The organism is Egbenema bharatensis FJBBOT/2019 (assembly GCF_048077055.1).
GTDB classification, from domain to species: domain Bacteria; phylum Cyanobacteriota; class Cyanobacteriia; order Elainellales; family Elainellaceae; genus Egbenema; species Egbenema bharatensis.
Window position 1 is genome coordinate 5,384,705 of record NZ_CP182236.1, and the last position, 54,912, is coordinate 5,439,616.

General features: G+C 49.5%; 64 protein-coding genes and 2 pseudogenes (2 of these 66 only partly in view). 24 read left to right on the plus strand and 42 right to left on the minus strand.

What is annotated here, in order from left to right:
• Window positions 1-237 carry the 3' portion of an alpha-ketoglutarate-dependent dioxygenase AlkB family protein gene (locus tag ACM1PF_RS24990; RefSeq protein WP_416668277.1) on the plus strand. Its footprint begins 348 nt before the window's first position, so 237 of the gene's 585 nt are visible here — the last part of the coding sequence; its start codon lies beyond the left edge, outside the window; the stop codon is at window positions 235-237.
• Window positions 238-634: 397 nt separating this feature from the next.
• Here the strand turns inward: ACM1PF_RS24990 and ACM1PF_RS24995 are convergent, their stop codons facing one another.
• Window positions 635-1,177 carry a hypothetical protein gene (locus ACM1PF_RS24995; RefSeq protein WP_416668278.1) on the minus strand — a complete coding sequence of 181 codons (543 nt, stop codon included), beginning with the start codon at window positions 1,175-1,177 and terminating at the stop codon, window positions 635-637.
• Window positions 1,178-1,261: 84 nt separating this feature from the next.
• On the opposite strand from ACM1PF_RS24995, the gene ACM1PF_RS25000 reads away from it, so the two are divergent.
• On the plus strand, window positions 1,262-1,663 hold the full coding sequence (locus tag ACM1PF_RS25000) for a hypothetical protein (protein WP_416668280.1): 402 nt from the start codon (window positions 1,262-1,264) through the stop codon (window positions 1,661-1,663).
• 198 nt (window positions 1,664-1,861) lie between these two features.
• Here ACM1PF_RS25000 and ACM1PF_RS25005 read toward each other — a convergent pair whose 3' ends face one another.
• The 15 genes and pseudogenes from ACM1PF_RS25005 to ACM1PF_RS25075 form a co-directional block, all read right to left on the minus strand.
• The gene (locus ACM1PF_RS25005) at window positions 1,862-2,182 is read right to left on the minus strand and encodes a YlcI/YnfO family protein (protein ID WP_416668282.1); all 321 of its coding nucleotides are present in this window, start codon (window positions 2,180-2,182) and stop codon (window positions 1,862-1,864) included.
• Between the two features lie 3 nt (window positions 2,183-2,185).
• Window positions 2,186-2,389 (minus strand): annotated as a pseudogene (locus ACM1PF_RS25010) (toxin-antitoxin system toxin component, PIN family protein); the annotation flags it as partial.
• Window positions 2,390-2,530: 141 nt separating this feature from the next.
• Window positions 2,531-2,713 carry a HepT-like ribonuclease domain-containing protein gene (locus ACM1PF_RS25015; protein WP_416668284.1) on the minus strand — a complete coding sequence of 61 codons (183 nt, stop codon included), beginning with the start codon at window positions 2,711-2,713 and terminating at the stop codon, window positions 2,531-2,533.
• Entirely contained in the window at window positions 2,703-3,014 is a 312-nt protein-coding gene (locus ACM1PF_RS25020; protein ID WP_416668287.1) for a nucleotidyltransferase family protein, read from the minus strand. The genes ACM1PF_RS25015 and ACM1PF_RS25020 overlap by 11 nt, the downstream gene beginning before the upstream one ends.
• A gap of 24 nt (window positions 3,015-3,038) precedes the next feature.
• A protein-coding gene (locus ACM1PF_RS25025; RefSeq protein WP_416667667.1) for an IS1 family transposase occupies window positions 3,039-3,742 on the minus strand; the annotation gives its coding sequence in 2 pieces (ribosomal slippage) (window positions 3,039-3,404 and window positions 3,407-3,742; 702 coding nt in all).
• A gap of 224 nt (window positions 3,743-3,966) precedes the next feature.
• A complete protein-coding gene (locus ACM1PF_RS25030) occupies window positions 3,967-4,143 on the minus strand; it encodes a helix-turn-helix domain-containing protein (RefSeq protein WP_416668290.1) in 177 nt (58 codons plus the stop codon).
• Complete coding sequence (locus ACM1PF_RS25035; RefSeq protein ID WP_416668292.1) at window positions 4,133-4,393, minus strand: DUF2281 domain-containing protein; 261 nt, start codon at window positions 4,391-4,393, stop codon at window positions 4,133-4,135. Before ACM1PF_RS25035 ends, ACM1PF_RS25030 begins: the two co-directional genes overlap by 11 nt.
• Window positions 4,394-4,677: 284 nt before the next feature.
• A complete protein-coding gene (locus ACM1PF_RS25040) occupies window positions 4,678-4,890 on the minus strand; it encodes a type II toxin-antitoxin system HicA family toxin (protein ID WP_416668295.1) in 213 nt (70 codons plus the stop codon).
• On the minus strand, window positions 4,880-5,101 hold the full coding sequence (locus ACM1PF_RS25045) for a type II toxin-antitoxin system HicB family antitoxin (RefSeq protein ID WP_416676788.1): 222 nt from the start codon (window positions 5,099-5,101) through the stop codon (window positions 4,880-4,882). Before ACM1PF_RS25045 ends, ACM1PF_RS25040 begins: the two co-directional genes overlap by 11 nt.
• Window positions 5,102-5,263: 162 nt before the next feature.
• Window positions 5,264-5,905, minus strand: coding sequence for a hypothetical protein (locus ACM1PF_RS25050; protein ID WP_416668298.1), 642 nt, complete (start codon window positions 5,903-5,905; stop codon window positions 5,264-5,266).
• Window positions 5,906-5,913: 8 nt separating this feature from the next.
• Entirely contained in the window at window positions 5,914-7,443 is a 1,530-nt protein-coding gene (locus ACM1PF_RS25055; RefSeq protein WP_416668301.1) for an AAA family ATPase, read from the minus strand.
• A gap of 110 nt (window positions 7,444-7,553) precedes the next feature.
• Complete coding sequence (locus ACM1PF_RS25060) at window positions 7,554-7,772, minus strand: DUF4926 domain-containing protein (protein WP_416668302.1); 219 nt, start codon at window positions 7,770-7,772, stop codon at window positions 7,554-7,556.
• Between the two features lie 50 nt (window positions 7,773-7,822).
• Entirely contained in the window at window positions 7,823-8,086 is a 264-nt protein-coding gene (locus ACM1PF_RS25065; protein ID WP_416668305.1) for a Txe/YoeB family addiction module toxin, read from the minus strand.
• Entirely contained in the window at window positions 8,083-8,319 is a 237-nt protein-coding gene (locus tag ACM1PF_RS25070; protein WP_416668307.1) for a type II toxin-antitoxin system Phd/YefM family antitoxin, read from the minus strand. The genes ACM1PF_RS25065 and ACM1PF_RS25070 overlap by 4 nt, the downstream gene beginning before the upstream one ends.
• Before the next feature lie 152 nt (window positions 8,320-8,471).
• Window positions 8,472-8,606: a hypothetical protein gene (locus ACM1PF_RS25075; RefSeq protein WP_416668309.1), complete on the minus strand. Its 135-nt coding sequence runs from the start codon at window positions 8,604-8,606 to the stop codon at window positions 8,472-8,474.
• 96 nt (window positions 8,607-8,702) lie between these two features.
• On the opposite strand from ACM1PF_RS25075, the gene ACM1PF_RS25080 reads away from it, so the two are divergent.
• Together ACM1PF_RS25080 and ACM1PF_RS25085 are read left to right on the plus strand one after the other, a co-directional pair.
• Window positions 8,703-10,010, plus strand: coding sequence for an NF041680 family putative transposase (locus ACM1PF_RS25080; protein ID WP_416666339.1), 1,308 nt, complete (start codon window positions 8,703-8,705; stop codon window positions 10,008-10,010).
• A 148-nt stretch (window positions 10,011-10,158) separates the two neighbouring features.
• A complete protein-coding gene (locus tag ACM1PF_RS25085; protein ID WP_416668311.1) occupies window positions 10,159-10,398 on the plus strand; it encodes a hypothetical protein in 240 nt (79 codons plus the stop codon).
• A gap of 50 nt (window positions 10,399-10,448) precedes the next feature.
• On the opposite strand, the gene ACM1PF_RS25090 is transcribed toward ACM1PF_RS25085, so the two are convergent.
• Together ACM1PF_RS25090 and ACM1PF_RS25095 are read right to left on the minus strand one after the other, a co-directional pair.
• Window positions 10,449-10,703, minus strand: coding sequence for a ParE family toxin-like protein (locus ACM1PF_RS25090; RefSeq protein ID WP_416668314.1), 255 nt, complete (start codon window positions 10,701-10,703; stop codon window positions 10,449-10,451).
• On the minus strand, window positions 10,703-10,903 hold the full coding sequence (locus tag ACM1PF_RS25095) for a hypothetical protein (RefSeq protein WP_416676789.1): 201 nt from the start codon (window positions 10,901-10,903) through the stop codon (window positions 10,703-10,705). The genes ACM1PF_RS25090 and ACM1PF_RS25095 overlap by 1 nt, the downstream gene beginning before the upstream one ends.
• 213 nt (window positions 10,904-11,116) lie before the next feature.
• Between ACM1PF_RS25095 and ACM1PF_RS25100 the strand changes: the two genes are divergently transcribed.
• Together ACM1PF_RS25100 and ACM1PF_RS25105 are read left to right on the plus strand one after the other, a co-directional pair.
• The gene (locus ACM1PF_RS25100; protein ID WP_416668316.1) at window positions 11,117-11,302 is read left to right on the plus strand and encodes a hypothetical protein; all 186 of its coding nucleotides are present in this window, start codon (window positions 11,117-11,119) and stop codon (window positions 11,300-11,302) included.
• Window positions 11,283-11,504, plus strand: a pseudogene (locus ACM1PF_RS25105) (type II toxin-antitoxin system PemK/MazF family toxin); the annotation flags it as partial. The gene ACM1PF_RS25100 and the pseudogene ACM1PF_RS25105, both read left to right, overlap by 20 nt.
• 20 nt (window positions 11,505-11,524) lie before the next feature.
• On the opposite strand, the gene ACM1PF_RS25110 reads toward ACM1PF_RS25105, so the two are convergent.
• The 10 genes from ACM1PF_RS25110 to ACM1PF_RS25155 form a co-directional block, all read right to left on the minus strand.
• Window positions 11,525-11,908, minus strand: a complete 384-nt coding sequence (locus ACM1PF_RS25110) for a hypothetical protein (protein WP_416676942.1) — start codon at window positions 11,906-11,908, stop codon at window positions 11,525-11,527.
• Window positions 11,909-11,997: 89 nt separating this feature from the next.
• On the minus strand, window positions 11,998-12,198 hold the full coding sequence (locus ACM1PF_RS25115) for a DUF4926 domain-containing protein (RefSeq protein ID WP_416668319.1): 201 nt from the start codon (window positions 12,196-12,198) through the stop codon (window positions 11,998-12,000).
• 21 nt (window positions 12,199-12,219) lie between these two features.
• A complete protein-coding gene (locus tag ACM1PF_RS25120; RefSeq protein ID WP_416668322.1) occupies window positions 12,220-12,624 on the minus strand; it encodes a type II toxin-antitoxin system VapC family toxin in 405 nt (134 codons plus the stop codon).
• A gap of 9 nt (window positions 12,625-12,633) precedes the next feature.
• Window positions 12,634-12,873, minus strand: coding sequence for an antitoxin (locus tag ACM1PF_RS25125; RefSeq protein WP_416668323.1), 240 nt, complete (start codon window positions 12,871-12,873; stop codon window positions 12,634-12,636).
• A gap of 152 nt (window positions 12,874-13,025) precedes the next feature.
• The gene (locus ACM1PF_RS25130; protein ID WP_416676791.1) at window positions 13,026-13,481 is read right to left on the minus strand and encodes a type II toxin-antitoxin system VapC family toxin; all 456 of its coding nucleotides are present in this window, start codon (window positions 13,479-13,481) and stop codon (window positions 13,026-13,028) included.
• A complete protein-coding gene (locus tag ACM1PF_RS25135) occupies window positions 13,481-13,732 on the minus strand; it encodes a hypothetical protein (RefSeq protein WP_106172292.1) in 252 nt (83 codons plus the stop codon). Before ACM1PF_RS25135 ends, ACM1PF_RS25130 begins: the two co-directional genes overlap by 1 nt.
• Before the next feature lie 230 nt (window positions 13,733-13,962).
• Complete coding sequence (locus ACM1PF_RS25140) at window positions 13,963-14,184, minus strand: type II toxin-antitoxin system HicB family antitoxin (RefSeq protein WP_416668324.1); 222 nt, start codon at window positions 14,182-14,184, stop codon at window positions 13,963-13,965.
• The gene (locus ACM1PF_RS25145) at window positions 14,181-14,405 is read right to left on the minus strand and encodes a type II toxin-antitoxin system HicA family toxin (protein ID WP_416668325.1); all 225 of its coding nucleotides are present in this window, start codon (window positions 14,403-14,405) and stop codon (window positions 14,181-14,183) included. Before ACM1PF_RS25145 ends, ACM1PF_RS25140 begins: the two co-directional genes overlap by 4 nt.
• A 408-nt stretch (window positions 14,406-14,813) precedes the next feature.
• Window positions 14,814-18,794 carry a magnesium chelatase subunit H gene (locus tag ACM1PF_RS25150; protein WP_416668328.1) on the minus strand — a complete coding sequence of 1,327 codons (3,981 nt, stop codon included), beginning with the start codon at window positions 18,792-18,794 and terminating at the stop codon, window positions 14,814-14,816.
• A gap of 610 nt (window positions 18,795-19,404) precedes the next feature.
• The gene (locus tag ACM1PF_RS25155; protein ID WP_416668330.1) at window positions 19,405-20,199 is read right to left on the minus strand and encodes a PEP-CTERM sorting domain-containing protein; all 795 of its coding nucleotides are present in this window, start codon (window positions 20,197-20,199) and stop codon (window positions 19,405-19,407) included.
• Between the two features lie 684 nt (window positions 20,200-20,883).
• Between ACM1PF_RS25155 and ACM1PF_RS25160 the strand changes: the two genes are divergently transcribed.
• Both ACM1PF_RS25160 and ACM1PF_RS25165 read left to right on the plus strand, forming a co-directional pair.
• Window positions 20,884-21,150, plus strand: a complete 267-nt coding sequence (locus ACM1PF_RS25160; protein WP_416668331.1) for a hypothetical protein — start codon at window positions 20,884-20,886, stop codon at window positions 21,148-21,150.
• A gap of 122 nt (window positions 21,151-21,272) precedes the next feature.
• Window positions 21,273-22,403: a HetZ-related protein 2 gene (locus ACM1PF_RS25165; RefSeq protein WP_416668334.1), complete on the plus strand. Its 1,131-nt coding sequence runs from the start codon at window positions 21,273-21,275 to the stop codon at window positions 22,401-22,403.
• 416 nt (window positions 22,404-22,819) lie between these two features.
• Here the strand turns inward: ACM1PF_RS25165 and ACM1PF_RS25170 are convergent, their stop codons facing one another.
• Both ACM1PF_RS25170 and ACM1PF_RS25175 read right to left on the minus strand, forming a co-directional pair.
• The gene (locus ACM1PF_RS25170; protein WP_416668337.1) at window positions 22,820-23,818 is read right to left on the minus strand and encodes an RNA polymerase sigma factor, RpoD/SigA family; all 999 of its coding nucleotides are present in this window, start codon (window positions 23,816-23,818) and stop codon (window positions 22,820-22,822) included.
• Window positions 23,819-24,598: 780 nt separating this feature from the next.
• Window positions 24,599-26,314, minus strand: a complete 1,716-nt coding sequence (locus ACM1PF_RS25175; protein ID WP_416668339.1) for a helicase HerA domain-containing protein — start codon at window positions 26,312-26,314, stop codon at window positions 24,599-24,601.
• 166 nt (window positions 26,315-26,480) lie between these two features.
• On the opposite strand from ACM1PF_RS25175, the gene ACM1PF_RS25180 reads away from it, so the two are divergent.
• Both ACM1PF_RS25180 and ACM1PF_RS25185 read left to right on the plus strand, forming a co-directional pair.
• Window positions 26,481-27,110 carry a DUF3318 domain-containing protein gene (locus tag ACM1PF_RS25180; protein ID WP_416668342.1) on the plus strand — a complete coding sequence of 210 codons (630 nt, stop codon included), beginning with the start codon at window positions 26,481-26,483 and terminating at the stop codon, window positions 27,108-27,110.
• A 29-nt stretch (window positions 27,111-27,139) separates the two neighbouring features.
• Window positions 27,140-28,000 carry a fructosamine kinase family protein gene (locus tag ACM1PF_RS25185; RefSeq protein WP_416668345.1) on the plus strand — a complete coding sequence of 287 codons (861 nt, stop codon included), beginning with the start codon at window positions 27,140-27,142 and terminating at the stop codon, window positions 27,998-28,000.
• A gap of 42 nt (window positions 28,001-28,042) precedes the next feature.
• Here the strand turns inward: ACM1PF_RS25185 and ACM1PF_RS25190 are convergent, their stop codons facing one another.
• From ACM1PF_RS25190 to ACM1PF_RS25200, 3 genes are all read right to left on the minus strand, one after another.
• Window positions 28,043-29,254, minus strand: a complete 1,212-nt coding sequence (locus ACM1PF_RS25190; RefSeq protein ID WP_416668347.1) for an HhoA/HhoB/HtrA family serine endopeptidase — start codon at window positions 29,252-29,254, stop codon at window positions 28,043-28,045.
• Between the two features lie 653 nt (window positions 29,255-29,907).
• Entirely contained in the window at window positions 29,908-30,669 is a 762-nt protein-coding gene (locus tag ACM1PF_RS25195; protein ID WP_416668350.1) for a peptidylprolyl isomerase, read from the minus strand.
• Window positions 30,670-30,817: 148 nt separating this feature from the next.
• Window positions 30,818-31,399, minus strand: a complete 582-nt coding sequence (locus ACM1PF_RS25200) for a photosystem I assembly protein Ycf4 (RefSeq protein WP_416668353.1) — start codon at window positions 31,397-31,399, stop codon at window positions 30,818-30,820.
• Window positions 31,400-31,810: 411 nt separating this feature from the next.
• On the opposite strand from ACM1PF_RS25200, the gene psbD reads away from it, so the two are divergent.
• The 3 genes from psbD (at window position 31,811) to ACM1PF_RS25215 (ending at window position 36,544) form a co-directional block, all read left to right on the plus strand.
• Window positions 31,811-32,869: a photosystem II D2 protein (photosystem q(a) protein) gene (psbD, locus tag ACM1PF_RS25205; RefSeq protein WP_416668356.1), complete on the plus strand. Its 1,059-nt coding sequence runs from the start codon at window positions 31,811-31,813 to the stop codon at window positions 32,867-32,869.
• Window positions 32,853-34,238, plus strand: a complete 1,386-nt coding sequence (psbC, locus tag ACM1PF_RS25210) for a photosystem II reaction center protein CP43 (protein ID WP_416668359.1) — start codon at window positions 32,853-32,855, stop codon at window positions 34,236-34,238. The genes psbD and psbC overlap by 17 nt, the downstream gene beginning before the upstream one ends.
• A gap of 167 nt (window positions 34,239-34,405) precedes the next feature.
• Entirely contained in the window at window positions 34,406-36,544 is a 2,139-nt protein-coding gene (locus ACM1PF_RS25215; RefSeq protein WP_416668362.1) for an ABC transporter ATP-binding protein, read from the plus strand.
• On the opposite strand, the gene ACM1PF_RS25220 is transcribed toward ACM1PF_RS25215, so the two are convergent.
• From ACM1PF_RS25220 to ACM1PF_RS25230, 3 genes are read right to left on the minus strand one after another with little or no spacing between them, the layout of a single operon-like run.
• Window positions 36,485-37,264 carry an ABC transporter permease gene (locus tag ACM1PF_RS25220; protein WP_416668365.1) on the minus strand — a complete coding sequence of 260 codons (780 nt, stop codon included), beginning with the start codon at window positions 37,262-37,264 and terminating at the stop codon, window positions 36,485-36,487. The genes ACM1PF_RS25215 and ACM1PF_RS25220 overlap by 60 nt on opposite strands.
• Complete coding sequence (locus ACM1PF_RS25225; RefSeq protein ID WP_416668368.1) at window positions 37,261-37,707, minus strand: hypothetical protein; 447 nt, start codon at window positions 37,705-37,707, stop codon at window positions 37,261-37,263. Before ACM1PF_RS25225 ends, ACM1PF_RS25220 begins: the two co-directional genes overlap by 4 nt.
• Window positions 37,708-37,721: 14 nt before the next feature.
• Complete coding sequence (locus ACM1PF_RS25230) at window positions 37,722-38,198, minus strand: ATP-binding cassette domain-containing protein (protein WP_416668371.1); 477 nt, start codon at window positions 38,196-38,198, stop codon at window positions 37,722-37,724.
• Between the two features lie 508 nt (window positions 38,199-38,706).
• On the opposite strand from ACM1PF_RS25230, the gene ACM1PF_RS25235 reads away from it, so the two are divergent.
• Window positions 38,707-38,847, plus strand: a complete 141-nt coding sequence (locus tag ACM1PF_RS25235) for a hypothetical protein (protein ID WP_416668374.1) — start codon at window positions 38,707-38,709, stop codon at window positions 38,845-38,847.
• On the plus strand, window positions 38,828-39,679 hold the full coding sequence (gene mazG / locus ACM1PF_RS25240) for a nucleoside triphosphate pyrophosphohydrolase (RefSeq protein ID WP_416668376.1): 852 nt from the start codon (window positions 38,828-38,830) through the stop codon (window positions 39,677-39,679). The genes ACM1PF_RS25235 and mazG overlap by 20 nt, the downstream gene beginning before the upstream one ends.
• 25 nt (window positions 39,680-39,704) lie before the next feature.
• Here the strand turns inward: mazG and ACM1PF_RS25245 are convergent, their stop codons facing one another.
• The gene (locus ACM1PF_RS25245) at window positions 39,705-40,349 is read right to left on the minus strand and encodes a histidine phosphatase family protein (RefSeq protein ID WP_416668379.1); all 645 of its coding nucleotides are present in this window, start codon (window positions 40,347-40,349) and stop codon (window positions 39,705-39,707) included.
• Between the two features lie 186 nt (window positions 40,350-40,535).
• Complete coding sequence (locus tag ACM1PF_RS25250; RefSeq protein ID WP_416668382.1) at window positions 40,536-42,683, minus strand: putative bifunctional diguanylate cyclase/phosphodiesterase; 2,148 nt, start codon at window positions 42,681-42,683, stop codon at window positions 40,536-40,538.
• An 869-nt stretch (window positions 42,684-43,552) separates the two neighbouring features.
• Here ACM1PF_RS25250 and ACM1PF_RS25255 point away from each other — a divergent pair.
• From ACM1PF_RS25255 to ACM1PF_RS25265, 3 genes are all read left to right on the plus strand, one after another.
• Window positions 43,553-44,278, plus strand: coding sequence for a pyridoxine 5'-phosphate synthase (locus tag ACM1PF_RS25255; protein ID WP_416668384.1), 726 nt, complete (start codon window positions 43,553-43,555; stop codon window positions 44,276-44,278).
• 97 nt (window positions 44,279-44,375) lie between these two features.
• A complete protein-coding gene (locus ACM1PF_RS25260) occupies window positions 44,376-44,705 on the plus strand; it encodes an MgPME-cyclase complex family protein (protein WP_416668387.1) in 330 nt (109 codons plus the stop codon).
• 516 nt (window positions 44,706-45,221) lie between these two features.
• Window positions 45,222-46,136 (plus strand): hypothetical protein, encoded by a 915-nt coding sequence (locus ACM1PF_RS25265; RefSeq protein WP_416668389.1) that lies wholly within the window; start codon window positions 45,222-45,224, stop codon window positions 46,134-46,136.
• Window positions 46,137-46,218: 82 nt separating this feature from the next.
• Here ACM1PF_RS25265 and ACM1PF_RS25270 read toward each other — a convergent pair whose 3' ends face one another.
• Together ACM1PF_RS25270 and ACM1PF_RS25275 are read right to left on the minus strand one after the other, a co-directional pair.
• Window positions 46,219-47,328, minus strand: a complete 1,110-nt coding sequence (locus ACM1PF_RS25270) for an AI-2E family transporter (RefSeq protein WP_416668392.1) — start codon at window positions 47,326-47,328, stop codon at window positions 46,219-46,221.
• A gap of 92 nt (window positions 47,329-47,420) precedes the next feature.
• Window positions 47,421-48,569, minus strand: coding sequence for a tetratricopeptide repeat protein (locus tag ACM1PF_RS25275; protein ID WP_416668395.1), 1,149 nt, complete (start codon window positions 48,567-48,569; stop codon window positions 47,421-47,423).
• 37 nt (window positions 48,570-48,606) lie between these two features.
• Between ACM1PF_RS25275 and ACM1PF_RS25280 the strand changes: the two genes are divergently transcribed.
• The 6 genes from ACM1PF_RS25280 to ACM1PF_RS25305 all read left to right on the plus strand — a co-directional run bounded on the left by ACM1PF_RS25280 (window position 48,607) and on the right by ACM1PF_RS25305 (window position 53,779).
• Entirely contained in the window at window positions 48,607-48,939 is a 333-nt protein-coding gene (locus ACM1PF_RS25280; RefSeq protein ID WP_416668398.1) for a YbjQ family protein, read from the plus strand.
• Window positions 48,940-49,235: 296 nt separating this feature from the next.
• Complete coding sequence (locus tag ACM1PF_RS25285; protein WP_416668400.1) at window positions 49,236-49,709, plus strand: phycobilisome protein; 474 nt, start codon at window positions 49,236-49,238, stop codon at window positions 49,707-49,709.
• 98 nt (window positions 49,710-49,807) lie between these two features.
• On the plus strand, window positions 49,808-50,533 hold the full coding sequence (locus tag ACM1PF_RS25290; RefSeq protein ID WP_416668403.1) for a phycobilisome rod-core linker polypeptide: 726 nt from the start codon (window positions 49,808-49,810) through the stop codon (window positions 50,531-50,533).
• Window positions 50,534-50,726: 193 nt separating this feature from the next.
• Window positions 50,727-51,242, plus strand: coding sequence for a hypothetical protein (locus ACM1PF_RS25295; RefSeq protein WP_416668405.1), 516 nt, complete (start codon window positions 50,727-50,729; stop codon window positions 51,240-51,242).
• Window positions 51,243-51,412: 170 nt separating this feature from the next.
• The gene (gene tal / locus ACM1PF_RS25300; protein ID WP_416668407.1) at window positions 51,413-52,570 is read left to right on the plus strand and encodes a transaldolase; all 1,158 of its coding nucleotides are present in this window, start codon (window positions 51,413-51,415) and stop codon (window positions 52,568-52,570) included.
• 294 nt (window positions 52,571-52,864) lie between these two features.
• The gene (locus ACM1PF_RS25305) at window positions 52,865-53,779 is read left to right on the plus strand and encodes a YihY/virulence factor BrkB family protein (RefSeq protein WP_416668409.1); all 915 of its coding nucleotides are present in this window, start codon (window positions 52,865-52,867) and stop codon (window positions 53,777-53,779) included.
• A 47-nt stretch (window positions 53,780-53,826) separates the two neighbouring features.
• Here the strand turns inward: ACM1PF_RS25305 and ACM1PF_RS25310 are convergent, their stop codons facing one another.
• Both ACM1PF_RS25310 and ACM1PF_RS25315 read right to left on the minus strand, forming a co-directional pair.
• Window positions 53,827-54,426 carry a hypothetical protein gene (locus tag ACM1PF_RS25310; RefSeq protein ID WP_416668413.1) on the minus strand — a complete coding sequence of 200 codons (600 nt, stop codon included), beginning with the start codon at window positions 54,424-54,426 and terminating at the stop codon, window positions 53,827-53,829.
• 288 nt (window positions 54,427-54,714) lie between these two features.
• Window positions 54,715-54,912 carry the 3' portion of a hypothetical protein gene (locus ACM1PF_RS25315; RefSeq protein WP_416668416.1) on the minus strand. 81 nt of this gene lie beyond the right edge of the window, so the window shows 198 of its 279 coding nt (coding positions 82-279); its start codon lies off the right edge, out of view; the stop codon is at window positions 54,715-54,717.

Sequence of the window (54,912 nt, forward strand, 5' to 3'; positions counted from 1 at the left end):
GACGATGAACCGGAATTAGGCACGAACCCAGTCATTGGCTCGCTCAGTTTAGGAGGAACGCGACGATTTATGCTCCGACATCGATTTGAGAAAGGTTTAAAGCATCAATTAGAACTCACTTCAGGCAGCTTTCTGCTCATGAAAGGAACAACTCAACATTACTGGCAGCATCAAGTTCCTAAAACTAAGCGATCGGTACTGCCCCGAATGAATTTAACCTTTCGAGTCATTGTTTGAACGAACCATGCTGTTACTTTAAGGAATACGAATTGAATCATCTGAAACTCCTGTGGGGTGGACCTGATTGACTGACAAAACTCCTGAAACTATGATTCTCTCGTAGGTTGGGTAAAGCCGTTCCGGCATACCAGAAAAGCGATAGCGTAACCCAACGAAATGCAGACGGGTGTTGGGTTTCACGCTGTTCAACCCAACCTACCAAAAAGATTTGTCTTTAAGGAATACGAATTGAATCATCTGAAACTCCTGTGGGGTGGACAGCGTTTCGACTGAGCGCTCAAGCCGAAGTCTTGCCCGCCCAGTCAGCGAAGTAAAACACTACACAGGTTATTTAATTCATGATCCTTCGGACGACCACGGAAGCGATCGATAGAACTCGAACGGGGCAATGGATTTAGCAACCGACATCGCCGATGGCTTCAACCGACGTTTCCTGACCCTCCGCATTGATAACGGTAATGGTGCCTTTAACACCCCACACCTCTGAATTTTCGGGTCTAGAGGTCACTTCTGAATTGACTTCGGCAATCAAGCCCTCCTCAAGGCTTGCGAAGGTTTGCCGATCGAACTGGCCGTAATACTCCTCGCCTTCCCCACTCGTGCGCTGAAACTGCACGATGTCGCCATCGATCTTCATACGCAGGGTGGCTTCAGCAGTGCCATTGGGGGATTCCAGTCCGTTAAACAGGTAGACTCCGTCAGTCCAAGGGTCACTTCCCGCTGCCCGGAGCGTCATCCCACAGCCCCTGATATCAATTTCGTCGAAGGTGAAGGTGCCAATTTCGGGAGCACTCTCCGTCGTTTCCGCCAGGGAAAGCGTTTCGTCAGGCTCTGGGCGATCGCCAGAGGAGGTATCTGCATAACAGGCAGCGAGACCGAAGGCACAACACCCGGTCACAATGAACTGCTTGATTAAGGGCATTTTGTTGACAATCACAGTGCCGTAGAGCTGGGCTTGGGTAATTAACTAAGGTGAGGATAACCGTTTAGTATACTCGAAAGTTAGCAAGGTCTAGTACACATGACTATTCCTGAAATATTACAGCAGGCTCAGGATCTCACCAGCCAGCTTACATTAACACTCGATCATCCTAAATCTGTGAAATTGCAGCTTAAGCAAATTTCGCTGGTGCAAAAGCAACTCAGGGCACTGAAAAAAGAGTTGACTGCTGAAATTCGAGCAATTAACCAGCAGGCTTCTCAAACTGGGGCAGACAGTTTCCTCTCGGTCGGGTTGGATGTTTTTGGCAAGCGCAAATGGGCTGGCAGGGTTAGGGCTGAAACGAGGCGATCGATCGAACGACAAAAACGATCGGCCCGTCAGCCCTATATGGAGGTGAAGGATCTGATTGACCGATTGTTGCTGGAGGGCGATCGGCTAAAACTGGAGGGAGAGCAATATTTAATTGACAGTGGCGGTTGATAAATACAAATCTTGGCGATTAAGAAAATGGATAAAGATATTGTCCGCAGGTTAACGCCTGAAGAAGAGGAGTTGGAGAAAAAGCGTTCTGAATTGGCAGGTTTAGAGGCTGAGTTAACCCAACGTGAATTGGATCTGGCTACGCTTGAGAGTGCTCTAGACGTGCCAGGAAGAGCGAGAATCTCCTCTGTCAGTTGCTCAATCGATCCGAAGACGCTGCTGAAACCGGGCAATCATTTCAGGGTTGAGTTCTGCTTCGGGCTGAACCTCTTCTCGTTGATCTAAAACTGATTTGACCTCCATTGTCGTTGCCTGCCCCAGTTCGTTGAGTAAAGCTTGAAAAGCTTGCTGTTGTTGTTGAACGTCCTCACCAGACGTTGCTTGCACCGTATAAGCCAGGGCAACTTGGCGGGTTAGGGCATAAACAATGTACTGATTTAAAGAAACACCTTCACGCTCAGCCAGGTGAACCAACTGCTGGTGTAGGGTTTCGGGTAATCGCAGTGTGAATCGACTCATCAATTAACTTCCTTCTAGTGCCAATTGGGTAACTAATTCAACAGGAGTCATCACTTGCAAACCGAGAGACTCTCTTGCACTCCTAAAATCACGCAAGTTAGAAGTTATGACCATTGCATTGGCATTCATTGCACAATCAATGAGCAGATCATCTCCTGGATCGGGTGAGGTTGGTCGCCAGGAATAATAGATGAGGGTGAATTGCGATCGGTACTATAGCATCATATTCAGTGTCATCACATTAAGAAGGCATATACAAGAGAAGCTAACGCAAAGTTAATCAATCGATCGTCTAGTGGTAACGATCTATAGTCCATTTGTAGGGGGGAATGGTCATGGCAACCCAATTTAGTCGAGATTTTCGTTTTGCTGAATCTGTTCGATGCAACTTTTTAGGGGTTGTAGATCCTGGCGAATGATGTTCCACACAATGCGGGTATTAATACTGAAATAGGCATGAGCGATGATGTCTCTCATTCCAGCGATCGCCTTCCACATATCGGTCAGGTAAAGGCTCAGTTTACGCGACATAAACGGCTTCTTGGATGACGGTTTCTCGAATTTGGGGTTTGATGTCGGTTTTAATCACTAAATCGACTTTTCTTTGAAACAGATCTTCCAGGAAGAACTTCAGGTTCATATACAGCATTAGGGTAGGGTCTGCGGCAAACTCCACTAGAAAATCTAAATCACTGGCTGCGGTGGCTTGGTTGCGGGCAACGGAACCAAATAAGGCAAGACTTTTGATCTGAAATGTCTCGAAAAGCTGTGGCTGTTCTCGAAGGGTCTGAAGGACAATTTCAGCGGTCAGGGTTTGGGTGGGGCTGTTCATGGCTCACATTTCGGCGTTGCTGAATCAAGAGATGAACCTCGGAGGAACTGGAACATCGTCAAACCTGAGGTAGTGAAGTAACAACCGAATAGAGTGAGCCAGCATTTCTACGGCTTTGGAGTAGCACAGCGTTTTGCGATGCAGTCGAGCCAGATAGTGCCGCAAGCGAGTGTTCTCACTTTCAACTCGAGTCATATACGTTTTGCTGACAATCTGATCGCCATCGGGAATGAAGCCGGGATACACCGACCACCCATCAGTGACGTAGAAATAGCAGTTCCAGTCCACCACAGTCTGCCAGAGCGGGACAAAGGTTTCAGCACTATGGTCACCCAGAACCCAGCCTAAAATTCCCTTTTTGAAGTGGTCAACGGCTGTCCATAGCCAAATCTTGTTTTTTTTGAGCCGACAAAGGTTTCCAATTCGTCGAGTTCTCCAACTTCGGGGGGCGTTTCCGGTGCATAGGCGTCCGGCAGGCGCGTTGCGACCTGCTGCACCCAGGTAATGACCGTGGTATGGTGTACTCCTTTGACCCGTTCGATCGCTCGAAACCCAGAGCCGTTGAGATACATCTTGATGCATTCGCGTCTGAACTCGTCTGAGTACCCTCGATGCGGGTCGTAGGTATCAATGAACTGACGACCACAAGCGACACAAATGTGATTTTGCTTACCTTTCCTCTTACCGTTTTTACGGATATGAGTAGCCCCACACTCTGGACATTGCATTGCAGATTACCCTAAATCATCTTTCAATTATGCAACGCCCACATTTCCTGTCTAAAGTTTTATTTTTCCATTAATTGCTTGAGAAATAAGAGGACTCGATCGCTTGGGGTGTATCCCACTTTTGCATTTGCATGATGGATAGTTCACTGGCAGGCAAGATGCCTGCGCTACGGAAATTGATAATTTGCATAAGCTGCTACATTCTTTTCACTCAAAGCAAAGGCTCATTCTGAATCTGGTTCATACACGATGAACTCCCCTGGTTGCCATCCATAGGCACGGCAGATTTTTTCAATTACTTCTCCAGTTGGGATGTAAGTCGGATCATCACAGAGTCTATAAGCGGTTGCTCTACTTAACCCGGTATCTTGCCAAAAGCGTCGCAAAGAATCACAGGTCAAGTCCTTGTTGCCGATATTTACTCAGCAAGCGTTGCTGATATTCACTGGTTGGTGCTGTTGGGGTGACTTCTAAGCTGTCAGTCGCGTCAAACCATTGTGCCCAATCTCCAGAGCGATCGCCTTCAGGTGAATCAATGCCTGTTTTAGCTTGATGATTGTGAGCAATGAAGTCAATAAAGTCGATAATTTCTTGCACCAGCGATTCGGGAAGTTGCTGGATCTTCGCGATCGCGGTTTCTCGAATTATCATAACTATCAGCTCCATTGAAATCGTTTGTTCACCTAACGTAAATTTTCTTACTTCTCAAGTTTAGCGGATGCCGTTCTTTACTAGATGAATGCATTTATTAATCGAGCGATCGAAGATTATGTAGAGACAGACGACATTCAGGAGATCGTTCAACGATACAACCTTGAGGATGGTGAGGAGTAGGGGCAATCGAGTCTCACAGGCTGGATGAGGAGGAGGCTTTGTAGGCATGTGGGGAGAGGGGCGATCGGTTTCGACATAGTATCTAGCCTTCTGTGTAACCTCTAGCGTAACCGATTGAACTCTTCTTCAGTGATACCCAACTGCTTCAAGATTTCCTGAAACAACCAGTTACCTATCTCTGCACTACCATGAATCGGAATTGTTGTTGCTCTGCCATCAGGATGTTTCCATCGAGCATGGCTTCCTTTCTGCCTAACCTTCTCAAAACCCAACTTTCGTGCCACCCGTTCGATTTCTTTTGCTCTAGCGGGCATGGGTCACAGCTACCTCAACATCTTCGGGGAGTTCTTTACCTGCTTCTTTATACTCATCCCGAATCATCTCAAACACCTGGACAAGCTCGGCTTGAGCCTCTTCTGTCGTTTGTCCCCAAGCATGACAACCTATAATCGCTGGAACGTAAGCAACAAACGTTCCATTACTGTCAGGACGCAGCACGACTGTGTAATTTTTCAACGATCGCATAGGGGTTGGTAAGAACATATCGCTACGACGAAATTAGCACATTTCTAAATTCAGTGGGGCCTTTATAGAAATGGGGGGAGAGGGGCGATCGGATTCTGCAAGTTGGATGAGAATATGTTATTTCAGTTTTTCCTTTAAAGAACTTATACGTCATTGCTTACTTCAGATGGATTCCCAACCTTTCTTCCTAATGACACCTATGACTTCAGACTCTAAAGCTGCAAAAGCAGGTAATACGCGCAGTGGGCTAAAATCACCGATTAGCTCTGAAACTCGATGGGTGCAATCACTTGCCGAAAATCTCCTGAGCCGTCTTGATGATAAGCCGCTAGCTTGACGAAGAAGCTGATGCAGCGTGTCTTTAGGATCAGCCTCATCCTCGAGTCTCTTGATGTTTGGGAGGTGCAATTCGGTTTTTCCATTTGGATTAGACGCTGCTTTACGCAAAGCACCTATATCAAACAGCAACCACGCCTCAGTCATACGAACTGGTACAACACAAACTGTTAGTGCCGAAAGAGAATCAACTTGAGTAACGGCTGTACGAATCTCATTTATACGAATTTCATGAGTATCTTTCTCCGCATCGCGATGAATAAATAAAAGGTCACACGGGTACAACTCGACACTCAACCTGATTCGCTTTTCAAATGTATTTCGTAGAGATTTATCTAAACGACGTAGATCTGCCCATTGAGGTTGGATAGCATAATGACTAAGATGAGTTTGTAATATCCAGTTGAGTATAGGAATAAGTGCTCTATCGGAGCTACCATCAGAAAGCAATGTATAACAGATTTCCATCACGATATTTACCTGGAGAAACCTGGCAGTAAGAGTTGAAGATCTTCTCTATCCACAACTCGTCGCTTTTTAGATTTCGCTGGTTTTAAGCCTTGATAATTAGTCTCGTGTCCATTATTATCAGACTCAAGTTCGTAATCAGGAACTGGATTGAGGTATGCAAGAAGCTTACCTTTTGAGATAATGCTTGCTTTGCTGGATTCTGGATCTTTAGACTGTCGCCAAGTACCAGGTAAATACCCAAAACAAACTCGCTTGAATCTTTGACCTGAAAGCACTGTCTCTCTTAATTCAGCAACTAAAAGGCTATCCTCAGGTACCTGCATAACGACTGCTGGTGAATGGGTATTAATAATTACCTGACGCAAAGGATTGTCCAATCCAAGTGCTTCATCCGTAGCAGTAGCAATATCTTGAAGCAGTTGAAGAATTTTTGGAATTCGCTCTGGATGAATTCCGTTTTCCGGTTCTTCAAGGCATAAAAGTCCTTGAGCTTCTGGATCTAACTCAAGCACTGCTAATGCCAAAAAACGCATAGTTCCATCTGAAAGTGCTTTAGCCGGATGAGAGGTTCCATCTCGACTTGTAACCATTAAAGTAAGAAGCTCACGCCGATTATCCCAATCAACCCATACTTTATCTACATCTTCAATCAAATTAGCTAGACGGTTGGCAACTTCGTAGTAGACCGGGTTATCCACTTCATCATCGGACTGCCCGTTTTTTTGTCTCTCCATCCTTGCTAGGTGATAGAGAGTTGCAGCTAAATGAGAACCATCTGTTTCTAGTTTAGTTGGAGCAGTGAATTCGTCAGGCTGCCTTAAAGAAGAAGGTTCAAGTTGTAGCAATCGCCAAGATTGCATTTCTCGTCTGGCTAGCAGTGCTGTGGGACTTTCAGCGGCATTTGCTACAGACAAAACCGTTCGAGGAAGGTTAGCTGCTGAACGAGACAAAGGCTGACCTCTGCTTCCACCATCTTGGTGTAGTTTAATCACTCGATTTGTTCCATCATCTTCAGTAGAAATAAATGGTGAAGTGCGTCGTCCTTTTATAGCTGACTTTCGCCAAGCGGGACGATGCGGAAACAATAAGTTTTTAGGAGCATCGCCTATATTGATATGCTCTAGTTCTTCTTTGAGAAGTTCTAGAGAGCCGAGGGAGCGAAACCTGTCATCAGATCGATAGGCAAGCGTCAAGGAATAACGTAAAAAGGTAATACTTGCTTTCGCTCTTTGTCCCAGATCATCCTCGCCCTCATCTGCTACGATCATTTCTGCCTCAAAAGACATTTTATCTGCATAGGTATCACTTACACGATGAAATAAACTCCGTACATCACCTGTTTTACCTTCTTCATCTCGAACAGACAAAGCTGCCTCAATCAAAGGAAGATCCGCCAAAGCACTCAGGAATCTAATAGCATCAAAAAGGTTAGATTTACCAACACCATTTGCACCAGCGATACAAGTAAATGCCCCGAAACGAACATCTACATCAATAAGATTTTTGAAGCCAGAAACTTTCAAGCGCGTCAGCATTGCAAGTTTTAAATGAAGGAATTAAACAAAACTTCCTGCCGATATCATAACCGATCGCCCCAAACCCACTTCAAGCCTCTTACTAATTCGATCGCCCCTCATTACCCTGCTCAAACCGTAACCGCCTCAGCCTGAGTATTAAGGGGTGCTGGTTCAAACCGGAGTACCATCAGTTGTTCTGGTTGCAAACCTAGGGACTCATAGGTACGCCCATTGCGATCGCTGAATTCCACCTCAAACGCCGCACCATTCGCCAATATCTCAACTACTGTCCCCAACTGCTCCCGCCACAAATTGTATTCAGGCAAGTCGATCGTCAAGCCGTTCATTGTGAAATGTTAGCGTTGCTGAAACTTTAAAAGATTTCCCTACTCATCCCCTACTCATAATGCGTCCACATCCGTAAAATTTTCACCGTCTTCTCAGACTCAATCACCTCGTACACAAGACGATGCTGAATGTTAATTCGCCGCGAGTAAGCACCCTCTAAATCTCCGACTAACTTCTCGTAGGGTGGTGGATTCTGAAACGGATTGGTTTGAATGAGATCCAGTAAAGCTTGAGCCTTGTCGCGTAAATTGCTAGCTGCTAGCTTCTTGGCATCTTTCTGTGCCTGCCTGGTATAAACCAAATCCCAACTCACCACTCCAACTCCCGATCGCACTCCTCGATCGGTGTTGCCAATCCTTCTCGAATTGATTCTCGCATCCCTGGAACGGAGAGCAGATATAGGGTTTCCTGCACTGCTGCCCAATCCGCTTCGGACAACAACACTGCATTGCTATGCTCCCCTGCAATCACGATCGGTTGATGGGACTGGCTTACCGAGTCAATCAAATCCTGTAACTGCTGTTGAGCTTTACCAACTGGGATCATAATTTTCAATGATTCGTCTTCGTTCTTATTCTCTAGTTTACTTTCCTTTCTCTTTCTAAATCCCAAACCCACCCGCCAGAAAACCTCGATCGCATGGGGTCGAGGCAAGATTCGATCGCTTTAATTGGGTCAGGCAATTGGGCAAGATACCCCTACGAGGCAGGCTGTTTGGATAAAATCACCAGGCAGCTTGCGATCCTGCGCTGATAGGTTCCTTGCAGGAGAATCTCGCGGCTCAGTTGAATCAGCAGTGCTTTAATTTCATTGGCTTCGGCTTCGGTCAGCATGATCATAACTGGAGTTTAGACTAATTGGGAAAGAAAAGCAGCCAAACCCGACGGTTTGGCTGCTTAATGGTCATGTTGCATCAATAATGATTGACCATGACTAATTTTGACCGCTTGAGGGCGTTTCGACATAAATCCTACATGCTGATTGGCAACGGCAAGGATGCTCTCTTCGACCTGATGGATGCCGTGCTAGTGAGCCGCAGTGTGTACTCCTTTGCCGAACTGTCGGTTGCCCCTGTCTTTCGACGCCAATGGCCGAGTTTGTATGAAGCCCTACAGGATAGCAACCCGCCTCGACTGGAGTGGATGGGGTTGTACCTGGAGCAAATGCCCCAGGACGAACGGGTTGTCTTAGCGGGAGACCACACGGCATGGTCAAGGTTACAGGCACAAACCCTGCGAGAACGGACGTATGAACATCAAGCAACTCCGATGAGTGGAGCCAAACCGGTGACGTTGGGACAAGGATATAGTACGATTGCGTGGATTCCAGAGGAGCAGGGCAGTTGGGCATTACCGTTGCTGCATGAACGCATCACTAGCGCAGAGAGCCCCATTAGCAAGGCAATAGTGCAATTGCGTCAGGTGTGTGAGCAGTTCCAGGTTCGTCCCTTATCTTTGTGGGATGCCGAATATGGCTGTGCCCCATTCCTCAATGGTACGGCGGATATTGCTTGTGACAAGTTGATTCGGTTGCGTTCCAATCGAGTACTGTATGGACCACCGCCTGTTTATAGCGGAACGGGTCGTCCTCGGCAGTATGGGGAGAAGTTCAAACTTAACGATGCCACCACCTGGTGGTCATCTGATGCCGAACTCCAGGTAGAAGAGTCCCGGTGGGGACGATTACACGTGCGGATGTGGTCATCAATGCGACTGCGACGCGTTGCCAACCAGACGATCTGGTTAATTCAACTGCAACGCCTCCATGACTCTGCCCTCCACCCCGCCAAACCTTTGTGGCTAATTTGGGTGGGACAAGCACCACCCGACTTAGAGACGGTGTGGCAACAGTATTTCCGTCGCTTTGCCATTGACCACTGGTATCGCTTCGCTAAGCAACGATTGCACTGGACGTTACCCCAGTTGGCAACGCCCGAACAATCCGAACGCTGGAGCGATCTGATGCCCTTGCTCACCTGGCAGTTGTGGTTGGCTCGTTGCCACGTCCAGGACTCCCCCCTGCCCTGGCAAAAGTCATCTGCTAAGCTATCTCCGGGACGAACCGCAAATGCCTTTGCCTCTGTTTTAGCGTTGATTGGCACACCTGCCCCCCCGCCCAAACCACGCGGAAAGTCACCGGGGTGGACTCCAGGGCAACCCCGTTCCCGCCGTATTCGCTATCCAACGGTCAAAAAGCGCTTCACCAGACCCAAGAAGGTGGCGAACAAGACCGCTTAACCACTAAATTTTTCCCAATCTTCAGTCTCGCTCAATCCAGATAAGGGGGTTGGGCTATTTCTGCTGTGATTAGTCTAAACTCCAGTCATAAACTCACCTCACTTAAGAGTAAATTGATAATACCGTAGTACATCACATACTCCGGTATATGGCTATATCATACGGCAAAATAGCAGGTGACTCTCTAAAAAGCTATGAAATGTCGCCTACACCCAAAGATAAGCAGGAAATTCGGGTCACGATCGATAAGGAAACCTATCGATTGTTAAAGAAACTTGCGGGCGTGAAAGAGTCAAGTATGAACAGGCTAATGAATGAAGCCTTGGACAGATTCCTGGAAAGTGATGATACAAAGGAAGTGATCCAGCGATATAACCTGGAGGATTAGTCAAGGCAGGTATTGTAAACAATTCACTAAGGCTGCTGCACCGACTACAATCAACCAATCAATCTGTCATACTCGGCGTGTGTACCAATCCAAAACCAGGAAATGCCGTTCTCTACCTCAACACCTAAAGCGCGGTAATTTAACCCTGCCCGTACTGACCAATACTTCTTACCCAATTTTTTGAAATGTAGCGATGGATGAGATGGGTCAGACTTGAGTAGTTCATAGCATTCATCAGCAATTCGTTGCACATTTGCAGGGAGCGCATTGTAGCATTGCCAGAATCGCCGGGTCGTGTAGTGCATTAAATCTCGCGGCAGTGCCCTGCTTCAAATTCTGCGATCGCCTCTTGTGCGAATGCTTCCAACTTACCGTCTGCAATGTCTTGTTCTAGCTGTTCATCCCAGCGTTCATAATCCAAATCAAGAAACCACTGTTTTAGCTTCTCAAATTCATTCGATGGAAGTGAGAGAATTGCTGCTTCAATTTGCTCAAGGTTTGACATCACCGTTTTACCTCTCTGCCTATTGAGAAAATTATAGCTTTGTAGGGAAAGGAAGATGCCTTTTATGTCTGGAGGAAGAATAGGGTAGAGGGGCGATCGAACATCACAGGCTGGATGAGGATGAGTCTTTATAGGAACGGGAGGAGAGGGGCGATCGGTTGGCGGATACCGTAACATAGAATCAAATAACAACCTCTTGTGCGGAAACTGGACATGGACGCTTTGGTTCAAGAACTTGATATTAAACTGCGCCAGTGGCAACCTGACATTGCTCAACAAGTGCGGCAGTGTCTTGCGGAGATTATTGAATTGGCAGACCAGGATGCTTTGGATGTTCTTCGTTCCAGGGTGGTTGAACAAGAAGTATTGGATTTGATCGATGAACCCGAAACCTGGTGAGGTGTGGTTGGTCGATTTGGGGCTTGCAGCTAAAACGCGCCCGATTGTTGTTATATCTCGCTATGATTCTGAGCCTCCCCGTGCTCTGGTGCTCTATGTGCCAATCACCACACAAAATCGAGGGAGTGCCTACGAAGTTGAACTGCCAAAGCTTCCCTTTTTGCGACAAGGCTCTATTGCGAATGTTCAAGATCCAGGTTCAACCAAATATAGAGGAGAGGCTTACACCCTTTCCCAAACAGTTCCATTCATGATCATGCTTTTATGGTCTATGGAAGTAATCTCTCCACCATAGTTAGTGCCCAATACATTGGCAGCTGCTGTAGCTAGTAGCGCATGAGGCGTTAGCCCCTTTAACCCTGCACTAAACTTTTTGACATAAAGATGTAATGTACTTTCGTCAAGAAGCCAACTGCCTATAATATGGTCACTGCCAGTAATCATTCCCATAGTTCTAGAAAATATTCCACCTCTTGTCACAACCCAATTAAAACCTCCATCACTTTGAATGGTCAAAGTGATCATTCCACTCCCTTCCCCAGAGGGAACCGATCCTATTCTCCAACTGCCTACAATATGTTTCCTAATTTCACTTTTTTCAGTCATATTTTTGTCAGCACTTCTAAAATTAAAAACCCAATGCAGCCTACTTATCCTAGAGTGCCCAATTTTAGAAATATCCTACTGTCCTAAACTTACTTTGTATCAGGGGATGCTGGCTCAAACCGGATTACCATCAGTTGTTCTGGTTGCAAACCCAGGGATTCATTGGTATGCCCACTGCGATCGCTGAATTCTACCTCAAACGCCGCACCATCCGCCAATATCTCAACCACCGTCTCCATCTGCCCCCGCCACAAATTGTATTCAGGCAAGTCGATCGTCAAACCGTTCATGGTCGAATTGGCTTCCTTGTCTCAAGATAACCAGTTTTCTAATCTCAAGTTTGATACACGCTGAAACTCACGAAAGTTGGCTGTCACTAGCGTTAGATCGAGCGTTAAAGCGTGAGCCGCAATCAGTAAGTCATTGGGATCAATCGGTGTTCCTGCTTGTTCCAAATGAGTACGAATTTCGCCATAGCACTGATCGATGGGTGGCTCTAAAGCTAGAACAGGCAGAACAGAAAGGATGCTTTCAAGTTGACGAACGAGGCGATCCGAACCACTCTTTATAGCACCAAATCGGAGTTCACAGGCAACAACGATACTTGTGCAAATCTTGGGTTCACCCACAGAAGCAATACACTGAAACACTTGACCTTGAGGATGCCTGACTAAATCTGACAGAATATTGGTATCGAGCAGGTATGCATAGTCCATTCGGTTCTGCTAAAGCATCACGTCATCGAGAGGAAGAATTCCATCATCGGTGTCAGGAAATTCATCAGTGATATCGGGTAGAGTGGTCAGCAAGCTCAGTAACGAGTTAGGCGGAATCGGTTCAATGATTAATCGCTGTCCTTCTTTACGCAGCACAACTTCCGTACCCACAAGGGCAAACTCTTGCGGAATGGTAAGAACCTGCTCCTCTCCATTGATCAGTAGTGAAACGTGGCGTGTTTTTTCCATCAGTGATAAAGGCGGCTCAGCTTTACTGATATCCTAACCGATCGCCCCGCAAAAACACTTAGTTCCAGCTCCAATATTTTGACAAAAAGTAACTATTCGACTGACTGATGCGATCGCTTAGTTGATTGTTTGAGGAGGGAGTAGCGATTGCATTAGGCTGATCCTTCATTCAAAATGTGACGGGGATCGATCGTTGTAATTTCAGAAAACCGCTTGAAATCGGCAACATTAAAGGTAAGTAGATGAGGGATTTGATGAGCGATCATTGAAGCAACTAATCGCGTATCATGAGCTTGCTTTCCATTGACTTTGTATTTAACAACTAGTTGCTCCCAGACGTTGTAGATTTCTGGATTATCTAGTTGCAACGTGAAAAGCCCTTTCAGCAGAGAGCTTTCATGGGCTGCCTCCTCGACTGTCAATCCTAATCCATTGGCACCTGTGGGGCGGGTTGCCACTGCCCAAAACTCAATCAGGTTCTGCGGAACAATGCAAAGCAAGTGATTTTGTTGGCGAAGCGTTATGTAAGCTTTCTGAGCCATAGGGTGCATAGAATCTTGGCGATGAACCAATCGTATCAAAACATTTGAGTCCACCAAATACCTCATCACTGCTGATCTTCCCGCTCCCGGTAGATCGTTTCACGGCTGAACGCTTCATCTGGTAAGGGTAATGCTTTGGCCAGGGAAGGGCTTCTTCCGAGTTGGTGCAGGAGCGTTTCCCATTCGGGTTCTGCTTGGAGTGCCAAATGTTGTTCAACCAGCATTTCTAGATAGCGATCGACGGAAACTCCCTGTACTGCGGCTTGGGCAATGAGGCGAGCTTCAATCTCTGGTTTAAGGTCAAATTTGATGCTCATGATAGTAGGTTTCTAAGTTTCTTGTGCTGTGTTTAATCGTAACAGTACTATTGTGGACACCCTAACCAATCGCCCCCAAAAAACGACCAGTTTCAGTCCCAATATTTTGACAAAAAGTAACTCTCTAGGTGGCTGAGGCGATCGCCCCTCATTACCCTGCTCAAACTGTAATCCCTTCAGATTGAAGCAACGTCTGCGGCATCTGAATGATGTTGCCCTGATCAGCACAATTATGAAGCAACTTGAAGTGTTCTAGGTTCAGGGATGGATTCGCCTTCTGCCTGCCAAGCTTCCAAGTACATTTCAATCACTTCTTCACCGTTATGAATCGCCTCCTCACGAGTTTTACCGTGAGTACAGGGCATGACAACAAGCTCGGAGAATTCTGGAATAGTAACCAGGAAAAGCTGATCTGCATCAGACCACTCGATCATCATGCTATATCGATTCATGAATCCTCGTCCTCCTTCAACTTTTTTAATGCAGCAAGTAAACCTTTTAGTTGCTTCTCCAGATAGAGTGGTACATCATCTCCGTCCTTGCCCGGAATGGTTAGTGTTTTTCTAAGCAGAGGATGTCGCCACCGTTCATGGCTGCCTTTGCCACGCTTGGGAAGATAAACAAACCCTTCACGGGCAATCTCAGCTTTCAACTCTCGAATTTTCCTGGGCATAGATTGTATTCACCTTCCTACCCTATTGCCCCACCGCCTTATTTCTACCTGAAATATTTCTACCTTAATTGTCTTCACCATCTCCATTTCATCATCTTCTCAGCCACACCAGCCATCTGTATCAATATCACCTACGCGGGATGTTAGCCAGGATTTTCACCGCTATCCTAACCGATCGCCCCCAAAAAACGCCCAGTTTCAGTCCCGATCTTTTGACAAAAAGTAACTTCTCTAGGTCACTTCCATTGGTCAGTAGTGAAACGTGGCGTGTTTTTGCCATCAGTGATAAAGGCGGGCTTTACTGATATCATAGCCCGATCGCCCTATCCCTCCCCCAATCCATACAAAAAAAGGTGGGCATCACACCCACCTGATAAACTCGATCGCCTCTAATGACAGATCAGAGGATTATTCAATTCCTTCAATTCGGTCTTCCACTTCCTGATACAGTTCGCGCAGCAATTCCAAATTGCTTTCACTGGTTTCCCAGTAACCGCGACCGTTCACTTCCAGAAGCGTTCCGACAACTTTCCGGAACGAATGCGGGTTCAGGTTCATTAACCGCTTCCGCATTTCCTCATCCTTCACGAACGTTGTGTTCGCATCTTCGTAGATCCAGTTATCCACTGCCCCTGCCGTTGCCGACCAGCCCATCGTGTTGACCAATCGCTTCGACAGTTCCCGCACGCCTTCATACCCGTGGGACAGCATGCCCTCATACCACTTCGGATTCAGGAGTTTCGTCCGGGCATCCAGACGCACCGTTTCCGAAAGGGTACGCACCTGAGCATTGGCAGTGGTGGTGTCGGCAATGTAAGCCGCTGGAGCTTTGCCATCTCCCCGCAAATTCGCCACCAGCTTCGTCGGGTCAGAGTCGAAGTAGTGGGACACATCCGTCAGGGAGATTTCCGACGAGTCGAGGTTTTGGAACGTTGCATCCACTGTCTTCAGCGAAGACTCAAACACCTCCCGCGATTGCTCCATCATGCCGGGATTATCGGAATTAAACGCAAAGGACTTCCGCGCCAGGTACATATCCTGAAGTTCCGACTCACTTTCCCAGGTACTATTCTCCACCGCCAGGTTCACGTTAGAAGAATAAGAACCCGACGCATTGGAAAAGACGCGGGTAGCTGCCTGCCGCAGATTAATGCCCATGTCCTCCGCCTGCTTAATTGCGTGCTTGCGGACAAAGTTCATCTCGATCGGCTCTGGTGCTTCCGCCGCCATCTTAATCGCCCGATCGAGCAAGTTCATCTGATTAATGAACAGATCGCGGAACACGCCAGAACAGTTCACCACTACGTCGATGCGAGGACGACCCAGTTCCTCTAAGGGGATGAGTTCCAGCTTATTCACCCGACCCAGGGCATCAGGCACCGGACGCACACCCACCAGCCACATCACCTGCGCCAACGATTCCCCGTAGGTCTTGATGTTATCCGTGCCCCACAGCACAAAGGCGATCGTCTCTGGATAGTTGCCGCCATTCTCCGCCTGTTGACGGGCAATCAGGCGATCGACCACAATCTGCGCTGACTTCACCGCTGCGGTGGTGGGAATCGATTGTGGGTCAAGGGCGTGGATATTTTTACCTGTGGGCAACACATCCGGGTTCCGTACCGGATCGCCACCCGGACCCGGCAGCACATACTCACCCTCCAACGCCTTCAGCAACGCGCCCAGCTCGTTATCGGCAATAATCTGCTTCAGGCAAAATTCCAGATACTCAAACAGCGGTTTGATCGCCTCCGGGTCAACCTTGGTGTAGCCCGCTTCGTGCAGAGCCTCAATCCAGGGTTCCTTTCTGCCAATGTTGAAGAAGTTGAGCTTCGTCACCTTAGACACGCGCCCATCGGCATCGGTCTGTTCCTTCACCATTGCTGCCACTGCCGCCCGGACTGCCTGATTGATCTCATACAACAACTGCACATCGTCCAAATGACCCCGATCGCTGCTCTTGTAGATTTGATCAATATCGCGTCCCAGGCTGTTGGCAATGATCCGTTGCAGGCTGATGATCTCCTCTTCCGGGCGATCGAGTCCGGCAATATTCACCAAAGTGGCGATCGCTTCCTCGGCTGTGGGTGGCTTCCCAATCACATGCAAACCACAGGGCAACAGCCGCGACTCAATCTCCATCAGCTTGATGTAGACCTTGCCCACCAGGCTATCCCGCTCCTCTGCCGTCAACTCCGAAGCATCGGTGTCTGGCAAGGTAATATCCTTATCCAGGTTGACCATGCGGCTCTTGTCAATGATGGCATTGACGATCGGCACGCTGCGTCCGGAATCCTTCAGGGTTTGGTAGGAGCTAATTAACTCACTTAACTCCTTCAAGCCCTTATACAGTCCAGCATTTTCCGCCGGGGGAGTCAGGTAGCTAATGGTTTCGGCATAGCTGCGGCGTTTGGCGATCGTCGCTTCCGAGGGGTTATTTGCCGCGTAGTAGTAGAGGTTGGGAATCGTGCCAATCAGGCTATCCGGGTAGCACTCTCCAGACATCCCCATCTGCTTACCGGGCATAAACTCCAGGGAGCCGTGCGTCCCGAAGTGCAGGACAGCATCCGCCTGCCAGATGTGTTCCAGGTAGGTGTAGTAGGCCGCAAAGCCATGATGGGGGCTGGCGGAACGGGAGAACAGTAGCCGCATCGGGTCGCCTTCATAGCCGAAGGTGGGCTGAACCCCGATGAAGACATTGCCAAAGTGCTTGCCAAACACCAGCAGCTTTTCGCCATCGGTATTTAAATGTCCGGGGGCTGATCCCCAGTTTTCTTCTAAACGTTTGTAGTAGGGGGTGAGTGCCTCATATTCCGGCACCGACATCCGGTAGGCAATATTCAGTTCAGGGCTGCTGTACTGCGCCTGGGCATCGTGGATCACCGCCTGCATCAGTTCCTCCGCCGATTCGGGCAGATCCTCGACATCGTAGCCATTATTCTTCAAGGCTTTGACTGCCTCAAAGATGGAACCAAACACATCCAGGTAAGCCGCCGTTCCCACGTTCCCTTTATCCGGCGGGAAGCTGAACACGGTGATCGCCACCTTTTTGTGAACCTTAGGCTTGCGGCGCAGGTTTGCCCACTTCATCGCCCGTTGGGAAATCGCTTCGATCCGGTCTTGCAACGCGATCGCCTTCCCCGTAGCACCATCCCGACCCGACATAATAATCGGTTCGATCGCCCCATCCAGTTCCGGAATCGCAATTTGGAGAGCCACCTGAATTGGGTGCAAGCCCAGATCGCTATCCTGCCACTCTTCCGTGGTTTGGAACACCAGCGGTAACGCCACCATGTAGGGACGATTTAGCCGCTTTAAAGCATCGATCGCCTTGGGATGATCCTGCCGAGCGGGACCGCCCACCAGGGCAAAGCCAGTCAGAGAAACCACCACATCGACGATCGCCTGCTGGGGATTAATTGGGTCATAGAAGTAGGCATCCACAGGCTTGGAAAAGTCCAGTCCACCCGCAAACACCGGGATCACCTTAGCTCCCATGCACTCCAGTTCCTGCACCATCGCCACATAATGGGCATCATCTCCGGTAACCAGGTGTGTCCGTTGGAGCACCAGACCGACACAGGGAGCCAGGGGATCTTTCAGGTCGTCCGAAATATCTGAGCGGGAAGAATGCCAGTTCAGGTACTCCTTCAAATCCTCGAACATCTGCGGGGCTAAGGGATGCCAGATGCCCATATCGGGATAGGTGACTGGCTCCTGATATTGGACTGCCGATCCTTTTTCCGTCGGGTGAATGTACTTGTCGGAGAGCATCAGCAGGAAGTTTTCCAGGTTTTCTGGGGAACCGCCCAGCCAGTACTGGAAGCTCAACATAAAGTTGCGGGCATCCTGCGCCTTGTCGATCGGCAGATACTTCAGGACTTTGGGCAGGGTTTGCAGCAGCTTCAGCATCCCATCCTGGAAGGATGAACCAGACTTCTCCTTGCGTTTCCGCATAAACTGAGCGATCGCACTCTTGGACTGGCCCAATTGCGCCATCGAGAAGCTGCCCATCTTATTCAGGCGCATCACCTGGGGCATGGAGGGGAAGACCACCGCCACATCCAGACGATCGCGGTGCGGCTCCACAGCAGCAACCACTTTGTCCGCCAGTTCTTCAATGAAGATGAGAGAACCGATAAAGACATCTGCCTGAGCCACATCCCGCTCAAATGCCTCGTAGTTTTCAGGGCTACGCAGTTCCTCCAGCAAATAGCCACTGATTTCGATCGCCAGATTCGGGTTTTTCTGATTAATGGAACGAACGGCCGCCGAGAGAGAACTCTGATACTGCGGCTCTAACACGACATAGACCACCTTAATCAGCGATCGTCCCTGGAGGTCATTGGGAGCGATATGCCGGACGGCGGGCTTGACGTGAGTGAACATGCGGTTAGGCTCCTTTCAAAGGCTGTCAGCAAATCGGCAAAACACTATCGGAGGTAGTCCAGCTAGCAAAATATCAAGATTGCCATGCTAAGGATTACTGCCAATAGCCATAATCAATCAAAGTGTTACAAGAGTGAAATTTACCAGAAAACCCTTACCACATGGGCGATCGGGCTGACATCTGACACAATTCGCAAAAAATAACGAGATGTTTTTTTACAGTTGTTGACGAGAGCAGAAGCATGTGCTCAATTTTTTGTTAAAAATCTTAATGTAAATTATTTGAATTTTTGGTGGTTGACGTAAAGCAGGACACTGAAATCGAAGATAGGAAGAGAAGGAAAACAATAGAGCGTCAGGGGAATGCTCAGAACTGGTACTGCCCACCGCAAGCTAAAAACCTGCACAATGAATTACCTGATCCATTTTGCTGATCCAGGTTTTACTGCTGCAGGTGACTGTTCAACCTAACGCGGCCCGATTCAATTGGTTCAATTGGTTCAAAAAAGCCAGAGATCCCCAAATTAAGGTTCACCCTGGCTTCCTCTTCACTTTTGGTTTTAAATCCTACTGAAAAGATGGGATTTTGGATTCAGTTGCGATCGAGGCTCTAGGCAATCTGATTAGACTTGCGCCGACGAGACAGGATCAGTCCGCCGCCGATGATGCCTAATCCCACCAATGTTGCGGGTTCGGGCACCGCTTCCGCTTTCACGACCCAGTCCTGATAGTCGTAGTAGTAAGTAGCGGGGTTCGTGCGGGAGGCTTGGGTTTGAATGAACTCACCATCCTCTAAGCCGATAAACAGGGCACCAGACTGATTAACGGTAACGAACCGACTGCTGTGAGCTGCGTTGTACTGCCTGGAAGTCAAGTCATAGAACTGATCAGATACCGCATTGAAGGTATACGAATCGAGTGCTCCAACACCAAAGGTGCTGAGACCCTGGCTCAGGAGAGCGAGCTGATAGGTGATGCCCGCCCTAAAAGTAACGAAAACCTCACACAACCCAGTGATAGCCACACCACAGGTTCCTAACCAGTCATTGGTATGCGCTCTGGCTCCTGGGTTGTAGGGCAGCGTCTCGCTAAAAATCGAAACGAAACTATCAGCCCCCTGCCCTGGCAGAAAATAACCAAAGCTGGAAAGCCCCATGCCCCGACTCCCTAAGCCATCCATTTGAATACTGAATTTTACTTTCAGATCCTGGGAGGGGGTAAAAGCACTGGTTTGATAAGGCAGACTTGAAATTGGTGCAGCAAGTCCGTTGCCAACTGGCACATTTTCCGACAGGGTCGGTAGTCCGAGATCCGCAGGCATAAGGCTGGCAGCTTGAACGGGTGCTGCGGCTGTAATTGCAGTTCCAACGATACCGAGAAGTGCAAGTGTAGGTTTGAAGTTCATAGATGCTCTGTCAACTTATAGAGAAGTTAAATGTTTAGGTGTTTACCCATGCTGAAGCAGGGCGGATTGAATGACTCGCACAGGGATTGCTACACAGACTTAAAGCCAGGGAACTGGAAACACAGTACTTACAGGTAAGGCAGCCAGCATAATCGAGCGTCATGGGGTGTTGACTGATGCCACTCTATCACAGAGTAAGAATAGATACAGATGGGGGTTTGCCGGGCATCGAAGAGCATTGGCTGATTTAATTCAGGAATTTCACTCAGGACAGGGGAAGAGAACAGAGGAATCGATCAATTCCACCATTAAATCTTACTCATCTATACTGATATTTTGCTTTGATGAGTATCGTTTTTTACCTAATTTTTAAGAGAAAACACAGAAAGGCAAATATCTGATGAATTTTCAGTCTGGGACTGTATCGTTCAGGTTGTTTCCCTAAACTGCAATTTGTGATACCCTTAGCCATCTGGGTTGATCGGCTGAAATTAGGTTGATCGGCTGAAGCAAGCTGAAATCAGTTTTTCATTGCGTGAAGATCAGCACGAACAGGGGGTACAGCACATTTTTAGCCTGGGGATCTTGCCCCAAGCCTCTACAACGCAAATTTCATGCCTACAATAAACAGTGACTTCATCTTGAAGTGGTTGCCAATTGAAGTAAACGTGAAGGGGCTGAGGAGTGGAAGCTCAATCCAGTAAGCTAGAGTCTATTATGTTGCAGATTGGGGAAGCGGTTCTCACAACCACTGAAACGGTAGAACGCCTTGCCTCTCAGGTGGATGCCCTGTCCTCTCAAGTGCAACAGCAGGGGTATCAGATCTTTGCTCTGAGTGATGCAGTGCAAACCTTAGCTGAAAATCATGACAGTGCCCTGACGGAATTGCGGCAGGTTTCCAGCTCATTACAGCAGTTAGTGGAGGTGATTGGGCAAGAGCCAGAACCATAAGTCAATGTCAGCATTCCTTGCAGCTTTGGTCAATTCCCCATGCGGGTGACTTCGTAACACCGGATTTGAGACAAACTTTGTACAGGAGTATTGAGAAATCGTAAAGAAGGTTGACACTATCGATGGCAATAGCTGAGGAGCTTCGGCAAACCTGGAGATTGCGTCTCCAGGAAGGAAATCCAAACCTTTCACCTACCGATCAGGAAAGCATTATTAACTGGTTGTTGGGCGAAGATACGCAACGGTTTGACGATTTGGAACCGTCTCAGCTTGCTATTGCTAAACAGGCGATGGACTATCGCTACCGCATTCTGCAGCAACGGTATTTGGGGATTCCCCAGGAGCGCGCCTATCGTCAGTTGATCCAACGGTTAAGTAGTCTATTCTTGATTCGCAACAAGATTAAGGCATGGGTCGCTCTATCCCGCGATCGCCAGCGCACCGTCATGGATGTGCTGCAAGAGGTGATTCAGGAATTGATGCAAAGCGACAAGTATATGCGTCAGCAGATGGCCTGGATTGCGCAGTGTGTGCCCAGTCAGCGGCTCCGCAACTCGATCCTGCTGACCAGCATTGAGGAATACTGTCTGCGCCCAATTCGCAATCAGCCTCTACTGGTCTATCGCTTTGTTAACTACCTGCGACGATCGCAGCGCGGTGGGATGACCCAGGTGCCAACAGGGGATTTGATTCGGCTTGTGTCCGACGAAATCTCCTCTGATGATGCCGATAATCCAGTTAGCTTGCTGGATGCCCAGGCGAAAGCAGTCTATGAAGATAGTCAAGCCTGGGAGGAGCAGCAGTCTCTACGGGAAAAGGTGGTGCAGGAATTTATCGCCTACCTTGCCGATCAGGTTGAACCCGTAGCGGCGGAATGGCTACGCTTGCATCTTCAAGGGCATTCCCAGGAGACGATCGCCCAAACCCTGGATCTGCCCATTAAGACGGTGTACCGCCTGCGAGAGAAAATTAGTTATCATGCTATCCGTGTATTTGCCTTCAAGCATCAGCCAGAATTGGTGGGGAGTTGGTTAGGAACTACCCTGGCCGAGCACAGCTTAGGACTCACGCCTGAACAGTGGAAAATTCTTAATGAGAGAATTACGCCGGTTCAACGACAGATTTTGGCCGCAATGAAGGAAGGGCAGAGCGTTGAAGCGATCGCTACCCTGCTTAACCTGAAGACCAGCCAGGTTCTATCAGAATGGAGCAAGATTTATTTAGTGGCTCAGTCTATCCGGGGAGATGGGTAGACTGAGGATTGAGTCAGCAGGGAATCTCCAGGGAATCTCCAGGGTTAATCGCTGCTTGACTGACAAAACTCCTGAAACCATGATTCTCTCGTAGGTTGGGTAAAGCCGTTCCGGCATGCCAGAAAAGCAATAGCGTAACTTAACGAAATGCAGACGGGTATTGGGTTTCGCGCTGTTCAACCCAACCTACTAAAAAGATTGGTTCGTCAACCAGGGTTAATAGTCCGTTGAACCCGATCGGGCGTTAAAAGCTTGAAGAAGAAAGGCTTGCTTAAAAAAAGCCAAAAAGAATGAGGGCAGTGATTCACCGCCCTCATCGTCTGTCTTCATAGAATGAATCGGTTCATTTCCCTCCGATTCATGACAACTGCCTCTGCACTCGAAGAAAATTTGCCTGGAATCCAGTGCTTGAAAAACTAGCTCGCCAGATATCCCCGAATGTTAGCTTTGCGGCGACGCAGATGATCCAGAGCTTGACGCTCCAACTGACGTACTCGCTCGCGGCTGATGTTCATCCGTTGCCCCACCTTGGCCAGCGACAGCTCATTGCCATCATTTAAGCCAAACCGCAGAACCAGCACTTCACGCTGTTGAGGAGTCAGTTCAGATAACATTCCCTCCAAATCACGGCGGAGCGATTCCTGAGTGGCGTAGGTTTCTGGAGATGCGTTCTCATCTTCCAGCAGATCTTGCAGTTCCGTATCCTGATTGTCACCCACCCGTAGATCCAGCGAAACTGGCTGACGCGCCATCAGCAAGAATTCTCGAATTTGAGATGGTTCTAGCTCCAGTGCCTCGGCAATTTCTACTGGATTCGGACTGCGCCCCAGCTTTTGAGTCAGTTCACGCTGGACTTTCTTGATTTTGTTCAGCTTTTCAGTAATGTGGATGGGCAGGCGGATAGTGCGAGCCTGTTGGGCGATCGCCCGGGTAATGGCCTGACGGATCCACCAGTAGGCATAGGTTGAGAACTTGTAGCCCCGTGTCGGGTCAAACTTTTCAACCCCGCGCTCCAGTCCTAGCGTCCCTTCCTGAATCAGGTCGAGAAACTCCAGATTCCGCTTCTGGTACTTCTTGGCAATGGCAACCACCAGGCGCAGGTTGGCTTCCACCATTTTCTGCTTGGCGCGTTGACCGACTCGAACGACTTGCTCCAGCTCGGGTTCAGCCACCTTGGCAGCCGCAGCCCACTCAGCTTGGGTCGGTTCTCGATCGAGTTTTTCCGTTAATTCTTCCTTGACCTCCAGGAGTGCCATCATTTGCTGCACTTGCTTACCGTAAACAATTTCTTGCTCGTGCGTCAAAAGCGGCACTCGCCCGATTTCATGCAGATAGGTTCGCACCATATCAGCCGTGAATACCGGATTGGTCGCTTTGCTTTTTTGAACTTTAACTTCAGTATTTGCGGTTGGCATGAGGCAGTGAACTCCTTTGGACAGCGTTACGAAGAAGACTTAAGTGAGGGAAAATCAATTTCCCTGATCATCGGCGAGGTAGACGGGTGAGCTTAACCATCGAAGGAGGGATATCATTCCTCCCCTGGTCATCTAGATCGAGGTGATTTACAAGTAGCAACCATCTACCGATATAGCAAACAGGCGAATGGCAACCTGTTTTGGTTCCCCAAAACTTCCTAATGGCTCGGATTCAGACTAACGAACTCCCTGAATCTTACGAGGCTCCAAGCAGTGCAAACTCCCAATTAAAACGTCTGTTTCACTTCAACAAACCTTTCACCTTTAACAGACCTTCGAGATAGCTGGTGGTTCAAAGAACCCTGGCAACTATTCTTTACTTTTGTAATTAGACACTCTTGTAACTGGACGCTTTTGTGATTGGACGCGAATCCATCAAACTGCGAATAAACAACCTTGACTAGCTCCGATCGCAGACCCATGTAAGCGATTAGTAAATCGAAATCGTTATGAGTTTGCTATATCATTTATGGTAATACAAGTTTAGATTCCAGTAAAGAGCCAGGAATCATCCAATCGGATGATCTATGATAGCGATTTTTTGAGAAACGTCAACTTGCATCCCATACTTGTATCTAAGCTAACCTCGGATTTATCGAGCTTCCCAGTCGGAAAATACAGATCTTTTGCTGCTCTTTATATCATCCGTGGTTTCAAAAAAGATGGGGTACGGAAAGTACGGAGGGATAACCGAACCCAGCAATTCGGCGAGAAAACCGCTCAGAATCCCAAATCTGCCCTGGCCGCCTCAGCAGCCTTAAAGATCGCTTCGGTTGGCAGTTCCTCCCACGCCGTTTCGCCAATTTCCGCATAAAAGGTTTCATCGTAGGGACGGGTGCGTACCACGACGGGCATGGGCACCGCATGACCCAGCAGTAGGGCTTGCTGCTTGGAGTCTAGCTTGGCTAATACCGATCGCAGTGCCTGCCCCCCCGATACCCCCGTAAAAATTGCCTCAATATCTTTTTCATCGTTCAGCAACGCCGTAATCCGTGTCCCAACCTGAGACATGACTTCGTTATCGATCCCCGACGGCCGTTGATCCACCACTAGCAGGGTGACAAAGTACTTGCGCATCTCACGGGCGATCGTGCCAAAAATGGTCTGGCGGACGGTGGCAGAGTCTAGAAACCGATGGGCTTCTTCAATGGTGATGACAAGCTGGTGGGGGCGATCGCTGGGGTTCTTGGTTTGGAGAAACTTTTCGGCCTTATGGACATAACTGGCATGGATGCGGCGGGCGATCACGTTCGTGGCCAGCATATAGGACAACATATTGGACTGAGAACCAAACTCAATCACCACATGCTTTCCCGCTTCCAGGGATTCTAAAATCTGGCCGACATAATTTTTAGGACAAGTATTTCGCAGGTATTTCAAATCATCCAGCCGAGTCAGTTTCCGCTGCAACGCCATAATGGACGACTTACTGCCCATCTTCATTTCGCAAAATTCCTGGATCTCTTCATTACTCATCGTTAGTAGACGACTAATCCAGGCTTTGCCGAATTCATTGCGGAGAATAATCGCATTCTCCAGACTGGCTTCCGACAGGTTCAGCTCTCCCCGCACCAGAGCCAGATCTTCTACATCAATCTGGTCGTAGCTAATGTAAAGCTCCTGGGCATCTCGAACCCCGCGTCGTTGCGTAGAAGCTGGATCAAGGGTGTAGATCTGCACCTGGCTGGGAAACAGTTGCCGCAATCCCTTCACTGTACTGAACTGCTTGCCTTCCTTGGCCGCCTCCCAGCCATACTCGGAGTGCATATCAAAAATTAAATTCACCGCAGCCCGTTTACGGATGATCCCGGATAGCAGCAGGCGAGTCAGGAATGATTTTCCCGTTCCCGATTTACCAAATACGCCATTACTCCGCTCCACAAATCGATCGAGATCTAGACAGACAGGCACATCCATATCAATCGGTTGACCAATCGCAAAGTTGCGGCGATGGGGATCATCTTCCCAACCGAAAACAGCCCGAAAGTCTCGTTCGGCTGCATCATAGACCTGGCTGAAGTGACTGGGAATCGTTTTGACGGGCAGCAGATCTACTGCACTGGAGTTGGCTTCATAGGAAGCGAGATTTGACTTTTCGCTTTTGGTTCGCTTCGGCTTGTCGGCGGAGTCTGTTTTGTCCCTGGGGGTGAACATCAGCATCGGCGTGAGATTAATGGTGCCGTAGGTGCCGCTGCCCGCCAGGACATCTTGCAGAAAAGCATTGCTGGGATCGGGGGGGTTAGCCAGAATCCGCGAACTGGAGGTGCCCAGAGTGACATCCGTTAGCATACAGAAGAAGCGCGATCGCCTTCCCTGCACCACCAGGAACTTGCCAACCCGCATATCTTCCACCAGCACATCGGGATGCAGCCGTACTTCTAATCCCTGGCTGAGGGATCCTTGAATCACTGAACCAAGCGGTTTTTCTAAATCCATACCCGCCTACAGAAGCTTTCCAATCGACCACACTGGGTTGAGCCTCGGCAATGGAGAAATCCACCCCGCCCCGCCCAATACGTGCGTTCTAATTATCAACTAATACTTCTGTTCTAACAATAATACAATTGTCCTACCACTTCGTCCCGTATCGGAGGTGAACATCATGGGAGATACTAAGGGAAGTAGGCGAATATTGGTTTGGAAGTCGATGAATCTGAGTGCAGAGATTGACCGTCTGCTTGACCTGATGCCCGCATCGGGACGAATGTATACAAAGCTGGTGAGCAAACCGAAACAGTCCACCGTCATTGCTGCGACCTATCCCTTACCCTGGGTAGAAGTGCATCCCATCACCATTAATTTTGATCTGTGGCAAAAATTACCTCAGCCTCAACGAGATTTGTTGCTACTGCATCATGTAGGCGGGTTATTGAATGCACGGCAGCTCAAGCTTGACCTGTATCAGGGGTTATTCGCGGTTGGGGCAACTGGAACCGTCATTGAATTGATTCGAGGTGAGGCGGCAGGGATTGTCACCCTGGCGGGGCTGACGGTTCTGGCCGGTGCTCAAGTATTTCGGAAAAACCGCAAGGATGAAGCTGTGTTAATCGCGGATGAAGCAGCGATTCGAGTTGCCCAGCGACGGGGGTATACGGAGACGGAGGCAGCTCAACATTTGCTAGCGGCGATCGAGTCCGTTGCCCAGATTGAACAACGCAATCTTTCGGTTGCGGAGGTGGTACGAAGTCAGGCATTACGGGCAATGGCAGGATTATCGCCCCTGAACCAGTAAGGTGTTAACTGAGGTCGAATATAGTCAGAATGTGGGATCAAATTGCAGCGCAGATTAGCCAGGTAACCGGAAAAAAGTTTTCTCCTGATCATCACCGATCGGTTGGAGGGGGCAGTATTAACCAGGCCTATTCCCTGTCGGAAGGCGATCGGGCTTATTTCGTCAAACTGAACCAGGCGAGTCAGATTGAAATGTTTGAGGCGGAGGCGTTGGGACTGCGCCAAATTTTCGACTCTCACACCATTCGCGTTCCAGAGCCAATTTGCTGGGGAACGGCAGGAAATTCTGCCTATATCGTGCTGGAGTGGTTAGAGTTTGGCTATGGTGATCATCAAGCCTGGGAAGCAATGGGGCGAAATTTGGCGGCCATGCACCGTGTCACCAGCGACAAAGGGTTTGGCTGGGATCGCAATAACACGATCGGTTCAACGCCTCAACTGAATCAATGGATGGAGAACTGGATCGAATTCTTGATCGAGCAGCGATTAACCTACCAGTTTCGATTAGCCAATCGGCAGGGGGGACGGTTTCCTAAGCAGGAGCAGCTACTAGCAGCCGTTCCTGAGATTTTAGCGGGTCACACCCCAGAACCCTCCCTAGTCCACGGCGATCTGTGGACGGGCAACGCCGCCGTAACTCAACAGGGAGAACCCGTGATTGTCGATCCAGCCACCTACTTTGGCGATCGAGAAGTGGATATTGCGATGAGTCAGCTCTTTGGTAGCTTTCCCGCTAATTTCTACAGTGCTTACAACGAGGCATTTCCCCTGGAGGCAGGCTATGGACGACGCAAAATTCTCTATAACCTGTACCACATCCTGAACCATTTCAATCTATTTGGCAGCAGCTATGAGGCTCAGGCAAATCAAATGATTGCATCGTTGCTGTGATTCTTGATGATGATTGACTCCACGCAATTCCTGCCCAACCGTTTAACCTTGCAAATTATCTGGCATCACCCCTGGAGCCACAGATAAGGCCAGATCTTCACCATTGCGGCGGATCTCGATCGGCAGGGCTTCACCAATCTGACTTGCTTCTACCACCCGCTGAACATCTGTGGCATCCTCAACCGTTCGATCGCCCAATCGAATAATCACATCCCCTGGTTCTAATCCTGCTTGCTCGGCGGGCGAACCCGAAGCCACTTCTACAATCAAAATTCCCTGATCTTCGTTCACCGAAATGGAGCTGCTGGGGTCATTGTTCAACTGTTCTCGGACTTCCGGAGTCAGCGTTAGCATCCGAATGCCCAGATAGGCATGTTCTGCTCGCCCCGTGCTAATCAACTGATCGGCAATGCTGCGAGCGGTGTTAATCGGAACGGCAAAGCCCAGCCCCTGTGCTCCGTTAATAATGGCGGTGTTCATCCCAATCACTTCACCCCGTTCATTCAGCAATGGCCCACCAGAGTTACCTGGATTAATCGCGGCATCGGTTTGGATAAAGCCAACTCGTCGATCGGCTACACCAATCTCAGCACTCGATCGTCCGGTGGCGCTAATGATCCCTGCGGTGACTGTGTTGTCTAAACCGAGGGGATTGCCGATGGCAATGGCCCATTCTCCTGGTTGGAGTTGTTCCGAGTCCCCAATTGGTACAGTGGGCAGATCCGTCGCTTCGATTTTCACAACCGCAACATCCGTAATTGGATCTTGCCCAACCACTTCTCCTTCAAAGCGGCGACCATCCTTCAGCACCACCGTTACGCGATCGGCCCCGTCAATCACATGGGTATTGGTCAGAATAATCCCATTTGCATCAACGATGAACCCTGATCCCGTTCCTTCCTGCACCCGCGAGGGAGAATCTGGCATGTCGCCGCCAAATTGCCGACCAAAGGGGCGATTAAAAAAGCGAGAACCTGAGCTGACGGTACGTTGGGCATCAATCCGAACCACCGCTGGCCCAACCCGTTGTACAGCATCGGCAATAAAGTTATAGTTGACAGGCATCGCTGCCATCGGAGCGGGTTCTGAATCCAGATTCAAGGGAGCCTGACTGATGGGCTGCTCTTGGTTTGGGGGTTGCTGCGCTAAGGAGGGAGCTTGAGTCAAGAGGCGATCGGCCGCAACGGCTCCTCCTGCCCCTACCATCAGCAAAGATGCATACGTTAAAGCTTGTCTAAAAGGATTTGAAGTCATAGGAGGTTGCACAAAGCTTACTATACGGCTACGTAGATATGACTTACCGATCCATTATGAATCAGGTTCATGCTAGTCGGATCGCATAAGGAATTTACTCTCTCTAAGGTATCGACTCAGTATGGCAGTGGGATGACAGGTTCGTCACGCATTTATGAAATTTGCCGCGAAATTGGTCAATCGGATTTCCTGGAAGTTTTACCCGGTCAGGTTCGACCGTATTGTCACCTAAATGTCATCTCAACAAAACATATTCGACAAACTCGGTTGATATTCTTAAATCACAGGTGAATGAATGCTGCGGAGGAGCAGTTCGCTAGATGAGTTTGGGGAGTCCTGAAGATTTTCCTCTCTGCGACTGTTCCTCTTTTCCGTTGCCGCTATTTCCCGACCTGGTAATCTTTTGACTGAATTTAAACAACTGATACCCATTTGATTGGCGGAAATTGCACATCCCGGTAAGGGCGTACTGCTGTGCGCCCCTACAGGCAATCTATCTGCCGTGCAAACGATTTGAATCGGTATGAATTTAATAACCGAGGGCGCACTGCTGCGCGCCCCTACTGAAAAACGATTGAAAGGGGTACATGGCGATGCACCCCTTTGATTAACTTCGATTAACTCCGATTAACAATGAACAACCAAACTTGCAGTTAATCCATTAACTTGAGGTTGTTTAACCCTGAAGTGACCCTGGCAGAAGTAATGCGATCGCCTTGCTGAATTTGATCGACCACATCCATCCCTTCCGTGACATAGCCGAAAACCGCATAGTCTCCATCCAGGAATTCCAGATCGGCCAGCGCAAAATAAAACTGAGCCGAAGCTGAATCAGGTAAATTCGATCGGGCCATGGCCACTGCTCCGCGCGTATGACGAAGTTTGGGCGGCTGATCTGTAATTCCTGCCGATTCTAGCGTTTGGCTGTAAACGGGTTCCTGGGCGTTGGCCGGAGTAATTTCAAGGGGAATATAGCGAGGTTGCCCCGTCGCCGGATCGACAAAGCTGCCTGTGCCTAACTGGTTGGCTGGGAAATTCGGATCTTTCCCCTGGGGATCTCCTCCCTGCACCACAAAGGGTTGGGGTTGGCGAATAACGCGATGGAAGACAAGTCCATCATAAACACCGCGATTAGCCAGATCCACAAAGTTTCCAGCCGTAATGGGTGCATCCAGCCCCCTGACCAGAATGCTGATCGGTGCGCCGTTGACTATCATTTCAACGGTTGCTTCCCCTTCCAGGTAAGGTAAGCCGCTAAATTGATTGGACTCCGACGGTACAGGGGATTGAGCTTGGGTTTCTGCGATCGAGTCATCGAGCGTGTCAGATTGCTGGGCTGAAGTTGCGCATCCACCCAGGATCAGGCTGCTCATCAGCAGGATGGAAACGCACCAGCGATAAATTCGTGTCTGCATGGATTCTAAACAGCGTATACAGCAATGATCTTAACGAGTTCACACGGACAAATAGTTTAGCCCCATTTCTCCTGATGTTCTTCAGGATGCAGGATGTCCTCTGGGATGCAGGGCAGGCTCTAAACAGCTAGCAGAACAGCATCGATCTTTACAGCCCCTCTAAGGGAACTCCCAAAAACCGAGCTAAAGCTGCCCCCTGATTTTCAATTTCCGATAGGGGAAGGGGTTGTCCCACGCGGGTTAGGGGAATTTCGCCCTTACCTTTAACCCGCAGATATAAAGCTCTTTTAGGATTTAATCCTTCTTTAATCTGAACCTGAATTGACTGAATATCCTCCAGGGGATACTCCAACTCGATCCGACGGTTTTTCCCGGGAAACCCCGATCGAAAGATAGTGGCTGTGCCCTTTTCTTTGTTGAATTCGTTGTAGCCACCCCCAACATTCCACAACACAATCAACCAGAGGTAGAGTCCCAGTAAGGTGCCCACAACGCCATAAAACCCCATCGCAAGACCCTGAGGGACAAACACCAGTTGAGTTGGATCGGAGAACGGCAACAGGTTGACCTTGAGATAGCTAGATAGGGCAGATAGGAAGAAGCCGATTCCCCCTGCTGCGGAAACCGTTCCCCATAAATAATTACTAAAGCGACGGGAACCCAATACTTCCTGACGAAAGATTAGAGTATTTTCATTTTTGGATGAATTCGATGCCGTTGGTACAGCCATGAGCTTATCGGTGTTGAATAACGTTAAGAGTCAAAAAGAGTCAGAGAAACTACGGTCAAAATGCTAGAGCCTGAAAGAATCACCCGGCGAGGCGATCGTCACTTCATGGGAAAACTCCTGAGAGAAGTCTAAAGAAATGTTAAACAAAACACTTTCTGAGAAGGAGACGTATCAGATTGTAAAATTTCTCGGATATACCTATCATATAGAAACGTTAAACCTCTCTCAGCTAACTTGACCTGGTGTCAGACATCGATCGAGAGGGGTAGATGTGGAAAGCGCAGTCAATTCGTGTCCATGTCGGTTAACGCTTGGTTCTTAAAGGATCGTTTCATCCTCTCAGCTTAAACTCCTGAATTGACGGAGAAAGTTGAATTTAGAGGATGTAGTGGCATATTAAGAGGTTATGACATGACCATAGCAATGGGACGAGCGCAAGCCAATCGAGGATGGTTTGATGTCCTCGATGACTGGCTCAAGCGCGACCGATTCGTCTTCATCGGCTGGTCCGGTTTACTCCTGTTCCCCTGCGCGTACCTTGCGCTCGGCGGCTGGCTCACCGGCACCACCTTCGTTACTTCCTGGTACACCCACGGGATTGCCTCTTCCTACCTGGAAGGGTGCAACTTCCTTACCGTTGCCGTTTCCACCCCTCCCAACGCTCTGGGACACTCCCTACTGTTTTTGTGGGGTCCCGAAGCCCAGTGGGACTTCACCCGCTGGTGTCAACTCGGCGGACTGTGGACGTTTGTTGCCCTCCACGGTGCTTTTGCCCTGATTGGCTTCATGCTGCGGCAGTTTGAGATCGCTCGACTCGTCGGCATTCGTCCTTACAACGCGATCGCCTTTAGTGCGCCGATTGCAGTGTTTGTCAGCGTGTTTTTGATGTACCCGTTGGGACAGTCTGGCTGGTTCTTTGCCCCCAGCTTTGGGGTAGCAGCGATTTTCCGGTTTTTGCTGTTCTTGCAAGGGTTCCACAACTGGACTTTGAACCCGTTCCATATGATGGGCGTGGCAGGAGTCCTCGGTGGTGCGCTGCTGTGTGCGATTCATGGTGCGACGGTAGAGAACACGCTGTTTGAGGATGGCGAGGGTTCCAACACCTTCCGTGCCTTTGAGCCGACCCAGTCAGAAGAAACCTACTCGATGGTGACGGCAAACCGCTTCTGGTCTCAGATTTTTGGGATTGCGTTCTCGAACAAGCGGTGGCTGCACTTCTTCATGTTGTTTGTGCCGGTGACGGGCTTGTGGATGAGTGCGGTCGGGATTGTCGGTTTGGCGTTGAACCTGCGGGCGTATGACTTTGTGTCGCAGGAGATTCGTGCCGCCGAAGACCCTGAGTTTGAAACGTTCTACACCAAGAACATTCTGCTGAATGAGGGCATCCGTGCTTGGTTAGCTCCTCAAGATCAGCCTCACGAAAACTTTGTATTCCCTGAAGAGGTACTGCCCCGTGGTAACGCTCTCTAATAATCCAATCATGATGAGCAACCGCGACCAGGAATCCTCTGGATTCGCTTGGTGGTCTGGTAATGCTCGTTTAATAAATCTATCCGGTAAATTATTGGGTGCCCACGTCGCCCATGCTGGTTTAATTGTGTTTTGGGCTGGAGCAATGACCTTGTTTGAGGTCGCTCACTTTGTGCCTGAAAAGCCCATGTATGAACAGGGTTTCATCTTGCTGCCTCACCTGGCAACGCTGGGTTGGGGTGTGGGCCCTGGTGGTGAAGTGATCAACACCTTCCCTTACTTCGTAGTAGGTGTACTTCACCTGATTTCCTCCGCCGTTCTTGGTTTAGGCGGTATCTATCATGCCATTCGTGGTCCTGAAACCCTGGAAGAATATTCTGGTTTCTTCGGCTATGACTGGAAAGATAAGAACCAGATGACCAACATCATTGGATATCACCTGATCATTTTGGGAATCGGTGCATTCCTGTTGGTATTCAAAGCCATGTTCTTTGGGGGTGTCTATGATACCTGGGCACCGGGTGGGGGTGATGTTCGCGTCATCAACAACCCCACGCTCAACCCCGTTGTTATCTTTGGCTACCTGCTGAAGGCTCCATTTGGTGGTGAAGGCTGGATTATCAGCGTCAACAACATGGAGGACATCATTGGGGGTCATATCTGGGTTGGCTTTATCTGTATTGCTGGTGGTATCTGGCACATTCTGACCAAGCCGTTTGGTTGGGTACGTCGTGCCTTCATCTGGTCAGGCGAAGCATACCTTTCCTACAGCCTGGGTGCGCTGTCCTTGATGGGCTTCATTGCCTCCGTCATGGTTTGGTACAACAACACCGCTTACCCCAGTGAGTTCTACGGCCTGACAGGGCCTGAAGCTTCTCAGGCTCAAGCCCTCACCTTCTTGATTCGTGACCAGCGTTTGGGTGCAAACGTCGGTTCAGCTCAAGGTCCAACCGGTCTGGGTAAATACCTGATGCGCTCTCCCACGGGTGAAATCATCTTCGGTGGTGAAACCATGCGCTTCTGGGACTTCCAAGGTCCCTGGCTGGAGCCTCTGCGTGGGCCGAATGGTCTGGATCTCGACAAGGTTAAGAACGACATTCAACCCTGGCAGGCCCGTCGGGCAGCTGAGTATATGACCCATGCTCCTCTGGGTTCTCTGAACTCTGTGGGTGGTGTGGCAACTGAAATCAACTCAGTGAACTTCGTTTCTCCCCGTGCGTGGTTGGCAACGTCTCACTTCGTGCTCGGTTTCTTCTTCCTGGTCGGTCACCTGTGGCATGCGGGTCGTGCCCGTGCGGCTGCGGCTGGTTTCGAGAAAGGAATCGATCGTGAGAGTGAACCCGTATTGTCCATGCCTGATATTGACTAATTCAGGTTTATCTCTGAACGCTTAAAACATCTGAACATTGAAGGCTCCTGCACTAGCGGGGGCTTTTTCATTTGTCGCTTTTTTAGCCCAGTCGGGAATTCTACAGTTGAATCGGTTCGATCGCCCTATCTAGTGATCCCGGTTGTCCTGATTATCCCGGTTGTCGTATGTCGCCTTCCAACAAGCTGCTGCTTCGTCTTGCTCTCCGCTATCCCGTTCACATTGTGGTGAACATTCTCCTGGGGTTTTCTGGCGCACTATTTAACGGGGTAAGTACGGCTCTGATTGTGCCTGTGTTTATGAGTATGCTGGGGCAAGATGCGGTGTTGGCATCGGGCCCACCGATGATGCGTCAATTTTTGGACTTGTTTGATGGCATTCCGGCAGAGCAAAGACTTTTGGCAATGGCGGCAGTCATCATTGGATTCATTGTCCTGAAAAATCTTGCTGTTTATGCCAGTAATTTAGCTTCCAATGCGCTGGGGCGGAAGCTCACCTCTGACTTGCAGGAGGAAGGGATCAAGCTCTTGCTGGATGTGGATCTGGATTATTTCACTCAAGCCAAAGCAGGCGATTTGATGAATCGGCTAGGCGGTGAAATGAACCGGGCCAGTACGACCATCAGTACAGGGATTAGTTTGGTGATTACTGTCATCACCATTTTTGTATTTGTGGGATTGCTGGTTTGGACTTCCTGGCAGTTAACGATCGCCGCCACACTGTTGCTGCCCATTTCTCCCCTGATCAGTCAATTTCTGATTGCAAAAGCCAGGCATTTTGGCAAGCGCATCACCCATATTAATCAGGACTACTCCGGGCGTTTGATTGAAATTTTTGCCGGAATTCGGCTGGTTAAAGCGGCTGCTACTGAACAACAAGAATTCGTTCATCTCAGGCGATTGATCCGCGATCGAGAGCGGTTGGAATTTCAATCTCGCATGGCCGCGCTGGCCCTTGCCCCCCTGAGCGAAATCACCAGTATCTGTGCTCTGTTTTTATTGGTGTTATTGGGTCGAATATTATTCGCTAACCAAATTGATGCTTTCTCCACCGTTCTGCTGACCTATATCGTTTTGTTGTTCCGGCTTTTACCCTTTGTGGCCCAACTCAACGGCCACCGGGAAAACATTGCCCGCTCGGCGGCTTCAGTGGATATTGTCTACGACTTGATGCGATCGGATAACAAACACTTTATGGCGGGTGGGTCTATCCCTTACACCCCGATTTGTCAGGAAATTCGCTTTGAACAGGTTGAGTTTCGTTACCCTGGTAGTTCTGATCTGGTGCTGCGGCAGATTAATCTGACGATTCCCAAGGGGACAACTCTGGCGTTGGTTGGATCATCAGGAGCGGGAAAAACAACCTTAGTGGATTTGCTGCCGCGCTTTTATGACCCGACCCAAGGCAGCATCAAAATTGACGGCATCGATCTGCGCGAGTTTGACCTGAAGACACTGCGGCGATCGATGGGCATTGTCAGTCAGGATACTTTTTTGTTCAACGACACTATCCGCAACAACATTGCCTATGGTTGTCCCCATGTCACGAATGCCGATGTTGAAGATGCGGTTCAACGGGCGAATGCCCACGAGTTTATTCAACGGCTGCCGGAAGGACTGGATACAATGATTGGCGATCGGGGGGTGATGCTGTCGGGGGGACAACGGCAGCGAATTGCCATTGCTCGGGCCCTGTTGCGCAATCCTGAAATTCTGATTCTGGATGAAGCCACCAGTGCATTAGATACCGTATCTGAGCGATTAGTCCAGCAGGCATTGGATGATTTGAGCCGGGAACGAACGACGTTAGTGATTGCCCATCGCCTCTCAACGGTGCAAAAAGCCCATCAAATTGCGGTGCTCGATCGCGGGCAAGTGGTGGAACTGGGAACCCATCAGGAGTTGTTGCAGAAAAATGGGCTATACAGCCGTCTTCATGCAATGCAGTTTGCGGATACACCTCAGCCCCGTCATCAGGAACAGCAAGACCAAACTGAAATTTTGACCCAAGCCTCCTACGAGTTTCGATCGCACCTTAATGCCATGATCGGTTCCCTGAGCCTGTTGGCAGATGCAACGATGAATCCGTCCGAAGAACAAAGTGAACTGGTGGAAGAAGCCTATCGATCGGCGACTGAGCTGTTCAAAACGGTCAAATATCTGGAGGATCGCTATCGGGGGTTGGTGCGATCGAATTCTAAGCATGAACTCTCCACACATTTTAACGGCCCTGAAACTCAGGACAACCTACTTGACCAGATGCGGATAAATCCGACGCGCCGCCAGAATGGCAAAAACCACCAATAACCCAACTAACCAGAGCAGACTCAACCACCACAGCGACGGCAAGCCCAGGTTCCACCGCAGCAAATCCACCAGAGAAGCAAGGGGTAAAACCGAGGCAACTTGACCCAGCAGGGGCGGTAGAGTACTGCGGGGAAAGTAGGTGCCGCATAGGGTAAACATGGGAATGATGAACAAAAAGATGGGAATATTGACCTGATCAATCTGGCGAACCGATCCGGCCGTAAACAAACCCATTGCCCCAAATAGCAGACTGCCCAGCAGCATAATCGGCAGCGAAAACAGCAAATTCCACCCCGAATACAATCCCCAGATGACGGCAATCAGTCCTGTCAAAGTGCCAGCAATCATGCCCTTGGTGGTAGCCCAGAGCCAGTCACCAACAAAAACATCGGTAAAGCTGAGGGGGGCGGTGAGTAAGGCTTGCCAGGTTTTCTGGAAGTTGAGCCGAATAAAGCTGGCGTAGGCTCCCTCAAAAAAGGACTGAAACAGCACCCCGATCGCGATCATGGCGGGGGCAATAAACTCCAGGTAGGGCACCGTTTGTCCCAGATAGGGTACATCGCCGACGAGGGGGGTCAGTCCGTAGCCAAAGGCGATCAGGTAGACCACGGGTTCAGACAGAGGGGGCAAACAGTTTACCAGCCAGGTACGCTGATACACCTTGGCGTGGCGATGCCAGACGGAATAGACTCCCCAAAACGTTAAGGATGGTGATTTCATTGCAATACTTTCCCCGTAAGGTGCAGGAATACATCTTCTAAATTGGCGCGGCGGCGGGTCAGGCGTTGGGGCTGGAGGGAGCCAAGCTGTTCCCACAGGAGCGATCGCTGGGTCGGTAGTGCAACCACATATCCATCGCCAAAAGGGCGATACCAGGTATCTGCCTGGCGCGTTAAACCTTGCAGTTGCAATTCATCAATCCCAGCAATTTCAACGACTTCATCCCCGACCGTACGCTCGATTAACTCCTCAGGCGTACCCTGGTCGATCACCTGTCCCTGTAATAGCAGGAGCAGTCGATCGCACAATCGTTGCGCCTCATCCATATAGTGTGTCGTCAACAACACACTACAGCCCTGCTGCTTCAGGCTGCTGACCAGCTTCCAAAACTCCTGGCGGGCATCCGGATCGAGTCCAGTGGTTGGCTCATCCAGAAACACCACCTGGGGAGAGTTGATTAAGGCCCGGCCAGCACCAGTCGGCGTTTCATCCCACCGGATAGCTCATCCACTGAATGACGGGCATAGTCCTGTAAATTGACCCGTTCCAATAGTTCGCTGGCCCGTTGGCGAGCCGCTCGACCCAAAATTCGATAATGGTGGGCAAAGTGAATCAAGTTTTCCATCACCGAAAAGTCGGGATCCAGATTATCTTCCTGGGTGACAATTCCCATCCGGCGACGGGCCAACCGACCATTACTTTGCACCTGCGTTGAACCCAGTTTGACAAACCCGCGAGTGGGCTTCACCGCACCGTACAGCATGCCAACGATCGTAGTTTTTCCAGCTCCATTGGGGCCCAGCAAGCCCAAAATTTCACCCGGTTGGAGGGTAAAATCAACCCCCTGTACCACGGGATGGGTGCCGTATAGTTTCCATAGATCGTAAGCAACCAGTGCTGGCTTTTCGGTTGCTACAGTATTTGAAATGAGCATAATTGTTCCAGGTCATAGAGTTCAGCAGGATATTGGCCCAGGTGGCAAGGCTAGAACCGATCAGGACAGTCAGGGTTGTTGTCATCCGGTGATGGCTTGAGAGCAAAGCTTGTTCTCCTTGATTAATCTGTACCGATCAATCCATGCTTGTTCTCCTTGATCGATTCATCTCGATCAATTCATCAACCCGTAGTGATCAACCCATTTGATCAACTCGTGATGATTAACCCATCTGATCAATCCATCTGATCAATCCATCTGATCAATCCATCGCTATACCAGCCCTAGCTGCAAAGTACTGGAATTTTCGATCGCCGTAATCACTCTTTCAGGCAATTTCATTTCTGCAATCCCGTCCTTGAGCCATCCCATCCTACAGTTATACTACAATATACTACATAAAAATGGGCGATCGTCGTTGTCCGAGGGTCAGCGTGTAGGGGTTAAAATCCAGACGATCGGATGTAATGAGCAGTGGTTGATGCGCCTTGATCAAGGTTGATGCGTTATGTTTTTAGTGCATTATGTTTACAGCGATCGCTGGTGGGCGGTGCTTAACCTATCCATCAATCGCTCAATCGCTACAACTGCTTCCGCCTTCCGCCTTCCCTCTACCCTACTCTCCCTCTATGACTCTCTCTTCCTCTGATGCGGCTCCCTTGCAACCGACCCTGACTGCCTTACAACAGTTGATTGAGGTAGTGGCGCAACTGCGATCGCCCGATGGAGGCTGTCCCTGGGATCTGGAGCAAACGCCCGAAACGTTGATTCCTTATGTCATTGAAGAAGCCTACGAAGTGGTGGATGCGATTCGGCAGGGAAATCAGGCGGCCATTGCCGATGAATTGGGAGATTTATTGCTGCAAGTGGTCTTACAGGCGCAGATTGCCCGTGAATCTGGTCAGTTTGATTTGGCTAATGTGGCGATCGGCATTACTGAAAAACTGATCCGACGACATCCCCATGTGTTTGGAGAAGTCAATGTAGATAGCGTGGATCAGGTGAAGCAAAACTGGGAGGATATCAAAGCGGGTGAAGAGAAGGCAAAGGGGGAAATTACCTCAGAGCAACATTTGACTCCGCGTTTGCAGCGCTATGCTCGATCGCTCCCTCCATTGTCAGCCGCGATGAAAATTTCTCGAAAGGCGGCAGCGGTAGGGTTTGAGTGGGAAAATGTGGATGGGGTGTGGGAAAAGTTTCACGAAGAATTGGGAGAATTTGAGCAAGCCCTTCAGGCGGAAACTAAAGCAGAACAGCAGGCGGAGTTAGGCGATTTACTTTTCACCATCGTTAACCTGGCCCGATGGTATGACCTGGATCCAGAAGCCGCTTTACACAGTACCAATCAACGCTTTATCCAACGGTTTGAACTGGTGGAAGGGGTCGCCGATCGATCGCTGGCGGATTATTCTTTGGAGGAATTGGAACAGCTCTGGCAAACTGCAAAGGCGAAGTTAGCGAATCAGCGATCGGCAGATTAGCGAATTCAGAAATCCCCTGCTCACTCTACTGGAGATGGGAAGTTATGATCTCACTGAACCGGATTTCAGACGCATTAAGTTCATATTTGAGAATGGCTCCATTTGGCAAACGAAACGATCCAATGAAGGATTGAAACTGCTGCATTGCTTTCGGTGTAATCAAATTCTCACTCAGTTCTCCGTTCATTAAAGACAACCACAACACCGCTCGAATGAATCGCTCATGACTAAATATCCCCACAAATTTATCCTCAAGCTGGATTAGCTGCGATCGCACCGACTGCACCCGATCGATAAACATCGCAAATGATTCTGCTCCTTCTCCATCAATGTGAAACGGATCCTGCCGTTGCCAGTAAATTTCCACCATCGGACGACGTTCATGGGTTGTCGTGTTTTGATAGCGTTCCGGCGACAAAAAGGTAAACTCCTGCACCCTCCACTCCGCTTGCGGGACTGAGGGAAATCGCTCGATCGTAGGTTCGGCTGTTTGCTGGGTACGGAGATAGGGTGAGGTGACAATCAGTGATGGAGCCTGGGGGAACAGTGCAGCAATGCTCTGAGCCTGTTCATGTCCGGTTGCAGTCAGCCGAGTCGTAGCCGGATTGGTCGTAGGTAAGCCCGCATTGGCTTCACTTTCTGCATGACGGATAAACCAAACAATTGCCATTCATTTATAGGTAGCTATGGTCAGAGTTAAGCATATCATTGGAAGGCAGAGGGCAGAGGGCGGAAGATGGAAGACGGAAGACGAAAAATGGAAGATGGAAGATGGAAAATAAAAGAACAGTCGATCGCCAATTCTGTCTACAACTTCAAGCCGTTGGATCATCTGCATCAGGTTGAAACTTCTGACTCAAAAGATGGGTAATTGCATCTGCATCCAGCGGTTGGAAAAGAAAAATCCCTGACCATACTCACACTCCATTTCTAACAAACAAGCCGCTTGTTCAGCCGTTTCCACCCCCTCAGCCGTGACATTCATTCCCAAGTTGTAGGCAAGTAGATGAATGGTACGCACAATCTCCAAGCAATCTTTACCAAAACCAATATTGCTCACAAACGATCGATCAATTTTGATGGTATTGACCGGAAATCGGGTCAGATAACTTAAGGAAGAATAACCTGTGCCAAAGTCATCGATCGCCAGTTGGACTCCCAGCCTGCGAATTTCGTGCAGCATTGAAACGATCGAAGCTGCATTTTCCATGATCATACTTTCAGTAATTTCTAGCTTCAGGTTGCTCCCCTCTAGCTCCGTTTCTTCTAAAATTTGTTCGATATAGCGAGGCAATCCAACCATTGCAAACTGCTGGCTGGACAAATTCACATTGATCGTTAAATCAACCGTATCGGCAAAGGCAAGCTGCCATTTTCGCATCTGACGGCAGGCCGATCGCAACACCCACCAGCTCATCGGCACAATCAGACCTGTTTCCTCTGCCATTGAAATAAACTTGTGGGGGGGTAAGGTTCCCTGTTCTGGATGTTGCCACCGCACCAGTGCCTCAAACCCAGAGATTTCACCTGTTTTTAGTTTGACGATCGGTTGATAGAGCAGTTGTAGTTCATCAGAACAATTAGAGGCTTCCTGGGCAATCACCCGCCTGAAGTCATTTTCCAGCAGCAGTTTAACCACCATTTGTGTCCGCATGGATTGTTCAAACACCTCATACCTGGCTCGTCCGAAAGCCTTAGCTCGATGCATGGCAGTGTCCGCATCACGGAGTAAATGTTCAGGGTCAGCGTACTGGGTTGAACTGAGGGCAATGCCAATACTCAGCGTCAAAAACACCTCTCGCTCGTCAAGCTTAAACGGTAGTGCGAGTATCTGCTGAATGCGTTCTGCAAGCTGAGTTGCATCTCGAACGTCTTGAATGTGGTCGAGCAAAACCCCAAACTCATCTCCACCAATCCGAGCGAGAATGTCCCGATCGGGCAAGAAAGCACGAAGCCGCTGCGCCACAGCAACCAATAACCGATCGCCAATGCCTCCTCCCAGACTATTGTTGATTAGCTCAAAGCTGTCAATATCTAACCAGAGCACCGCAAAGGCAGACTTGGATTGGGACTGAATTCGATCGATCGATCGTTGCAAATATTGGGAAAATCCAGAGCGATTGGGCAGTCCGGTCAGCTTGTCGCAGAAAGCACTGCGGCGTAAATGTTCCTCCGCCTTTTTATGTAGCGTGATGTTAATCTGTGAACCCACAATGCGCTCGGCTCGTCCATTGGCATTCCGAACGGCTACCCCTCGCCCCAACATCCAACAGTAGAAGCCATCTTGATGCCTTAATCGATACTCCTGCTCCAGGCGTTGAGTTTGTCCCTGAAGATGAGCAGCGATCGCAGCTTCAAGAACGGTTAAATCTTCTGGATGAACCCGATCCAGCCAGACCTGTGGAGGCTCTACCCGCGCTTCTGTTGTACTGCCAATCATGTGGAACCACTCTGCTGAGAAATAGATGCGATCGGTGTTTAAATTCCAATCCCACATTCCTTCGTTGAACTCTTCTGCAATCAGAGCGTAGCGTTCTTGATTTTGGTGAAGTGCAATCCAGGTATGAATACCCTTAGTCAGGGCGATCGCCACACCATTCAACCCCAAAAACAGCATAGGGGTAATGACGGGCAGTGGATAACCGAGTTGAGAAATCTGTACGCTCAAATATCCCCAACTCACACACAGAAGCCCCCATCCCCCCATTTCATAGAGGAGCGGACAACGCGGCAGCAGTAAAAGCCCTCCGCTGATTCCACCCAATATCAGCAAAACCAGAGATAGTCCCTTTATCAAAGAAATGGTTGGCAGAGACAGCAGAAATTGATTCATCAACGTTTCCAACTGTTGAGAAACTCCGAAGCTAGCCAAGCTTAATACTGCCAGGGATACAATTAAGACAGAAACAAAGCGGTACCACATTTCAGAAACAAAGCACCGTTGGTAAGCATTCACCAAAACCTGCTGTATCCGACTGTAGTAATCGTCAGATAAAGTCTTCATAAATTAAAACTCAGACCGAGTCCATAGAGGGCAGATGCACACGTATTGATGGAAGTGAAACGATTTAGTTTTCTCGATGCAGATCGGCAAATGGTTCTGAAAACATGGGGGAATACTTCATCTTGAGGATGAATCGATCGAAAGCAAGGTACTTCCCCCTACCTGTTAGTTTTACCAAACCAGGGGGGAAGGCTATGCCTGCATTTCTATAAAATCATCCTGCAATTCGGCAACTTCAGACAAATCTCACCCTGTAAAATTCACCCTAAAAAAACGATACTCAGAAGCACGAATAAATGTCATGGGTTTCGGAATAATCAGCAGACAAAATTTATCTGCGATGCTCCCCACCCAATGACGGTTCCCATCCCATGCCAACATAACCCGATCGCCGTCAAACAGGACAATGGCTCATTAATCAGTTTTCGATAGACATCAAACAGGGTTTTAATGCAACGGTGGTACATCCCCTCCCAGGGGATAGACCAGCAAATTTTTCATCAAAGATGAAACGGAGACGCTCAAAGATTTGCCCGTTCTGAACACCACGGTATGTTGAACGGACTACGTTTAGGTAGTCGGACGCACTGATTCAGGTTTGGCTCAAATTAAGCAATGCGATCGTTTATGCTTCCCTTCTCCATTCATCTTGCCATTGAAAGATTGGCAAGCGCGTAGGTTGGATTACAAAGCGCAATATTTTGAATTACAAAACGCAATATCCATAGCCGAACCCCGTCGCGCTATTCGCCAGGTCAAACCAACCGCGAATAATGAGGTTATTGCTTCTTGATTCACTCAGCCATCGCAAACTCTGGACATCGGGTTAAGATCTAAGGCGGAAACCTACTGGTAGAGGAGAATTAGGATTGCCTACGCTGGGTGTCAATATCGACCATGTAGCAACAATTCGACAGGCGCGGCGTACCGTTGAACCCGATCCGATCGCGGCGGCCGTTTTGGCAGAATTGGCCGGAGCCGATGGAATCACGGTGCATTTACGGGAGGATCGCCGACACATTCAAGACCGGGATGTGCGTCTGCTCAGGCAAACGGTGCGGACTCATCTCAACCTGGAAATGGCGGCGACGGATGAGATGGTGCAGATTGCCCTGGAGATTCGCCCTGACTATGTGACGTTAGTTCCAGAACGACGGGAAGAAGTCACCACGGAGGGTGGTTTAGATGTGGCAGGACAGCTCGATCGCATGAAGCAGGTGGTTGGATCCCTGCAAGGGGCAGAGATTCCCGTCAGTCTGTTTATTGATGCTGATGAACCCCAAATTCAGGCCGCCATCGCTACAAGGGCCCGATTCATCGAACTGCATACGGGTTCCTATGCTGAAGCCAGTACTGAGTCCAGCCAAACTAAGGAGCTAGAAATTTTAGCGGCAGGGTGTGAACAGGCTCTTGCGGGGGGGCTGCGCGTGAATGCCGGTCATGGATTAACCTATTGGAATGTTCAGTCGATCGCTCGTCTCCCTGGTATGGAAGAATTAAATATTGGGCATACCATCATCAGCCGTGCCGTCCTGGTGGGGATGGAACGGGCGGTGCGAGAGATGAAACAGGCGATTGTGGGGGCTTCCCTCTGAATCTGTGCTGATCGGTGGGGACTCATCTCCCTAAAGACTCGCCAAATGCCCGCCAAAAACCCGTTGAAAACACACTTAAAACTTAACGTTCCACACCATGAAAACTTACTACTATGCGCTAGCCAGCAAAGCTTTTCTGATTGATGAAGAGCCGATCGAAGAAGTGCTGAAGGAGCGTGTTCGGTATTACCAGGAGCAGGAGAAAGAAATCGACTTTTGGCTGGTTCAGCAACCTGCTTTTCTGGAGGCTCCAGAACTGGCAACCGTTAAGGAAAAATGTCCTCAACCTGCGGCAGCCATCATTTCTACTAATCAGTCATTTATCACCTGGCTGAAGCTACGGCTGGAATATGTCGCAGTGGGAGAATTTCAGGCTCCCTCAGAAAGCATCCCTGAGCCGATCGCATCGTTGGCGGCGGTTGGCTAGGCAGGGCTGGATTCAGGGCGTAGACAAAACCTCAGTCGATCGCAAACCCAGTTTAGATCCCCCCTAGCCCTCCTTGAAAAAGGGGGAACCGTTCGCGGAGCGTGTGCGTAGCACAAACCGAAAAAGGCTTGAAGTCCCCCTTTTCAAGGGGGATTTAGGGGGATCAACCCCAGGGTTTACTGTGAAACGAACCCATTTAGGTCTACTGAACCTGGCTGATAACCTGACTGAGCTACAAAGGAGCCTTAACCCACCCCTAACCCCTCCCAAGAGGGGAAAGTTGGCGAAATCTCTAGCTAGGCAAAGAACTCCTAAAACTCTCCTGCTGGGAGGGGCAGGGGTGGGCAGAATTCCTCCTTGGTAACGCGGGTATCTTGCCTGGACTAGATGACGTGCAGACATCTTAACCTGCGAGTAACATAGGGCAGACATCTGGCTGACCAGCGATCGGAGGTTCGGAATGGGAAGGATGGATTTGATTCAGGTCATTGGCTTTGGGGTATGAGGAGGAGAGTGATGCGCTTATCTATAGGGCTACGATCGATCATGAAGGCAGCAGTGGGTTCCGTGATGCTATCGAGCGCAGGGATTGGGATTGCCTTACCCGGAATGGCACAGGCACTGCCCGCTTGTGAACCGCCCAGAGCGAGTGAATATTTGCTGCTGGTGCTGAACCAATCCGCTGACACAGCAACCCAGCTCACAGAACTATTGCCCGAAAATGCCGCGATTTCTACCTGTGACTATCTCGATGAGAGCGTGGTGCGCGTCGGGGGCTTTGCCAGTGCTGAAATTGCCAATGCCTGGGCCCAGTATGTCAACGATATGGCAGGACTACAGGCGTTTGTGGCCTTCCCTACGGCAACTGCTGCGATCGCCACCACTCCTACCCCAGAAGGCTCCTTCCCACCGGAGGCTGCTCCAGCAACTGAGCCATCCCCTGCTCCCGATCTAACGGCTGCCCCTGCTCCAGACAACGCCGACGCGGCCAGCAGTTTTCCCTCGCCAACTCAGCTTCCTGAAAGCAGCCCCTCGCCTGAACCAGAATCCCAACCCAGCCCAGATGGGTTCCCCTCGCCAACGCAGCTTCCAGCCCCCCAACCCGTCGCCCCCAACACTGCCGCTGCTCCGACTGCTGCTCCGACTGCAAGTCAGGGCTACAATCCCCAACCCCTGGGAGATGGATATGCGGTTTTGGTGAACTATTTCAACCGTCCAGAGGTGGCAGCCGATGTGCGTCAGGTCACGGCCCAATCCGTTGGGTTAGTTGCCTACGAACAAAATCCATTCCTGCTAGCAGCCCACACTTCAGACTCAGCCGCCGCCACCGCAGTGTTAGAAACATTGAGGGAACGGGGTTTTACAGCGATCGTGGTCGATAGCCGCAGAACGATTCTGCTGATTCCCTTTGTTCTGGGAACTGGAGAATAGAATTCATTACCTTCTACGGGCGCATGCAATGCGCCTCTACGTTCTATTTCCTCTACGGGCGCATGCAATGCGCCCCTACTTCCTACTCCCCACTCCCCACAACCTGACCACTGCTCGATTCAGCCGATTCACTGGGAACCAGAACCCGTGGTGCCCCAAACCGGGAGGCGCGGATGGTGTCGAAGGTGGCTTTGATGAAGCTGGCGATCGGCACAGCAATCACCAGTCCTAAGGCTCCACCCAGCTTTAAGCCCAGATCCAGGGAAATCAACATCCAAATGGGATTCAGTCCAGTCAGTTCACCGACAATGCGGGGAGCCAGGATATTTTCAATGATCTGGTTAATAATCACTGCTACGATCAGGACTTTGAACCCCAGCCAAAAGTTCTGTAATGCCAGCAGGAGGCTCACGGCCAGGATGGTGACAGTCCCCCCAAAGGGAATCAAAGTGGCTACCCCAATTCCGATGCCAAATAGCTGCGGTAAGGGAATTCTGAGGATCACTAAAGCGGTGGTTTGCACCAGACTGACGATCGTGGCCATCGTCACCTGACCCGCAATGTATCGCTCAAAGTTAAGCGGCAAGGATTGCCGGATTTGCAGATTCCACTGGGACGGAAACCAGCCCAAAATTCCTGTCCACAAGCTTTCCCCCCGAATTACCAGGAAGATCGTGAAAACCAGCGTCAGGAAAATATTTACCACACTGCCGATCGCCCCAAACACAATGTTGAAGGCTTGACTGGTGAGATAGCGCAACCCACTGGTGAGCCGAGCTACCAATTGGTTGATTGTTGTGCTGATATCAATGGGCAACTGCTGGGCGATCGCCCAATCCTCCAGGCTGACTAACTGCTGTTGACCGGACTTAATCCATTCTGGAAGTTTGGTCAGTAGCTCATTCGCCTGACGCAAAATCAGGGGAAACAGGAAAATACCCAGAACCACCAAAATCAGCAGGAATAGTAACAGCACCAGACCGACCGCAATACTTCGGCTTACGCCCCGCTGCATTAAGAACCGGATGGGATAATCCAGCAGAAAGGCAATGAGCGTCGCTGTGATCAGAATGCTAAGAAGAGGCTGTAACTCCTGCGCCAGAACCAGCAGGAGCCAACCATTGAGGAAAATGACTGGAAAAACCAGTCCCCAGCTAAACAGCCGGGGCAATTTACTAAGCGACTGAAGCATTATTGAAACGACTCATTCTACGTTGAGTGTACTACAGCCAACTTGAATACAGCTTTTGCCGGAATACAGCCTTGGGATGATCACTGAGCTGACTAAAGCGCATCCAGGGCTTCTTCAGTTCTGGCAATACCCTCAGCGTTATCCTGTTGCTGATAGAGTCCAAGCGCCGTTTGTAGCGAACTGATCGCTTCCGAATTGCGCCGTCGTCCCTTCAAGGCTAAACCGAGATAGTAGTGGGCATCGGCATTCTCCGGAGCTAGGCGCACCAATTCCCGGTAGGAAACGATCGCCTGCACATATTCTTCCCGCTCCAGGTAAATTTGCCCCAGTAACGCATGGGCTTCCCGCAGATTGGGTTGCACGGAAACCGCCCGTCGATACTGCTGAAGTGCTGCCGCTTCATCTCCCTGGGCCCGGTAAATATCGCCAATTTGCAGGAAAATCAGTCCATTGCGAGGTTCCAATTCTGCGGCCCGCTGTAAAGCCTGCATTCCTGCCTGCGTATCTCCTAAATTCAAGAGTGCTACCCCTAAATTCAGTTGAATACTGCCACGACGGGGAGCCAACCGCGCGGCTTCTCGGAGGGAATTTGCCGCCAATTCATACTGCCCTTGCTGAATGTACACCGCCCCAATAAACTCGTGCCCCTGAACATCATTGGGGCGTTGGCGCAGCACCTCCCGGTAGGCTTCCAGTGCCCCCGCGTAATCTTCCTGACGTGCCAGGACGACACCCAGCCCCACATGGGCTTCCACATTATCACGGTTGAGCTGAATCGAGCGGCGATAGGCCTCTGCTGCCCCTGCATAATCTTGTAGGTTTGCCCGGCTGTAGCCCAGAGCATAGTAAAAGTCAGCATTATCATTTTCCAGAGCAATTGCCTGCTGGTACGCCTCTACCGCCGCCTGATAGTTGCTCTGCCTTGCTTCCAGAAACCCGATCGCCGAAAAAATTCGGGCATTACTCGGTTCCAGCGATGCCGCCTGCTGGTAAATGGCCACCGCTTCCGCCAGATTGCCAGAATCCACCAGGTCACGCCCTTGCTGTAGGAGTTCTGCCAGGCGATCGTCGGTATTGGGGGGATTCTGGGCTACCTGCCAGGCATTGATTGGCTGAGGGTCACGAACCGACTGGGCCCGGGCTGGAGCAGGAACACCAAATGCTAGCCCTCCTACCATTAGCAGGCTGATGGACAACAATGCTTTTTTACTCACGGTCAACGGGAGGAGTGATAATGTCATCTAGGGTAACTGTACAAGTTTTGTGTGAGAACAATAGATGATTCTATCAACAACTGATGTCCTTCAAGGGGCCGATATCGAGGCTTACCTGGGTGTGGTAACGGCTGAGGTCGTTTATGGAACCAATGCCCTCCGAGATTTTTTCGCAGGGATCCGCGACATCATCGGGGGACGCACGGCCAGCTATGAGCGGGTATTTGAGCGGGGTCAAAAGGATGCCCTGGCAGAATTGGAGCAACGCGCAGCGCGGCTGGGAGCCAATGCGGTGATTGGGATTGAGATCGACACGGGAACGGTGAACGTTGATCAGTCAGGTGCATTGCTGTTGATTACGGCGACTGGAACGGCGGTGAGGGTAAGGGGACGCTAAAGAGCGAAGGGTGAAGTGGCTTTGGGGTGGGGGCGAAACTCATGGGAGTAAGGAGTAACGTTAAGAAATGTTGCAAAGTGTTTAAAAGCGCGTCGAATTGGTGAGTCAAATTTTGCGGTAGGGCACTCTGAGAAGTAAGAAATTAAATCTGACGATCGGTCAGGGGCGGGGAACTCAATACCTGGAGAGATCCCATTGATAGGGGTTTGTCGCTAAACCCCACCCCCGAAAAGTTGGATCTTGTTAATTTTGTATTTTTCAGTCGCCTTGCTCTTCTCATGGATGGTTCTACCGCTATGCACACTCTTAACCGCACTCTAGAAGAAAAAATATTGGAAGCAGATGGTCGCTATATGGATGCTCAGGCATTGCGATCGTTTGAACAGTATGCCCACAGCTACGCCGCGCGGCTGGAAACCTACCAAAATCTTGCATCTAAGAGCCATGCCATTATTGTTCAATCCTTGCGCAAGCTGGCTCAATCCCATCCTGATCTGGTTCAAAAGCATGGACAACGCTGCCAGTATGACATGACGGAAGTGGTGCGTTACATTGCCCTTTCCATCCTGCGGGATGATGAAATTTTCTTCAAAGAGCAAATGCTGTCCTGGTTGGATACGATTCTGATTGCGCACAAGAAGCACGATCACTGTGCCACTGCCTATCGTTACCTGCTGGATGAGATCAACGCTAACTTGCCCCCCTCCAATAGCACCTTGCTCCGTCCTTACCTGGACACCGTTATCACCACGCTACAATCCCATGCTTGAGCTGAATTGTGAGCTGAATTGTGACTAGTTAAGACTTGCCTTTCGATTCCCCCACTCCCTCGCCCCCTTGCCATCTATCCACACCAGAGGAAAGTTTTATGGAATCGCCTCAATCGATTACTGTCAGCCGCAAATCCTCCCTAGAAGAGCGGCGCGTGGCGTTGTATCGCATTTACCAGCAAGTGCTGGAGCGGCAACCCTACTGTTACGAACGTCAGACGATCGCCAAAGCTGAAAAGGATTTTTTGGCGGATAAAATTGGGGTGCGCCGTTTTCTTAAGGAATTGGGGCATTCAGAAGTTTACCTCAATGCCTTTTATATGGGTGCATCAAACCTGAAGTTTTTAGAATGGTGCTTCAAGCACTTCATGGGTCGTGCGCCTGTGGATCAGGAGGAAATTCGCCACTACTGCGATATTTTGATGAAGAAGGGCGTACAAGCAGTCATCACAGCCATTTTGGATTCAGAAGAATATCGCAAGGTGTTTGGCTGCTTTACTGTGCCCTATGCGCGGGAGCAACGGCATTACCTTTCACCCAGGGCGTATTTAGAAACACAAATCCTCAACCATGAATACATTGAGCAACGGGGTCATGTGGTGCCGACCATGTACTGGCATGAGTTGGGATTAAACTGCGATGCGGGAGTGTGCCGCCATCCTGAAGCCCATGAGGTGCTTGAACCTGTTTCTGAAACGGGAGAAATGCTGGAAATGGAGTTGTTAGAGTTCCTCAAATCCCTGGATGCGGCCAGGGCCAGGGAAGTGATTGCAACACTCTCTCAAAAGCAAAAGGATGCGCTAAGGAAAGCGATCCATCGGTAATCCGGGTGGGTGGGTAGCCTTGCGACGGCTCGTTTCAGGCTCGCCAAACTCCGAGTGCTCAAGCCGCGGGTTTTCCCACCCAATCAAAAAAATTATTCGTCAGTGAAACAAGCTCACCTCAAGATAGACGCGATCGCCGGGGGTAATTCGCTAGGGTAGAAACAATCCCTGGGAAATCACTTGGTTGACTCTAATGAATTATCTGGTCGCAGTTTTATCCGATCGCATACAGGCAGAAGCCGCTTACTCAGCCCTGGAGCAAGCTGAACTTTCCGCAGGTCAAATTACCGTTTTAGGTCGGGGATATCAGTCTGCCGACGAATTTGGCTTAATTGATCCCAATCAGGAGGCCGCCAAACGATCGCAGCGGTTAGCTTTTTGGTTAATTCCCTTCGGGTTTGTCGCGGGATATTTGTTTAATGCGCTGACGGCGATCGAAATTTTTGCCTGGGCAGGCAGCATCGGGAATCACATCATTGGCGGACTTCTAGGAGCAGCTTCGGGAGCCTTAGGTGCGCTGTTTGTGGGTGGGGCTGTGGGTTGGACGATAGGGAGTGGAGATGCTTTACCGTATCGCAACCGACTGAACGCCGGAAAATATTTAATTGTAGTGGAAGGGAATGACGCTTTAATTCACCGAGCCACTCAAATCTTACGTCAGTTTGAGCCTGAGAATCTGCAAGGTTACGCCGAACCTGCTGGTGTGTAGCGAAGAAGCGCAGGATTGCGCTACGCACATGATTTGATGCGGCAGTTGAGACTGATGGTTTAGATTGACGGTGTTTAGATTGACGTTCGCCAGGTTGTTATCCCAGTTTTTGCCCTCATAAAACTTTTTGTATTAGCAGTTGTTGAACTGAATTAGGAGAAGGAAATTTTATGGCTACTAATCCACTCCTTAAGCTGAAGGAAGCCGGACAAAGTGTCTGGATGGATCACCTCGATCGCGGCATTATTGAATCGGGTGAATTGAAACAAATGATCTCTGAACAGGGGATCGCTGGAATTACGTCCAACCCAGCAATTTTTCAGAAGGCAATTTCTGGCAGTGATTTGTATAATCCCGTGATCGAAGAGGGGATTAAAGATGGCAAATCGCCCCAGGAAATTTACGAAATGCTGATTTTTGAAGATATCCGCAATGCCTGTGATATTTTCCGTTCAGTATACGATGAAACAAGCGGACTGGATGGTTACGTCAGCATCGAAGTTTCACCGCACCTGTCCCGTGATACAGAAGCGACTTTAAATGAAGCAAGACGGTTCTACAAAGCGATCGGGCGTGAGAATGTCATGATTAAGATTCCGGGAACCCCAGAAGGATTTCCGGCAGTCGAACAGGCGATCGCAGAAGGTATCAATGTCAACATCACATTACTCTTTTCAGTAGACAGCTACTTGCACGCTGCTGAGGCTTACATTCGAGGCTTAGAGCGCCGGGTTAAAGAGGGTAAACCGATCGATAAGTTAGCTTCAGTCGCCAGCTTCTTCCTCAGTCGGATTGACACGAATATAGACGATCGGTTGGACAATCTTCTCCAGAAAGTTGGAATCGAAACCCTGAACGATGAAGCGCAACTGAGCCAAATTAAAGGAAAGATTGCGATCGCCAATGCTAAGATTGCCTATCAGGAATTTAAGAAACTGACTGCAAGCGATCGATGGAAAGCACTAGCGGCAAAAGGTGCGAATGTTCAGCGATTGCTGTGGGCCAGTACCAGCACCAAGAATCCTGACTATAGCGATGTCATGTACGTCGATGAGTTAGTGGGACAGGATACGGTGAATACTTTACCGCCCAATACCATTGAAGCCTGCGCCGATCATTGCAGTATCTCTGGAAATCAGATTGAATCCGATGTAGAAGCAGCCTACCAACTGATCGAAAGCTTGAAGGAACCAGAGGTCGGCATTGAGCTGGATCAGGTTATGGATGAACTGCTGGAAGAAGGCATTGATAAGTTTGTCCAACCCTTTGATTCTTTGATGAAGTCGATGGAAGAGAAGGTCGATCGATTAGCTGCTTCGCGGGCGTAGGTCATCGAAGCATTGAGGTTACATTTTCATTAATGTCCATCGGATGTTAATTGGTTAAACACGAATAAAGTTCGATCGCATTACGAAGGCGTGGAGAAGGTCAGGTATCCAACTGGCAATTCTCTACGCTTTTCCCTTTTCCTGGTTTTTCTAACTGATTGCATTGCGATCGCTGTCCCTAAATTTCTGGGCTTTCCCCTTTTAGATAGATGAGGCTTTTCAAGGATTTCGTCAATATTCTACTGAGAAGGTTTGCAGCCTTTTACAGTATTTGAATCACAGGGGCAAAGATTAATGGTCAAGCGAGGCATTCGAGAATTTTGGCGATTGTGTAAAGCGACCTTCTCTGAGGTGCAATACAATCAGATTTCGCTACTCTCCTCCTCGTTGGCCTACTACACCGTATTTTCAATTCCGCCCCTTATGGCTCTGGTCGTCATGGTGGTCGGTGCCATTTTTGGAGAAGCGGCAACCCAGGGTGAGATTGTCGGGCAACTGGAAGGCATTGTGGGAGATGGCCCCGCCCAGGTAATTGAATCGGCGATCGTTAATATGCGGGAGGATCAGGAAGGCAATCCCCTGCGGCTGGCCTTTAGTCTAGGTTTGCTGGTATTTGGTGCATCGGGGGTGTTTTTTCAAATTCAAAACTCGCTCGATCGCATCTGGCACGTCAAACCAGAACCCAGACGGCATCTCTTTCATTTCATGCGGAAGCGGTTGTTGTCCTTTGCCATGATTCTGGTCATCGCATTTCTCTTAGTGATCACATTTGTGGCAAACGCGGCCTTGGCAACTGCCGTCAATATTATTAGTGATGCTTTACCGGCACAATTTCAGGTGTGGCAGATTCTCAGCTTTCTGTTCTCCCTGATCGTGCTCACCACCTTATTTGCCTCCATCTATGCCATACTGCCCGATGCCAGGGTGGTTTGGCGGGATGCGTATGTGGGGGCAACGGTCAACACAGTGTTGTTTATGTTAGGACAGTTGGTCTTCAGTCAGGTGATTAGCCGTACCGGATTCGGCTCTGCCTACGGGATTGCCGGTTCATTCATCATTTTGATTACCTGGATTTACTATGCGGCCCATATCCTGCTAATCGGTGCAGAATTCACCAAGGTCTATGCGGACAGACACGGTTCCCCGATCGTCCCTGAAGAATACGCAGTCTCTACCGATCCTCCAGTCGATCATCAGACTGAACGCTAAACTAAACAACATTCCCACCATTAACTTCATACCGTCTGAAGTAAATTTTATTCGCACATTGCAAAGATTACCCTGAGCAGACCCAGGACAACCCCAATCGTTTGAATTGAATACAGATTCGTTTCCTGGACTGTGCCAGCCAAGTCAAGCCGATAGAACTTCCACCCTTCACCATTGGTGACGATACCGAATATATCGATCGCCCTGCCAATCTGTTGGTTACTCCACTGACAAGCGGCCATTTCGACTAAACATTGAGCTAGCCCTTGCTCAAAATCGTCTTTTTTGGCTTCCATAATGCAGAGGAAAGGCGTGTAGAGGTAATCCCGATCTTCTGCGACTAAGTAATCCACATAGCCACCCACAGTATCGGTTTCGAGATTTGCTCCCTTCCAAATTTTCAGATGGTTGAACCCTTCAATCCCTTCCTCCAAAATGGCATCAATCAAGAGTTTTTTGGATTCCTCAGAGGCTCTCAGATCAAACCGCTGTAATTTCTCTAACCGTTGTTTGAAAAAATTGCTGGGGGCAACCGCTTCTATCTCAATTGTCCACGGTGTTAATTTGGTCAGGTGAAGGTGCTGAAACGCTTCTGCGACGCTGAAGCCAGAGAATTTCTGTTTTTTCGGTTTAGATTTAAACGACATTTTCCTTTCCCTCTCTTGCGCTTAATTGCTCTTAGGAATGCAAATTGAATCATCTGGAATTCTTGTGGGGTGAGCAGCGTTTCGACTGGGCTTAAGCCGAAGACTTTCCCGCACAGTCAACAACGTAAAACGCTTTACAGGTTATTTAATCCATGATCCTTAGCTCTCAATTGCTCTTAACTGTCAGTTGTCCGCAGCCCTGAGCGGTTGTTCTCAATGGATGTATCCTCATTTTGCATTGGATCACAACTATCACACCGATAGACAAGATGCCTGCGTTACGGCAGGTCAACCGGATGTTTCTCTGTATTGCGTCAACAGTTGCGGCAGGTGATCATAGCCATCCACACCAATCACCTTGATCAGCGTCGATCGCCCCTGAGCTTTGGCCTGTTGAAAGGCTTCATCCCCCATTTGACCCTGGAGAATGGTGAGCAATCCGGCGGCCTGTCGCCATTCCACCGCCTGAATTTGTTCCAGCAAGTA

Coding starts and splice junctions, on each gene's coding strand:
- ACM1PF_RS25190 (WP_416668347.1), bottom strand. CDS start 29,254: ATGACTTCAAATCCTTTTAGACAAGCTTTAACGTATGCATCTTTGCTG.
- ACM1PF_RS25175 (WP_416668339.1), bottom strand. CDS start 26,314: ATGGATTTAGAAAAACCGCTTGGTTCAGTGATTCAAGGATCCCTCAGC.
- ACM1PF_RS25230 (WP_416668371.1), bottom strand. CDS start 38,198: ATGCTCATTTCAAATACTGTAGCAACCGAAAAGCCAGCACTGGTTGCT.
- ACM1PF_RS25000 (WP_416668280.1), top strand. CDS start 1,262: ATGACTATTCCTGAAATATTACAGCAGGCTCAGGATCTCACCAGCCAG.
- ACM1PF_RS25250 (WP_416668382.1), bottom strand. CDS start 42,683: ATGAAGACTTTATCTGACGATTACTACAGTCGGATACAGCAGGTTTTG.
- ACM1PF_RS25070 (WP_416668307.1), bottom strand. CDS start 8,319: ATGATCCCAGTTGGTAAAGCTCAACAGCAGTTACAGGATTTGATTGAC.
- ACM1PF_RS25115 (WP_416668319.1), bottom strand. CDS start 12,198: ATGAACGGTTTGACGATCGACTTGCCTGAATACAATTTGTGGCGGGGG.
- psbD (WP_416668356.1), top strand. CDS start 31,811: ATGACCATAGCAATGGGACGAGCGCAAGCCAATCGAGGATGGTTTGAT.
- ACM1PF_RS25200 (WP_416668353.1), bottom strand. CDS start 31,399: ATGGCTGTACCAACGGCATCGAATTCATCCAAAAATGAAAATACTCTA.
- ACM1PF_RS25185 (WP_416668345.1), top strand. CDS start 27,140: ATGTGGGATCAAATTGCAGCGCAGATTAGCCAGGTAACCGGAAAAAAG.
- ACM1PF_RS25055 (WP_416668301.1), bottom strand. CDS start 7,443: ATGCTGACGCGCTTGAAAGTTTCTGGCTTCAAAAATCTTATTGATGTA.
- ACM1PF_RS25195 (WP_416668350.1), bottom strand. CDS start 30,669: ATGCAGACACGAATTTATCGCTGGTGCGTTTCCATCCTGCTGATGAGC.
- ACM1PF_RS25155 (WP_416668330.1), bottom strand. CDS start 20,199: ATGAACTTCAAACCTACACTTGCACTTCTCGGTATCGTTGGAACTGCA.
- mazG (WP_416668376.1), top strand. CDS start 38,828: ATGACTCTCTCTTCCTCTGATGCGGCTCCCTTGCAACCGACCCTGACT.
- ACM1PF_RS25125 (WP_416668323.1), bottom strand. CDS start 12,873: ATGGAAAAAACACGCCACGTTTCACTACTGATCAATGGAGAGGAGCAG.
- ACM1PF_RS25075 (WP_416668309.1), bottom strand. CDS start 8,606: ATGCTGACCGAAGCCGAAGCCAATGAAATTAAAGCACTGCTGATTCAA.
- ACM1PF_RS25260 (WP_416668387.1), top strand. CDS start 44,376: ATGAAAACTTACTACTATGCGCTAGCCAGCAAAGCTTTTCTGATTGAT.
- ACM1PF_RS25080 (WP_416666339.1), top strand. CDS start 8,703: ATGACTAATTTTGACCGCTTGAGGGCGTTTCGACATAAATCCTACATG.
- ACM1PF_RS25295 (WP_416668405.1), top strand. CDS start 50,727: ATGAATTATCTGGTCGCAGTTTTATCCGATCGCATACAGGCAGAAGCC.
- ACM1PF_RS25305 (WP_416668409.1), top strand. CDS start 52,865: ATGGTCAAGCGAGGCATTCGAGAATTTTGGCGATTGTGTAAAGCGACC.
- ACM1PF_RS25310 (WP_416668413.1), bottom strand. CDS start 54,426: ATGTCGTTTAAATCTAAACCGAAAAAACAGAAATTCTCTGGCTTCAGC.
- ACM1PF_RS25235 (WP_416668374.1), top strand. CDS start 38,707: ATGTTTTTAGTGCATTATGTTTACAGCGATCGCTGGTGGGCGGTGCTT.
- ACM1PF_RS25050 (WP_416668298.1), bottom strand. CDS start 5,905: ATGGAAATCTGTTATACATTGCTTTCTGATGGTAGCTCCGATAGAGCA.
- ACM1PF_RS25270 (WP_416668392.1), bottom strand. CDS start 47,328: ATGCTTCAGTCGCTTAGTAAATTGCCCCGGCTGTTTAGCTGGGGACTG.
- ACM1PF_RS25015 (WP_416668284.1), bottom strand. CDS start 2,713: ATGTCGCGTAAACTGAGCCTTTACCTGACCGATATGTGGAAGGCGATC.
- ACM1PF_RS25085 (WP_416668311.1), top strand. CDS start 10,159: ATGGCTATATCATACGGCAAAATAGCAGGTGACTCTCTAAAAAGCTAT.
- ACM1PF_RS25275 (WP_416668395.1), bottom strand. CDS start 48,569: ATGACATTATCACTCCTCCCGTTGACCGTGAGTAAAAAAGCATTGTTG.
- ACM1PF_RS25040 (WP_416668295.1), bottom strand. CDS start 4,890: ATGCCCGCTAGAGCAAAAGAAATCGAACGGGTGGCACGAAAGTTGGGT.
- ACM1PF_RS25110 (WP_416676942.1), bottom strand. CDS start 11,908: ATGACTGAAAAAAGTGAAATTAGGAAACATATTGTAGGCAGTTGGAGA.
- ACM1PF_RS25215 (WP_416668362.1), top strand. CDS start 34,406: ATGTCGCCTTCCAACAAGCTGCTGCTTCGTCTTGCTCTCCGCTATCCC.
- ACM1PF_RS25170 (WP_416668337.1), bottom strand. CDS start 23,818: ATGCCAACCGCAAATACTGAAGTTAAAGTTCAAAAAAGCAAAGCGACC.
- ACM1PF_RS25180 (WP_416668342.1), top strand. CDS start 26,481: ATGGGAGATACTAAGGGAAGTAGGCGAATATTGGTTTGGAAGTCGATG.
- ACM1PF_RS25285 (WP_416668400.1), top strand. CDS start 49,236: ATGCACACTCTTAACCGCACTCTAGAAGAAAAAATATTGGAAGCAGAT.
- ACM1PF_RS25120 (WP_416668322.1), bottom strand. CDS start 12,624: ATGGACTATGCATACCTGCTCGATACCAATATTCTGTCAGATTTAGTC.
- ACM1PF_RS25165 (WP_416668334.1), top strand. CDS start 21,273: ATGGCAATAGCTGAGGAGCTTCGGCAAACCTGGAGATTGCGTCTCCAG.
- ACM1PF_RS25245 (WP_416668379.1), bottom strand. CDS start 40,349: ATGGCAATTGTTTGGTTTATCCGTCATGCAGAAAGTGAAGCCAATGCG.
- ACM1PF_RS25100 (WP_416668316.1), top strand. CDS start 11,117: ATGGACGCTTTGGTTCAAGAACTTGATATTAAACTGCGCCAGTGGCAA.
- ACM1PF_RS25265 (WP_416668389.1), top strand. CDS start 45,222: ATGCGCTTATCTATAGGGCTACGATCGATCATGAAGGCAGCAGTGGGT.
- ACM1PF_RS25140 (WP_416668324.1), bottom strand. CDS start 14,184: ATGAATCGATATAGCATGATGATCGAGTGGTCTGATGCAGATCAGCTT.
- ACM1PF_RS25280 (WP_416668398.1), top strand. CDS start 48,607: ATGATTCTATCAACAACTGATGTCCTTCAAGGGGCCGATATCGAGGCT.
- ACM1PF_RS25095 (WP_416676789.1), bottom strand. CDS start 10,903: ATGTCAAACCTTGAGCAAATTGAAGCAGCAATTCTCTCACTTCCATCG.
- ACM1PF_RS25045 (WP_416676788.1), bottom strand. CDS start 5,101: ATGCGATCGTTGAAAAATTACACAGTCGTGCTGCGTCCTGACAGTAAT.
- ACM1PF_RS25090 (WP_416668314.1), bottom strand. CDS start 10,703: ATGCACTACACGACCCGGCGATTCTGGCAATGCTACAATGCGCTCCCT.
- ACM1PF_RS25150 (WP_416668328.1), bottom strand. CDS start 18,794: ATGTTCACTCACGTCAAGCCCGCCGTCCGGCATATCGCTCCCAATGAC.
- ACM1PF_RS25220 (WP_416668365.1), bottom strand. CDS start 37,264: ATGAAATCACCATCCTTAACGTTTTGGGGAGTCTATTCCGTCTGGCAT.
- ACM1PF_RS25290 (WP_416668403.1), top strand. CDS start 49,808: ATGGAATCGCCTCAATCGATTACTGTCAGCCGCAAATCCTCCCTAGAA.
- ACM1PF_RS25130 (WP_416676791.1), bottom strand. CDS start 13,481: ATGAGGTATTTGGTGGACTCAAATGTTTTGATACGATTGGTTCATCGC.
- ACM1PF_RS25060 (WP_416668302.1), bottom strand. CDS start 7,772: ATGAACGGCTTGACGATCGACTTGCCTGAATACAATTTGTGGCGGGAG.
- ACM1PF_RS25135 (WP_106172292.1), bottom strand. CDS start 13,732: ATGAGCATCAAATTTGACCTTAAACCAGAGATTGAAGCTCGCCTCATT.
- ACM1PF_RS25020 (WP_416668287.1), bottom strand. CDS start 3,014: ATGAACAGCCCCACCCAAACCCTGACCGCTGAAATTGTCCTTCAGACC.
- tal (WP_416668407.1), top strand. CDS start 51,413: ATGGCTACTAATCCACTCCTTAAGCTGAAGGAAGCCGGACAAAGTGTC.
- ACM1PF_RS25145 (WP_416668325.1), bottom strand. CDS start 14,405: ATGCCCAGGAAAATTCGAGAGTTGAAAGCTGAGATTGCCCGTGAAGGG.
- ACM1PF_RS25005 (WP_416668282.1), bottom strand. CDS start 2,182: ATGAGTCGATTCACACTGCGATTACCCGAAACCCTACACCAGCAGTTG.
- ACM1PF_RS25035 (WP_416668292.1), bottom strand. CDS start 4,393: ATGATAATTCGAGAAACCGCGATCGCGAAGATCCAGCAACTTCCCGAA.